Source organism: Seongchinamella sediminis (assembly GCF_003457605.1).
Taxonomy (GTDB): Bacteria; Pseudomonadota; Gammaproteobacteria; order Pseudomonadales; family Halieaceae; genus Halioglobus; species Halioglobus sediminis.
Genome location: NZ_QRAN01000001.1, coordinates 288,358 through 345,179 on the forward strand (window position 1 = coordinate 288,358; position 56,822 = coordinate 345,179).

At 62.3% G+C, this 56,822-nt stretch carries 54 protein-coding genes (2 of these 54 only partly in view); 29 read left to right on the top strand and 25 right to left on the bottom strand.

Features of this window, described 5'->3' with window-relative positions; all coding sequences use genetic code 11:
• Positions 1–989, bottom strand: the 5' portion of a protein-coding gene (locus tag DWB85_RS01170; protein WP_239017186.1) for an acyl-CoA dehydrogenase family protein. 199 nt of this gene lie to the left of the window's left edge; 989 of the gene's 1,188 nt are visible here — the first part of the coding sequence; the start codon lies at positions 987–989; its stop codon lies beyond the left edge, outside the window.
• Between the two features lie 284 nt (positions 990–1,273).
• On the opposite strand from DWB85_RS01170, the gene DWB85_RS01175 reads away from it, so the two are divergent.
• Complete coding sequence (locus tag DWB85_RS01175) at positions 1,274–2,023, top strand: SDR family NAD(P)-dependent oxidoreductase (RefSeq protein ID WP_117952352.1); 750 nt, start codon at positions 1,274–1,276, stop codon at positions 2,021–2,023.
• Here DWB85_RS01175 and DWB85_RS01180 read toward each other — a convergent pair whose 3' ends face one another.
• Together DWB85_RS01180 and DWB85_RS01185 are read right to left on the bottom strand one after the other, a co-directional pair.
• Entirely contained in the window at positions 2,024–3,067 is a 1,044-nt protein-coding gene (locus tag DWB85_RS01180) for a S1C family serine protease (protein ID WP_239017192.1), read from the bottom strand.
• 12 nt (positions 3,068–3,079) lie between these two features.
• On the bottom strand, positions 3,080–3,805 hold the full coding sequence (locus DWB85_RS01185) for a DUF1499 domain-containing protein (protein WP_117952354.1): 726 nt from the start codon (positions 3,803–3,805) through the stop codon (positions 3,080–3,082).
• Between the two features lie 132 nt (positions 3,806–3,937).
• Between DWB85_RS01185 and DWB85_RS01190 the strand changes: the two genes are divergently transcribed.
• A complete protein-coding gene (locus DWB85_RS01190) occupies positions 3,938–4,651 on the top strand; it encodes a hypothetical protein (protein ID WP_117952355.1) in 714 nt (237 codons plus the stop codon).
• Here the strand turns inward: DWB85_RS01190 and htpX are convergent, their stop codons facing one another.
• From htpX to DWB85_RS01215, 5 genes are all read right to left on the bottom strand, one after another.
• The gene (gene htpX, locus DWB85_RS01195) at positions 4,652–5,533 is read right to left on the bottom strand and encodes a protease HtpX (RefSeq protein ID WP_117952356.1); all 882 of its coding nucleotides are present in this window, start codon (positions 5,531–5,533) and stop codon (positions 4,652–4,654) included.
• Positions 5,534–5,537: 4 nt separating this feature from the next.
• Positions 5,538–5,858, bottom strand: coding sequence for a hypothetical protein (locus DWB85_RS01200; RefSeq protein WP_205422635.1), 321 nt, complete (start codon positions 5,856–5,858; stop codon positions 5,538–5,540).
• Between the two features lie 74 nt (positions 5,859–5,932).
• The gene (locus DWB85_RS01205; RefSeq protein WP_117952357.1) at positions 5,933–6,643 is read right to left on the bottom strand and encodes a J domain-containing protein; all 711 of its coding nucleotides are present in this window, start codon (positions 6,641–6,643) and stop codon (positions 5,933–5,935) included.
• 8 nt (positions 6,644–6,651) lie between these two features.
• On the bottom strand, positions 6,652–7,338 hold the full coding sequence (locus DWB85_RS01210) for a VWA domain-containing protein (RefSeq protein ID WP_117952358.1): 687 nt from the start codon (positions 7,336–7,338) through the stop codon (positions 6,652–6,654).
• A 28-nt stretch (positions 7,339–7,366) separates the two neighbouring features.
• Entirely contained in the window at positions 7,367–7,552 is a 186-nt protein-coding gene (locus tag DWB85_RS01215) for a hypothetical protein (protein WP_117952359.1), read from the bottom strand.
• Positions 7,553–7,744: 192 nt separating this feature from the next.
• Here DWB85_RS01215 and msrA point away from each other — a divergent pair, with 192 nt between their 5' ends.
• Positions 7,745–8,407 carry a peptide-methionine (S)-S-oxide reductase MsrA gene (msrA, locus tag DWB85_RS01220; RefSeq protein WP_117952360.1) on the top strand — a complete coding sequence of 221 codons (663 nt, stop codon included), beginning with the start codon at positions 7,745–7,747 and terminating at the stop codon, positions 8,405–8,407.
• A 38-nt stretch (positions 8,408–8,445) separates the two neighbouring features.
• On the opposite strand, the gene DWB85_RS01225 is transcribed toward msrA, so the two are convergent.
• From DWB85_RS01225 to rimO, 3 genes are all read right to left on the bottom strand, one after another.
• Positions 8,446–8,904: a CBS domain-containing protein gene (locus DWB85_RS01225; RefSeq protein WP_117952361.1), complete on the bottom strand. Its 459-nt coding sequence runs from the start codon at positions 8,902–8,904 to the stop codon at positions 8,446–8,448.
• 114 nt (positions 8,905–9,018) lie between these two features.
• Positions 9,019–9,726, bottom strand: coding sequence for a 16S rRNA (uracil(1498)-N(3))-methyltransferase (locus tag DWB85_RS01230; protein WP_117952362.1), 708 nt, complete (start codon positions 9,724–9,726; stop codon positions 9,019–9,021).
• 4 nt (positions 9,727–9,730) lie between these two features.
• Positions 9,731–11,056, bottom strand: coding sequence for a 30S ribosomal protein S12 methylthiotransferase RimO (gene rimO, locus DWB85_RS01235; RefSeq protein WP_117952363.1), 1,326 nt, complete (start codon positions 11,054–11,056; stop codon positions 9,731–9,733).
• An 86-nt stretch (positions 11,057–11,142) separates the two neighbouring features.
• On the opposite strand from rimO, the gene DWB85_RS01240 reads away from it, so the two are divergent.
• Positions 11,143–11,922 (top strand): crotonase/enoyl-CoA hydratase family protein, encoded by a 780-nt coding sequence (locus DWB85_RS01240; protein WP_117952364.1) that lies wholly within the window; start codon positions 11,143–11,145, stop codon positions 11,920–11,922.
• Here DWB85_RS01240 and DWB85_RS01245 read toward each other — a convergent pair.
• Complete coding sequence (locus tag DWB85_RS01245) at positions 11,919–12,428, bottom strand: DUF2244 domain-containing protein (RefSeq protein ID WP_117952365.1); 510 nt, start codon at positions 12,426–12,428, stop codon at positions 11,919–11,921. The genes DWB85_RS01240 and DWB85_RS01245 overlap by 4 nt on opposite strands.
• A gap of 88 nt (positions 12,429–12,516) precedes the next feature.
• On the opposite strand from DWB85_RS01245, the gene DWB85_RS01250 reads away from it, so the two are divergent.
• The 4 genes from DWB85_RS01250 to DWB85_RS01265 all read left to right on the top strand — a co-directional run bounded on the left by DWB85_RS01250 (position 12,517) and on the right by DWB85_RS01265 (position 16,734).
• Entirely contained in the window at positions 12,517–13,332 is an 816-nt protein-coding gene (locus tag DWB85_RS01250) for a sulfurtransferase (RefSeq protein ID WP_117952366.1), read from the top strand.
• A gap of 94 nt (positions 13,333–13,426) precedes the next feature.
• Positions 13,427–14,525 (top strand): peptide chain release factor 2 gene (gene prfB, locus DWB85_RS01255; RefSeq protein ID WP_117952367.1). Its coding sequence is split into 2 segments (ribosomal slippage): positions 13,427–13,501 and positions 13,503–14,525, totalling 1,098 coding nucleotides; the frame shifts between segments, so codons are not numbered across the junction.
• A 32-nt stretch (positions 14,526–14,557) separates the two neighbouring features.
• The gene (gene lysS, locus DWB85_RS01260) at positions 14,558–16,051 is read left to right on the top strand and encodes a lysine--tRNA ligase (RefSeq protein ID WP_117952368.1); all 1,494 of its coding nucleotides are present in this window, start codon (positions 14,558–14,560) and stop codon (positions 16,049–16,051) included.
• 71 nt (positions 16,052–16,122) lie between these two features.
• Entirely contained in the window at positions 16,123–16,734 is a 612-nt protein-coding gene (locus tag DWB85_RS01265; protein ID WP_133300538.1) for a hypothetical protein, read from the top strand.
• Here DWB85_RS01265 and DWB85_RS01270 read toward each other — a convergent pair.
• Genes DWB85_RS01270 through DWB85_RS01280 form a run of 3 tightly spaced genes read right to left on the bottom strand, consistent with a single transcriptional unit; the run spans position 16,682 to position 20,041 of the window.
• Positions 16,682–18,214 (bottom strand): sensor histidine kinase, encoded by a 1,533-nt coding sequence (locus tag DWB85_RS01270; RefSeq protein WP_117952370.1) that lies wholly within the window; start codon positions 18,212–18,214, stop codon positions 16,682–16,684. The genes DWB85_RS01265 and DWB85_RS01270 overlap by 53 nt on opposite strands.
• 16 nt (positions 18,215–18,230) lie before the next feature.
• The gene (locus DWB85_RS01275) at positions 18,231–18,602 is read right to left on the bottom strand and encodes a response regulator (RefSeq protein ID WP_117952371.1); all 372 of its coding nucleotides are present in this window, start codon (positions 18,600–18,602) and stop codon (positions 18,231–18,233) included.
• Positions 18,599–20,041, bottom strand: a complete 1,443-nt coding sequence (locus tag DWB85_RS01280) for an adenylate/guanylate cyclase domain-containing protein (protein WP_117952372.1) — start codon at positions 20,039–20,041, stop codon at positions 18,599–18,601. Before DWB85_RS01280 ends, DWB85_RS01275 begins: the two co-directional genes overlap by 4 nt.
• Before the next feature lie 211 nt (positions 20,042–20,252).
• Between DWB85_RS01280 and DWB85_RS01285 the strand changes: the two genes are divergently transcribed.
• Positions 20,253–20,900: a Crp/Fnr family transcriptional regulator gene (locus DWB85_RS01285; protein WP_117952373.1), complete on the top strand. Its 648-nt coding sequence runs from the start codon at positions 20,253–20,255 to the stop codon at positions 20,898–20,900.
• Between the two features lie 119 nt (positions 20,901–21,019).
• Here the strand turns inward: DWB85_RS01285 and xseA are convergent, their stop codons facing one another.
• Positions 21,020–22,396, bottom strand: coding sequence for an exodeoxyribonuclease VII large subunit (gene xseA, locus DWB85_RS01290; RefSeq protein WP_117952374.1), 1,377 nt, complete (start codon positions 22,394–22,396; stop codon positions 21,020–21,022).
• A gap of 82 nt (positions 22,397–22,478) precedes the next feature.
• Here xseA and guaB point away from each other — a divergent pair, with 82 nt between their 5' ends.
• The 9 genes from guaB to DWB85_RS01335 all read left to right on the top strand — a co-directional run bounded on the left by guaB (position 22,479) and on the right by DWB85_RS01335 (position 35,037).
• Positions 22,479–23,948, top strand: a complete 1,470-nt coding sequence (guaB, locus tag DWB85_RS01295; protein ID WP_117952375.1) for an IMP dehydrogenase — start codon at positions 22,479–22,481, stop codon at positions 23,946–23,948.
• Positions 23,949–24,048: 100 nt separating this feature from the next.
• Positions 24,049–25,626: a glutamine-hydrolyzing GMP synthase gene (guaA, locus tag DWB85_RS01300; RefSeq protein ID WP_117952376.1), complete on the top strand. Its 1,578-nt coding sequence runs from the start codon at positions 24,049–24,051 to the stop codon at positions 25,624–25,626.
• A gap of 56 nt (positions 25,627–25,682) precedes the next feature.
• Positions 25,683–26,948: a hypothetical protein gene (locus tag DWB85_RS01305; RefSeq protein ID WP_117952377.1), complete on the top strand. Its 1,266-nt coding sequence runs from the start codon at positions 25,683–25,685 to the stop codon at positions 26,946–26,948.
• A 57-nt stretch (positions 26,949–27,005) separates the two neighbouring features.
• Positions 27,006–27,335 (top strand): type II toxin-antitoxin system RelE/ParE family toxin, encoded by a 330-nt coding sequence (locus DWB85_RS01310; protein WP_117952378.1) that lies wholly within the window; start codon positions 27,006–27,008, stop codon positions 27,333–27,335.
• 2 nt (positions 27,336–27,337) lie between these two features.
• A complete protein-coding gene (locus DWB85_RS01315; protein ID WP_117952379.1) occupies positions 27,338–27,661 on the top strand; it encodes a helix-turn-helix domain-containing transcriptional regulator in 324 nt (107 codons plus the stop codon).
• 787 nt (positions 27,662–28,448) lie between these two features.
• On the top strand, positions 28,449–29,885 hold the full coding sequence (locus DWB85_RS01320) for a DUF3375 domain-containing protein (RefSeq protein ID WP_117952452.1): 1,437 nt from the start codon (positions 28,449–28,451) through the stop codon (positions 29,883–29,885).
• A gap of 4 nt (positions 29,886–29,889) precedes the next feature.
• Positions 29,890–30,480 carry a DUF4194 domain-containing protein gene (locus DWB85_RS01325; RefSeq protein ID WP_117952380.1) on the top strand — a complete coding sequence of 197 codons (591 nt, stop codon included), beginning with the start codon at positions 29,890–29,892 and terminating at the stop codon, positions 30,478–30,480.
• Complete coding sequence (locus tag DWB85_RS01330; protein WP_117952381.1) at positions 30,470–33,853, top strand: ATP-binding protein; 3,384 nt, start codon at positions 30,470–30,472, stop codon at positions 33,851–33,853. The genes DWB85_RS01325 and DWB85_RS01330 overlap by 11 nt, the downstream gene beginning before the upstream one ends.
• A complete protein-coding gene (locus tag DWB85_RS01335) occupies positions 33,850–35,037 on the top strand; it encodes a DUF3322 domain-containing protein (protein WP_117952382.1) in 1,188 nt (395 codons plus the stop codon). The genes DWB85_RS01330 and DWB85_RS01335 overlap by 4 nt, the downstream gene beginning before the upstream one ends.
• A gap of 190 nt (positions 35,038–35,227) precedes the next feature.
• Here the strand turns inward: DWB85_RS01335 and DWB85_RS01340 are convergent, their stop codons facing one another.
• From DWB85_RS01340 to DWB85_RS01365, 6 genes are all read right to left on the bottom strand, one after another.
• Positions 35,228–35,587 (bottom strand): type II toxin-antitoxin system VapC family toxin, encoded by a 360-nt coding sequence (locus DWB85_RS01340; RefSeq protein WP_117952383.1) that lies wholly within the window; start codon positions 35,585–35,587, stop codon positions 35,228–35,230.
• Positions 35,584–35,784 (bottom strand): type II toxin-antitoxin system VapB family antitoxin, encoded by a 201-nt coding sequence (locus DWB85_RS01345; protein WP_117952384.1) that lies wholly within the window; start codon positions 35,782–35,784, stop codon positions 35,584–35,586. Before DWB85_RS01345 ends, DWB85_RS01340 begins: the two co-directional genes overlap by 4 nt.
• 646 nt (positions 35,785–36,430) lie before the next feature.
• Complete coding sequence (locus DWB85_RS19915; protein WP_205422636.1) at positions 36,431–36,565, bottom strand: type II toxin-antitoxin system RelE/ParE family toxin; 135 nt, start codon at positions 36,563–36,565, stop codon at positions 36,431–36,433.
• 317 nt (positions 36,566–36,882) lie between these two features.
• A complete protein-coding gene (locus tag DWB85_RS01355; RefSeq protein WP_205422637.1) occupies positions 36,883–38,403 on the bottom strand; it encodes a cytochrome-c peroxidase in 1,521 nt (506 codons plus the stop codon).
• A 181-nt stretch (positions 38,404–38,584) separates the two neighbouring features.
• Entirely contained in the window at positions 38,585–38,680 is a 96-nt protein-coding gene (locus DWB85_RS19920) for an SEC-C metal-binding domain-containing protein (RefSeq protein WP_117952385.1), read from the bottom strand.
• Positions 38,677–39,852, bottom strand: a complete 1,176-nt coding sequence (locus DWB85_RS01365; RefSeq protein WP_117952386.1) for an ATP-binding protein — start codon at positions 39,850–39,852, stop codon at positions 38,677–38,679. The genes DWB85_RS19920 and DWB85_RS01365 overlap by 4 nt, the downstream gene beginning before the upstream one ends.
• A gap of 342 nt (positions 39,853–40,194) precedes the next feature.
• Between DWB85_RS01365 and DWB85_RS01370 the strand changes: the two genes are divergently transcribed.
• Genes DWB85_RS01370 through DWB85_RS01385 form a run of 4 tightly spaced genes read left to right on the top strand, consistent with a single transcriptional unit; the run spans position 40,195 to position 47,076 of the window.
• Complete coding sequence (locus tag DWB85_RS01370) at positions 40,195–41,637, top strand: Wadjet anti-phage system protein JetA family protein (RefSeq protein ID WP_117952387.1); 1,443 nt, start codon at positions 40,195–40,197, stop codon at positions 41,635–41,637.
• A complete protein-coding gene (locus tag DWB85_RS01375; RefSeq protein ID WP_117952388.1) occupies positions 41,615–42,298 on the top strand; it encodes a DUF4194 domain-containing protein in 684 nt (227 codons plus the stop codon). Before DWB85_RS01370 ends, DWB85_RS01375 begins: the two co-directional genes overlap by 23 nt.
• Complete coding sequence (locus DWB85_RS01380) at positions 42,289–45,942, top strand: ATP-binding protein (RefSeq protein ID WP_117952389.1); 3,654 nt, start codon at positions 42,289–42,291, stop codon at positions 45,940–45,942. Before DWB85_RS01375 ends, DWB85_RS01380 begins: the two co-directional genes overlap by 10 nt.
• On the top strand, positions 45,943–47,076 hold the full coding sequence (locus DWB85_RS01385; protein ID WP_117952390.1) for a Wadjet anti-phage system protein JetD domain-containing protein: 1,134 nt from the start codon (positions 45,943–45,945) through the stop codon (positions 47,074–47,076).
• A gap of 24 nt (positions 47,077–47,100) precedes the next feature.
• Here DWB85_RS01385 and DWB85_RS01390 read toward each other — a convergent pair whose 3' ends face one another.
• Positions 47,101–47,538 carry an RrF2 family transcriptional regulator gene (locus DWB85_RS01390; protein WP_117952391.1) on the bottom strand — a complete coding sequence of 146 codons (438 nt, stop codon included), beginning with the start codon at positions 47,536–47,538 and terminating at the stop codon, positions 47,101–47,103.
• Between the two features lie 262 nt (positions 47,539–47,800).
• Between DWB85_RS01390 and DWB85_RS01395 the strand changes: the two genes are divergently transcribed.
• From DWB85_RS01395 to DWB85_RS01415, 5 genes are read left to right on the top strand one after another with little or no spacing between them, the layout of a single operon-like run.
• A complete protein-coding gene (locus tag DWB85_RS01395; protein ID WP_117952392.1) occupies positions 47,801–48,253 on the top strand; it encodes a c-type cytochrome in 453 nt (150 codons plus the stop codon).
• Between the two features lie 33 nt (positions 48,254–48,286).
• Positions 48,287–49,642 carry a cbb3-type cytochrome c oxidase subunit I gene (locus DWB85_RS01400; protein ID WP_117952393.1) on the top strand — a complete coding sequence of 452 codons (1,356 nt, stop codon included), beginning with the start codon at positions 48,287–48,289 and terminating at the stop codon, positions 49,640–49,642.
• 51 nt (positions 49,643–49,693) lie between these two features.
• Positions 49,694–50,512: a CbbQ/NirQ/NorQ/GpvN family protein gene (locus tag DWB85_RS01405; RefSeq protein ID WP_117952394.1), complete on the top strand. Its 819-nt coding sequence runs from the start codon at positions 49,694–49,696 to the stop codon at positions 50,510–50,512.
• Between the two features lie 15 nt (positions 50,513–50,527).
• Positions 50,528–52,468 carry a nitric oxide reductase activation protein NorD gene (locus tag DWB85_RS01410; protein ID WP_117952395.1) on the top strand — a complete coding sequence of 647 codons (1,941 nt, stop codon included), beginning with the start codon at positions 50,528–50,530 and terminating at the stop codon, positions 52,466–52,468.
• A 1-nt stretch (position 52,469) separates the two neighbouring features.
• The gene (locus tag DWB85_RS01415) at positions 52,470–52,712 is read left to right on the top strand and encodes a hypothetical protein (RefSeq protein WP_117952396.1); all 243 of its coding nucleotides are present in this window, start codon (positions 52,470–52,472) and stop codon (positions 52,710–52,712) included.
• Here the strand turns inward: DWB85_RS01415 and DWB85_RS01420 are convergent, their stop codons facing one another.
• A complete protein-coding gene (locus tag DWB85_RS01420; protein WP_205422638.1) occupies positions 52,713–53,216 on the bottom strand; it encodes a DUF4870 family protein in 504 nt (167 codons plus the stop codon). It lies immediately after the preceding gene.
• 324 nt (positions 53,217–53,540) lie between these two features.
• Between DWB85_RS01420 and tadA the strand changes: the two genes are divergently transcribed.
• Entirely contained in the window at positions 53,541–54,002 is a 462-nt protein-coding gene (gene tadA / locus DWB85_RS01425) for a tRNA adenosine(34) deaminase TadA (RefSeq protein WP_117952397.1), read from the top strand.
• Here tadA and mltF read toward each other — a convergent pair whose 3' ends face one another.
• A complete protein-coding gene (gene mltF / locus DWB85_RS01430; protein ID WP_117952398.1) occupies positions 54,003–55,430 on the bottom strand; it encodes a membrane-bound lytic murein transglycosylase MltF in 1,428 nt (475 codons plus the stop codon).
• A gap of 142 nt (positions 55,431–55,572) precedes the next feature.
• Here mltF and purL point away from each other — a divergent pair, with 142 nt between their 5' ends.
• Positions 55,573–56,822, top strand: the beginning of a protein-coding gene (gene purL / locus DWB85_RS01435; RefSeq protein WP_117952399.1) for a phosphoribosylformylglycinamidine synthase. 2,644 nt of this gene lie beyond the right edge of the window; 1,250 of the gene's 3,894 nt are visible here — the first part of the coding sequence; the start codon lies at positions 55,573–55,575; the stop codon falls past the right edge of the window.

Here is a 56,822-nt window from a genome sequence, read left to right on the forward strand (position 1 = left end):
GCCTCGGTGCCGACGTATTTCATCACCAGCGGTGCCGCGCTGCGCACGCCGGCGATCTTTTCCTCGAAGGTGCGGAAGTGGGTCAGGCCGATGGCGTGCATTTCCATGTCGTAGTCCACCAGTTGCGAGCGCAGTTCCGCATCGGCAATTCTGCCGTTTTCAAAGGGCAGGTACTCGCGGGCGGCCGCGTTGGGCTGGACCGACTCGCGCGGTGTGTCGCTGCCCATTTCCGCCATCAGCTTGCGCTCGTGCACCAGCAGCGCCTTGGCTACTCCCCAGCCTTTGTTGAGTTCGCCCACCAGGTTTTCCCTGGGCACTTTCACGTTGTCGAAAAACGTCTGGCAAAACTCGGATTCGCCGCTAATCAGCTCGATGGGGGTGGTGCTGACGCCCGGGTCGGCCATGTCTATCAGCAGGAAGCTGATGCCTTCCTGGTTTTTGGCCTCCGCGTCGGTGCGCACCAGGCAGAATATCCAGTCACACTTGTCGGCCGCCGTGGTCCATATTTTGCTGCCGTTGACCAGGAAATGGTCGCCCTTGTCCTCGGCCTTGCACTGCAGGCTGGCCAGGTCGGATCCGGCGCCCGGCTCCGAGTAGCCCTGGGCCCAGCGTATCTCGCCATTGATAATGGCGGGTATATGCTGTTGCTTCTGGGCCTCGTTGCCGAATTCAAGCAGCGCCGGTCCCAGCATCCAGATGCCGATGCCGTACAGGGGCGTGCGCGCCCCCAGGGCTTTCATCTCTTCGCTGATGATTTTTGCCTGTTGCGGGTCCAGCCCGCCGCCACCGTACTCGGTGGGCCACTCCGGGCAAATCCAGCCCTTGTCGCGCATGCGCTCAAACCAAAGCTTGGCGTCGGCACTGGGAAATGTGCTATTGCGGCCGCCGTAGTACTGCTCGCCGGCGGTCATCGGTTGCCGCTGGGACTGGGGGCAGTTGTCCTCCAGCCACTGGCGAACATCGCGGCGAAACTGCTCAAGGTCGTTCACAATATTTCTCCTGGCGGGGGCGTTCATGAGGTCTCCGTCTTCAGTTTAGCGCGAAGCGGCCCCGGGTAGTTACGGCCCTGGAAATCGCTTCTATTGACGCACTGTCAGATTAGCGCTGCCCTCTGCTATGGCAATGGCTTAATAAGTCAGCCCGAATGACAATATGGGACAGGGTCCGCCCCGGATTGTGTTCACCCCAGTGGGGTATAGCGCTGCATACCGGCGGGTTTGACGCTGGCCTGGCGGCTGGGCATATTCAGGGTTTTGACCGGGGAGAGTGAGTCGTGCAGCGACTGGCGGACAGGGTGGTTCTGGTAACGGGCGCGGGCAGCGGTATTGGCCGCGCCAGCGCACTACGCGCGGCCGCGGAAGGTGCGCGTGTTTACTGTGTCGATATAGACGAGTCGGCAGCCGGGGCGACCGCCGCTGACGTTGCCGCGGCGGGCGGGCAGGCGGCCGCACGGCGCTGCGACATCAGCAGGGCCGCCGATGTCCAGGCGGCAGTGGATGACTGTGTCGCCAGGTTCGACGGCCTGCACGCGCTGGTGAACATGGCGGGCATACTCAGGTTTGACGATACCGGGCAGCTGTCCCTGGACCGCTGGCAGCAGGTGCTTGACGTCAACCTCACCGGCACGCTGCTGGTGTGCCAGGCCGCGCTCCCGCACTTGCTCGCGACCCGCGGCAGTATCGTCAACGCGGCATCCACCGCAGCCCTTGCCGGTCTTCCCTGCGGCGTGGCCTATTCGGCGAGCAAGGGCGGGGTGCTGGCGATGACCCGCAGTCTTGCCGTGGAGTACGCCAAGCGCGGTGTGCGGGCCAATTGTGTTTGCCCGGGGGATATCAAGACCGACATGACCCGTGACGTCGACTTTCCCGCGACCATGGACTACAGCCTGATGGGGCGCATCTCGTCGCTCACCGGGCCGCAGGGCGCGGAAGTCGTTGCCGGGGTGATTGCCATGCTGATTTCAGATGACGGTGCCCACATCACCGGCGAGGACATCCGCATCGACGGCGGTACCCTGTCCTGACTACTGGGATTCGATCAGCTCCACCTTGAAACTGAGTTCCCGCTCGCCGCGTCGGGTGTCGATAGTGACCGTGTCGCCCGGTTCGAATTTTTCCAGCGCGGTCAGGTAATCATCGCTGGAACGAATCGTCTTGCCGTTGATACGGGTAATGACATCGCCGAGCTTGATTTCGCGTCGGCCCACCTGGCGGGCGCCCTCCATACCCGCTTCCGCGGCCGGCAGCCCGGGATAGACGTGGACGATGGGCACACCCTCGATGCCAAAGCGGCGGATCCAGCGGTCGCTGGCCAGTTCAACCCCGATAATCGGGTGCAGCACCTTGCCGTAGGCGATCAACTGGGGCACCACATCCTTCACCGTGTTTACCGGTATGGCGAAGCCGATGCCGGCACTGGCACCGCTGGGGCTGAATATCGCGGTGTTGACGCCGACCAGTTGCCCCAGGGAATTGAGCAGCGGGCCGCCGGAATTACCGGGGTTGATAGCGGCATCGGTCTGGATAACCCCGCGGATGGTGCGCCCGCTGGGGGCGCGGATTTCCCGCCCCAGGGCGCTCACCACGCCGGTGGTCAGGGTGGTGTCCAGGCCGAAGGGATTGCCGATGGCAAGCACCTTGCGACCCACCGACAGCTCCGAGGAGTCTCCCAGGGGCAGCGCCTGCAGGTCCTCCGGCGGATCCTCTATACGCAATACGGCCAGGTCCTTCTCCGGGGCCACGCCCACCACCTGGGCCTCGAATTCCCGTTGGTCGCCCAGGGTGACGAGCAGCCGGTGGGCGCCGGCGATAACATGAAAATTGGTCACCACCAGCCCGCTTTCAGCCCAGACAAAACCCGTGCCCGAACCGCGGGGAATCTCCTGCACATTGCGCGAGAACAGGTTGCGCCTGAGCGCGGTGTTAGTCACGTAGACCACCGACGGACTGGCCCGGCTGAATATCTCGGTGGAATTTTGTTCATCCTCGGTGGCGAAGCTCAGGTAGTCGGGCTCGGCGGCAGTTGCCGCCAGCGCGGGAATGAGCAGGGCGCCGATCAGTAGTCGCAGTTTTCGCACGGTTCAGCCCCGTTCCTTAAAGGCCTGGAAGAAAGCCCTGATGCGTGCCGCATTGGCCCCCAGGTCGCTGATGCCCACCCGGGACACCGAGCGCAGGTCCACCAGGGTGCCGTCGGCGTTGGTGTTCAGGCGGATAACCACATCGTCCTTGAAGCCCATGATCGCGGTAGTGTCCACGGCCTCGATCACACCGCTGTTCAGGTCCTGGTGATAGACCTCCCAGCCGAGTTCGTCGGCGGTGGCCAGTGCCCGTTCAAACGCGGTCTCTATGGAATCGTTGATGACCAGGGTTTGCAGGTCCGGGTAAGCCCGCGCCTGCATCTCGATGACCTCTTCCTGCAGGGCCAGGCTGTTGCTGGCGTTACCGCGCACTTTTCCGGCGGTGACGAACTGCGGCGGGTTTTGCAGGTCGGTAGAGATGTTGTGAATGGGCGGATAGTCCCCGCGCCCCGCAAGCAGCGACAAGAGCAGCAGGGTGCCCGGAATCGCAAACAGGGCCCGCATCCGGGTGTCTTTGCGCCAGAGCGCATAGCGGGGCAGCGCCATGAGCAGCAGGGCGAGCAGCAGGGCCAGCGCCGATCCGGCGCAGGCGACCGCGTACAGCAGCAGTCCCTGCTGCCAGGCCCCTGAGCGCACGGTCAGCACCGCCAGCGGAATAGCGACCAGCAGGGTGATGGCCAGGTAGCCGGTCCAGTTGATCACGGCCGGGGTTTTGCTTGTTGTGGTCACTGTTCTCTCCACGAGCTTGGCTGCGGTACAAGAATACTACCGGCGCCGGCTTCTGGCGAGGCGGCGCATTGTGGTGCGGATGCCGTTTTGCTTTACTGGTGGCTCACTGGATTTTTTCAAGGGTGCACAATTGTGGAAAAGCTGATTTACCCCCTGTGGAAGGCAGAGGCGGCGGACAGTGACGGTTTTCGGGACCAGCTGCTGGCCAGTCTGCGCCAACTGGCGCCAAACCCGGCGATTCGCGGGCTGCGGCTTGCTGTGTCCGATTCCGCCGTTGCCGCCGGTGCCCAGCGCCGCATGGCCGCCACCCGACCGCTACCGGACGCGGTGCTGTCGGTGTGGCTGGATGCGGCCGCGGGCCAGCGCGGTGACATAGAGGCCAGCCTGGTTGACCCGGTATCGCGCCATCACTGTTACCTGGTGACGGAGGCCGAGCCCCTACTCAATCGCAGCCAGCAGCCGGGTAATGACGACCGCGTGCCCGGCATGTGCCAGGTGGTGTTCCTGCAGCGCCCGCCGCGACTGTCGGAGAGCGAATGGCTGTCCATCTGGCAGGACAGCCATACCCAGGTGGCGATCGACACGCAGTCCACCTTTGGCTACCGGCAGAACGTTATCGTGCGCGGGCTCAGCTACGCGGCGCCCCCGCTCAACGCCATGATTGAAGAGAATTTCCCGGAGGCCGCCATCACCTGTAATCACGCCTTCTACGGCGTTGCCGAGGATGACGATGAGGGCCTGGCCCGTAACGCCCAGACCATGATGGAGAGCGTGGCCCGCTTTATCGATTTCGACCGCATCGATGTTATCCCGATGAGCGAATACCTGCTCAAGCCGCTGGCCTGATCAGGCGGCCTGCAGGGCCCGGATACGCTCTTCCAGCGGCGGGTGTGAGCGCAGCAGGCCGCCAATGCCCTGCTTCAGCTGTTCGCTGATGCCGAAGGCGGTCAGTTCCCCGGGTAAATCCTGGGGCAGGCCCTGCTCCTCCCGGAGCCGCTGGAGTGCGGCGATCATGTACTGCTTGCCCGCCAGCCGGCCACCGGCGGCGTCGGCGCGATACTCACGCCAGCGCGAGAACCAGAACACGATCATGCTGGCGAGGAAGCCAAGCACCAGTTCGGCGACGATGGTGACCGCGTAGTAGCCCAGGCCATAGCCGCGTTCGGTTTTGAATACCACCCGGTCGACCGTGTGGCCGATGATCCGTGCCAGGAACATGACGAAGGTGTTGACGACCCCCTGGATGAGGGTCAGGGTGACCATGTCGCCGTTGGCCACGTGACCGATTTCGTGGGCCATGACCGCGCGGGTTTCCTGCGGGTGGAAACGCTGCAGCAGGCCGGTGCTCACCGCGACCAGGGCTGCATTCCGATTCCAGCCGGTGGCAAAGGCATTGGCTGCCTGGGAGGGGAATATACCCACTTCCGGCATGCCGATACCGGCCTCGTCGGCCAGTTCCCGTACGGTGTCCAGCAGCCACTGCTCCTCGCGGTTGCGGGGGCTCTCGATGATATAGGCGCCGGTGCCCCGCTTGGCCATCCACTTGGACAGGAACAGCGAGATCAATGAACCGCCAAAGCCGAACAGGGCGCAGAATATCAGCAGGCCCTGCAGGTTCAGGTCGACGCCGTTGGCAGCGAGAATACCTTCCAGCCCGAGCAGGTTGAACACCGTGCTGACCAGGACCAGCACCGCCATGTTGGTGGCCAGAAACAGCAGTATGCGCATGGTCTCAATTTGTCTCCTGTGTCGTTGAGCCGCTCGTTTCGACCGCTTCTCCGGCGCCGGGTTCCGCCGCCATGGCGGGTTCCTCGAGAGAGGGGAGGGGCACCTGGCTGGGCTCGATTAGCGGTTCGCCGCGCTCGGACAAGGGCGCCGCAACAACCTCTCCGCGCAGCTCGATATCCTTTGCCGACAGTTCGAACAGGATATTGATTGCCTCGTCCTCGTGCTTGCTGCGCAGGACGGTCCTGGCATCCTCGCCGCTCTGCCACAGCTTGCGCTTGCCCCAGTAGTGGCCGTGCTGGTTGCGAATCACGTAAACATCGGTCATTGCTTCTTGGTCCTTGCAGTAGGGATGGCGGCAAGTTTAAGCGCTACCCGGGCGGGTTGCCAGAGCGCCGGTGCTCAGCCCAACAGCAGGTCCTTGGCCTGGTTGATCTTGGCGGCCAGGTAGTCATTGCCACCGCGATCAGGGTGCAATTTCTGCATCAGTTTGCGGTGAGCGGCGACAATTTCCTCCTCGCCGGCATTGTCTTCCAGGCCCAGCACCGCCAACGCTTCTGCCCGGCTCATGGCATTGCCCGAGTCCGGGGGCGCTTGCGCGGCGCCGAAATCCGTTGCCCCCGGAAAACGTTGTTCCAGGTAGCTTTGCAATAGCTGGGCGGAATCGGCGTCTTCGCTGTGGCAGTAGGCCAGCAGGCTCTGCAGCTGGGCGCGGTCCATGTCCCTCAGGCGCCAGCCGCTAAACTGCCCCTTCAGCACCTCGCCGCCCAGTTCACCGCTGTCGTGGTCCAGCTGCATGGACAGAATGTCGGTGGCCACCGTGGATTGCTGGCCGCTGCTGGCGGCGGCCTGCCCCAGCCGGGAGGCCAGCGCGGGGAAAAAACGCAGCAGGCTGGGCCCGAGCTGCCGTAGCAGCACCAGCAGGCCGGTGAGCGCAACGCCAATCCAGTGCATCTTGCCGGCCAGGGCGAGTATCACCACGGTGACCACGGCAACCGCCAGCCCGAGTTTGATGTATTCCCCGCGGCGTTTGTGTGGCGGCGCCGCCTGGGCGCGCTTGAAAAGGATGAAAAGGGCGAAGGCGATAGCCGCCAGCAGTATCAATCGGGGCACAGTGGCTCTCAGTCTTTCAGTTGCTGGAGCAGCAGTTTAGCACCCTCGGTCCGGTGGCGTTCAAGTGCCTTGACCCCGCCCGAGGCGTAGCTTGCCACCGCGCCCAGCAGCGAGGCCAGGGTGCCGGGGCTGCTGTTGTCAAAGCTTGCCCAGGCCCCCTTGCTGAGCCTTGCCATGCGGGTGAAGCAATCCCGGGCATCGGCCAGCTGGCCCTCCTGGAAAATGAACAAGGGAAGCTGCAGCAGGCCGCACTGGCCAGCGAGCTGGCACAGGGTGTCCGGGTTCTCCTCCAGGGCGTCACCGATGAACACCAGCGCCCGGATCCGGTTTTTTCCGTGTTCGGCCAGAGCGTGACGCAGCAGACGCTGAATCTGGGTATGACCGCCCTCGCAGCTGACCCGGCCCATCTGGCTGGCCAGGGCCTGCGAGTCCGTGGTCCAGGGGCCGGCGTGGAAATCGGCGAAACCGCGATAGTAACACAGCTGGACACAGAGCGTCTCACCCTGCTGGGTGGCGAGGAACATCTCCTGTTGCAGGTGGCTGGCGCGGTCCCAGGTGGGCTGGCGGCTGGCGGTCGCGTCGATCGCAAACAGTAGCCTCGGCTGCTGCTGGCGAACTGTGGCAATGGTCTTGCTTTTGTTCAGGAAGCTTGCGATTTCCGTTGCTGTGGAACGGCGGGAAGGGGTTCGGGCCATAGCTGGAGGTTCGTGCCGGGCGCCGCCCTCAGGCGTTGTGGAGTTTTCCCAGGCGGGATAATTCTGCCAGGTAGTGGCGGCGGGTAGCCAGTTCCTGAAGGGCCTGCTGCAACTGATCGCGGGACGTGCTGGCCTGCGCTTCGCTGTTGACGATTTGCCAGAGCTTGCGGCTGCAGAGCTCCCGGGCGTTAAACTGATTGCGCTGTATTGTCATTGTTCTCTCTTGGTTGCTGTTGCCGCTGCGAAACAAGGCAGGGAGTTTGGCTGTCAGCCTAGTCGCTGGATATGACACCGGTATTACGGCTGGTTCTGCGGCGAGCCGGCTACTTGAATTTTTCACCGGTAAGGGTGTCTACTCTAACCCGGTGAACACAGATTGCAACCAGGCATCCTGAGCGGAGGAGACATGTCCCTGTTTGAATTACGCAAAAAACACGCAATGCCCAGTGCCGATACCGCGCTTGCGGGGCGGGAAGAGCCGCTGCCGGTGCCGGACACCCATTATGTCAACGGCAATCCCATGCGCGGCCCCTGGCCCGAAGCGATGCGCCTGGCAATGTTTGGCATGGGCTGCTTCTGGGGTGTAGAGCGCATGTTCTGGCAGTTACCCGGCGTGTACTCCACCGCTGCCGGTTATGCCGCCGGCCTGACACCCAACCCGACCTACCAGGAGGTCTGCACCGGCAAGACCGGGCACAACGAGGTGGTGCAGGTGGTTTTCGACCCGGCGCAGCTGAGTTACCAGCAGTTGCTGCAAACCTTCTGGGAGGGCCACGATCCCACCCAGGGGATGCGCCAGGGGAATGACCTTGGCACTCAGTACCGCTCGGGAATCTACACCTTTGGCGATGAGCAGGCGGAACAGGCGCGGGCTTCACTGGCGGCATTTCAGCCGGTGCTGCGCGAGGCCGGCTACGGTGCAATCACCACGGAAATTCTGCCGGCTCCGGCATTCTACTATGCCGAGGAGTACCACCAGCAATACCTGGCCAAAAACCCGGGTGGTTACTGCGGCCTGGGTGGCACCGGTGTCAGCTGCCCGATCGGCGTGGCCCGCCAGCGCGCTTGAAGCCGGCGCAGGGCGCGTTCCCTTAGTGCGAACGGGCCCTAGTAGCCATCGTCGAAATCCTCCGCCACCGGCTCGACCTGCTCCAGCTGTTCCATCAGGTTGATGGCGACGGCAACGAAGTCGGAGTCAGTAACAATGCCGACCAGCTGGTCGTCTCTTGTTACTGGCAGGCAGCCCAGTCGCTGCTGCTGCAAATGCATGGCCGTGCCTCGCAGGCTGGCGTGTTCGTCCACGGTCTGGACAGGAGAGGTCATGACACTGGAGAGGGCGATGTAGCGCTCTTCCTGTTCCCTGCCCGACTGGTTTGGCAGCACGCTGGAATCAGCGGCGGCCAGCACGTCCCGCTGTGATACCACCCCCACCAGAATGCCATTGCCGCTGACAATGGGTATGTGCCGGATGTGATGATCGGCCATCAGTTTCCTGGCCTGGGCGAGGCTGTCGTCCGGTGTCAGGGTGTAGGGCTCGACGGTCATGATCTCTGCAACGCTTAACATGGCTGGTTACCTGGCGGTTTGATCGCTTATTCCACTGTGAAGCCTAGCCTGTCTCGCGCTCCGGGTTGTTGATTCCCGTCAACATAGTTCTTTTCAGCCCGTCTTGCGGCTGCCCTAGAACAGGCGCCCAAGCAGTGCGGTCACCGCAGTCTCCACCCGGAGAATGCGGGGGCCCAGGCTCACCGGCTCGCAACCCGCGGCCTGCAGTTTCTCGACCTCGTAGGGGATGAAGCCCCCCTCCGGCCCGATAGCCAGCAGCGCCGGGCCGGAAATACCGCGCGGGCAGGGTGGATGGTCGCCGGGATGCGCCAGCAGGGCCTTGCGCCCCTCCGCCAGCCCGGGCAACATGTCCTCGACGAAGGGTTTGAACCGGCGGTGGCAGTGGACCGGGGGCAGCACCGTGTCCCGCGACTGCTCCAGGCCCTCGAGCAGGTAGTGGCGGATGGTCGCTGCCGCCAGCACCGGGGTCTGCCAGAAGCTTTTCTCGACCCGGTAGGTATTGACCAGGTGCAGCTCGGCCACGCCCAGCTCCGCCACCGTGCGCAGTATGCGGCGCAACATTTTCGGCCGGGGCAGGGCAACCACCAGGGTCAGCGGGAGTTTGTCCGGGGGAGGGGTGGTCAGTACCGGGTCCAGCACTGCCGCCTGCCTGTCGATGCTGACGATCGTGGCACTGCCGGTCATGCCGTTTATCTCACCGACCCGCAGCGATTCGCCGGCTGCCTTGCCGTGTACCTGCAACAGGTGCTGCAGCCGCGGGCCGGCAATGCGCAACAGGCCGCTGTCGCCGCGGTCCCGGTCGCTGAACAGCAGCAGGTTCAAGCGTTCAACCTGCCCACAGGTCGTATTCGTTGGCGCCTGTCACCGTGGCCCTGACCATGTCGCCGGGATTCAATTGGGTGGCGCCATCGAGGAAGACCTTGCCGTCAATTTCCGGCGCATCGGCGCTGGAGCGCCCTATTGCCCCCTCGGCGTCGACCTCGTCGATGAGGATGTCTATCTCGCGGCCAATTTTGTGCTGCAGTTTGGCGCTGCTGATCTCCTGCTGCAGGGCCATGAAGCGCTCCCAGCGCTCCTGCTTGAGGGGCTCCGGCACGTGGTTGGGCAGGTCATTGGCCCTGGCGCCCTTGACCGGGGAATACTGGAAACAGCCCACCCGGTCCAGCCGGGCCTCGCGGAGGAAGTCCAGCAGCACCTCGAAATCGGCATCGGTCTCGCCGGGGAAGCCAACGATAAAGGTACTGCGCAGGGTGAGGTCCGGGCAGATCGCGCGCCAGGCCTGGATCCGCTCCAGGGACTTTTCCGCCGCTGCCGGGCGCTTCATCCGCCTGAGGACGTCGGGGCTGCCGTGCTGGAAAGGGACATCCAGGTAGGGCAGGATTCTGCCCTCGGCCATGAGCGGTATGACCTTGTCCACATGGGGGTAGGGGTAGACGTAATGCAGCCGCACCCACACTCCGAATTCTGCCAGGGCCTCGCACAGCTGTTGCATGTGGGTCTTCAGCGGGCGCCCGTTCCAGAAGCCGGTGCGGAATCTGGTGTCGACGCCGTAGGCGCTGGTGTCCTGGGAGATCACCAGCAGTTCCCGCACCCCGGCGCGCACCAGGCGCTCGGCCTCTTCCATGACATCGCCAATGGGCCTGCTCACCAGGTCCCCGCGCATGTCGGGGATGATGCAGAAGCTGCAGCGATGGTTACAGCCCTCGGAAATTTTCAGGTAGGCGTAGTGGCGCGGGGTGAGCTTGATGCCCTGGGGCGGCACCAGGTCGGTATAGGGGTCGTGATTGACCACCGGCGGCACGTACTGGTGCACCGCCCCCACCACCTCCTCGTAGGCGGCAGGGCCGCTGACCGCCAGTACCTTGGGGTGCAGCTCGCGGATGGCACTGGCGTCCTCGCCCTTGCCCATGCAGCCGGTGACAATCACCCGACCGTTCTCGCTGATGGCCTCGCCAATGGCGTCCAGCGATTCCTGTTTGGCGCTGTCGATGAACCCGCAGGTGTTGACCACCACGACTTCGGCGTCCTCATAGCTGGGAACGATGTCATAGCCGTCCAGTTTCAACTGGGTAAGGATGCGTTCGGAGTCCACCAGCGCCTTCGGGCAGCCAAGGCTGATGAAACCGACCTTGTTTTTTACGGTTTGGGTCATGGCAGGAACTGCCCTCGAAAGATCGGGGGCGCATTGTACCGCAGCGCGGGACTGCCTACACTGGTGTTTTTGCCGGAGAATGCACCATGAGCGTGAGTGTCGAACAACAGGGCAGGGTTACCGTGATCACCCTGCAAAGGCCGGAAGTACGCAATGCGGTGGACGGCGTCACCGCCCGGGCGCTGGCGCAGGCGTTCACCGATTTTGATCAGGACGACGGCAGTGATGTCGCGGTATTTCATGGCGCCAACGGCACCTTTTGCGCCGGCGCGGACCTGAAGGCCCTGGCCGCCCAGGCGGGGTCGAATCCACTGTCGGAACAAGGCGATGGCCCGATGGGGCCCTCGCGGATGCTGCTGGGCAAGCCGGTCATTGCTGCGGTGTCCGGTCACGCCGTGGCCGGTGGCCTGGAGCTGGCCCTGTGGTGCGACCTGCGGGTAGTGGAGGAAACCGCGGTTTTGGGGGTATTCTGTCGCCGCTGGGGGGTACCGCTGATTGATGGCGGCACCGTCCGGCTGCCCCGGCTCATAGGCCACAGCCGGGCCCTGGACCTGATTCTTAGCGGCCGCCCGGTGGCGGCGCAGGAGGCGCTGGCCATGGGTCTGGCCAACCGGGTAGTGGCGGAGGGTGAGGCCCTGGCGGCCGCCCTGAAGCTGGCCCGGCAGTTGTGCGCTTTTCCCCAGAATTGCCTGCGTTCGGATCGCCTCAGCGCCTACCGGCAGTGGGACATGGATTTTGAGGCGGCCATGAACAATGAGTTCCGCCAGGGGATGGCTGTAATTGCGTCGCAGGAAACCGTGACCGGGGCCCGGCGCTTTGCCGCCGGGGCCGGGCGCCACGGCGACTTCAAGGATCTCGGCGACTAGAACTCACGGCCCTCCCGGGGGCTGGTGCTGTTAACCCGCAGCTCCTGGCGCAGCAGGGCGATCAGCTCCCTGGCCTCGGCGGGGCCGAGGAACTCGCCGATGCCCACGCTTTCCCGGCTGTCGTGGATTGTCAGTACCGGGCTGTCTCCGGGACGCCTTTCCGGGGTGATGCTCAATCCGGTGTGCTGACGGGCGAAGCGCCAGCACTGCCTGGGGTGGTAGTGCCCCTTCTCGATTTGCACGCTGTCGTCGCTGAGGGTGATCACGTGGCGGTACTGCAGCTTCCAGTTGACGTAGTACAGGGCGCCGCCGAGAGCGAGCAGCTCCAGCCCGGCGAACGGCAGAATCGGCCAGGCCCCGAGCAGGCTGAAGCCGATGGCAGCACCGAGGGAGGGCACGGCAACGGCCATCAGGGCGTAGAGGTTGGCCCGCCAGCTGGACGAGTGGTTGGGGCGGGCAACAATCATCAATGTCCCGGCTTCGCGGTCGTGGCTGCTGGTGACCACCGTGCTTTTCTCCTGTCAGGGATTTGAGTGTAGTGAAAAACCCGATACTCGCCTACTATCGTAGGCATTGTGTCCAGGCGGAGCAGCCATGCCACGTGAACGATTACTGATTGAGGCCGACGCCCTGCGGGACGCCGCCGATGTGGTGGTGGTCGACTGCCGCTTTTCCCTCCAGGACCCGGCGGCCGGCCGGGCCAGCTTCGAGGCCGGCCACATACCCGGTGCCTGCTACCTGGACCTCAACCGGGACCTGTCCTCGCCGGTGCGACAGCACGGAGGGCGCCATCCGCTGCCGGAGGCGGCGACTCTGGTGCGCACCCTGGCTAGCTGCGGTATCGGCAGCGAGACCCGGGTGGTCGCCTATGACGATTCCCGGTTTGGCTTTGCCGCGCGCCTGTGGTGGCTGATGCGCAGCCTGGGTTATCGCCAGCCGAGCCTGCTGAACGGCGGCTATGGCGCCTGGCTGGACGCCGGCGGCGAGGTGGAGCGGGGCGCTGGCCGGCCCCTTGCCAGCATCGATGTCCGCACCGACGCCGGCGCCGGGCTCAACGGCCATTGTGATATCCGCGAGCTGGCACAGTTACAGGCGGCGGGGGCGCTGCTGGTGGATTCGCGGGAACCGCGCCGCTACCAGGGTCTGGAGGAGCTGATCGACCCGGTTCCCGGCCACATTCCCGGGGCGGTAAATCATCCCTGGCAGGGGGTGACCGATGGCACCGGGCGGGCCCTCGATGAGGCCGGCCAGCGCGCCCACTGGGGCAGCACCCTGGATGCCCCGCAGCTGGTGGTCTACTGCGGCTCGGGGGTAACCGCCTGCGTCAACCTGTTCTCCCTGGCCTTGCTGGGTCGCGAGGACGCGACGCTGTACGCCGGCAGCTGGAGCGACTGGTGCAGCTACCTGTAGCCGCAGGCTGCCGGCGCAGCAGGTAATATTCGGGCTAGGCCCGGGGCGCCCGCTACGGTAAAATGCGCGCCCTTTGGATACTGCGGGCCGGAACATGCTTGAGATCAACCCCCTGATACAAACCCTGAAAGACATCGAGGCGCGCACCGACGTGCTCAGGGGGTATCTTTGACTTCGCTAATCGCAAGGAACGCCTGGCAGAAGTAGAGCTGGAGCTGGCGGAGCCCAGCGTGTGGGAAGACCCCGCCCGGGCCCAGGAACTGGGTCGCGAGCGCGCCGCGCTGGAAACCGTGGTGCACACCATCGAAAAGCTCGACAGCGGCGCCGCCGACGCCGGTGACCTGCTGGAAATGGCCGCCGCCGAGGATGACGAGGACACGGTGGCCGAGGTCAGCGGCGATATCGATGTCCTGGTCGCCCAGCTGGAGCGGCTGGAATTCCGCCGCATGTTCGACGGCGAAATGGACGCCAACAACGCCTTTCTCGATATCCAGGCCGGCTCCGGCGGCACCGAGGCCCAGGACTGGGCGGAAATGCTGCTGCGCATGTACCTGCGCTGGGCCGACGCCAAGGGCTTTAAGGCGGAACTGGTGGAATGCAGCGCCGGCGATGTCGCCGGCATCAAGAGCGCGACGATTTTTGTCGAGGGCGAATACGCCTTTGGCTGGCTGCGCACCGAGATAGGCGTGCACCGGCTGGTGCGCAAGTCGCCCTTCGATTCCGGCAACCGCCGCCACACGTCCTTTACCGCGGTGTTCGTGTCGCCCGAGATCGACGACAACATCGACATCGAGGTCGACCCCTCGGACGTGCGCACCGACACCTACCGCGCCTCCGGGGCCGGCGGCCAGCACGTCAACAAGACCGACTCCGCGGTGCGCCTGACCCACGAGCCCAGCGGTATCGTGGTGCAATGCCAGAGCGAACGCTCCCAGCACCAGAACCGGGACAAAGCCTGGAAAATGCTGCGCGCCAAGCTCTACGAGCAGGAAATGATGAAGCGACAGGAAGCGGCCCAGGCCACCGAGGACAGCAAGTCCGACATCGGCTGGGGCAGCCAGATCCGCTCCTACGTGCTGGACGATTCCCGGGTCAAGGACCTGCGCACCGGCGTGGAGACCAGCAACACCCAGGCAGTGCTGGACGGCAGCATTGACCAGTTTATCGAGGCCTCGCTGAAGAGCGGCCTGTGAGCCCCTGACAGTGAACAGCAGAGAAGCGAACAATGAGTGAACAGGACCAGTCCCCGGAAGCCCAGGACGAGAACAAGCTGATTGCCGAGCGGCGCGCCAAGCTGGCGGCCATCCGCGAGCAGCGCAACGCCTTCCCCAACGATTTTCGCCGTAGCGCCGAGGCGGGGGAGTTGCAGCGCGAGTACGGACAGAGCAGCAAGGAAGAGCTGGAGGCCGCGGACCGGCATTTTTCCGTGGCCGGCCGCCTGATCCGCAACCGCGGCGCGTTCCTGCTGATCCAGGATGGTTCCGACCAGATCCAGCTCTATGTCAACCGCAAGGGGCTGGATGAGGACACCCTGGCCGAGATCAAGAGCTGGGACCTGGGCGACATCGTCGGCGCCAGCGGCCCGCTGCACAAGTCGGGCAAGGGCGACCTGTACATCAATATGGAAGAAGCGCGGCTGTTGACCAAGGCCCTGCGGCCGCTGCCTGACAAGTACCACGGCCTCGCCGACCAGGAAATGCGCTATCGCCAGCGCTATGTCGACCTGATCGTCAACGGGGAGTCCCGTGCGGTGTTCCGCACCCGCTCGCGGATTATCGCCTTTATCCGCGATTTCATGATGGAGCGCGGCTTCATGGAAGTGGAGACGCCGATGATGCAGGTGATTCCCGGCGGCGCCACTGCCAAACCCTTTGTTACCCATCACAATGCCCTTGACCAGGACATGTACCTGCGTATCGCCCCGGAGCTGTACCTGAAGCGGCTGACCGTGGGCGGCTTCGAGCGGGTATTCGAGATCAACCGCAGTTTCCGCAACGAGGGCCTGTCGACCCGCCACAATCCCGAGTTCACCATGCTGGAGTTCTACTGGGCCTACGCCGCCTTCGAGGAGGCCATGGATCTCACCGAGGACATGTTGCGCCAGCTGACCCTGGAGGTGCTGGGCAGCACCACGGTGGAATACCAGGGCAACAGCTACGACTTCTCCAGGCCATTCACCCGGAGGTCGGTATTCGACGCCATACTGCACCACAACCTGGATATCAGTGCCGGACAGCTGGGCGATGACAGCGCGGCCCGGGACATTGCGCGCGGCCTTGGCATCGAGCTCAAGGACAGCTGGGGGCTGGGCAAGGTCCAGGTCGAGATTTTCGAGAAGACCGTGGAGCACCGGCTGGACCAGCCGACCTTCATTACCCACTACCCGACCGAGGTTTCGCCCCTGTCGCGGCGCAATGACGAGGATCCCTTCGTCACCGATCGCTTCGAGTTTTTCATCGCCGGACGTGAGCTGGCCAACGGCTTCTCCGAGCTCAACGACGCCGAGGACCAGGCGGAGCGCTTCCTGGCCCAGGTGGCGGAGAAGGACGCCGGTGATGACGAGGCGATGCACTATGACGCCGACTATATCCGCGCCCTGGAGTACGGCTTGCCGCCGACGGTCGGCGAGGGCATCGGTATCGATCGCCTGGTCATGTTCCTGACCGACTCGGCCTCCATTCGCGACGTGCTTTTGTTCCCGCATATGCGACCTGAGTAACAGTTTCCGGGGTGCTAAGGGCAGGGTGAATAGGCTACACTCTGGTTTTCACCGAGATAGAGGAAGCGTCCTTGCTGCCATGTTCCCTGTTGCGACCTGGCCTGCTGTCCCTGCTGCTGGTGCTGCAGGCCTGCGCCCAGACCCCGACCGAACCTGAGCCCCCGCAGGACACGGTTGCCGCCGGTGAAAGCAACAGCGCCGGACAAGAGGTGCCGGAAATCATTCTCAACCTCCCCGATGGCACCAGCTGCGCCTGTGAAGAGGAGGTGAAAGTGGATTACACCTTCCTCGAAAAAGGCTTTGTGGCCATGGCCAGGGGCGATCACGAGGAGGCGATGGAGTACTTCAGCCGCTACCGGCGCCTGGAGTCATCACCGGCGGCAGACTGGGAGGCGGCTGTCGCCATTGCCTTCATTAAATCCCTGGGCGACAGCCCCTATCACGATGCCGAGGAAGCGCGAAAGAGCTACCGCGAGCTGGTGAAAGAGGACTGGCAGTCAATGCAGCTGCACGAACAGACCCTGCTGATGCGCCAGTCGCTGGAGAACTTTCGCGATATGGACCGGGAGATCGCCAGCTTGAGAGAAGCCAACAGGACCCTGCAGGAAGATTTGAAAAAGCGTGAGGAAGCTATCCAGCGCCTTCGAGAGCTAACTCTGGGTCAGCCGGCAGCAGCACAGTAAAGGTAGAGCCAGCCCCGGGGCTGCTCTCGACCCGGATACTGCCGCCCATCAGTTCACAGTAATCCCGACAGATAGCCAGGCCCAGGCCGGTACCGCCGTAGTTGGCACTGGTGGAGGCATCTGCCTGGACAAAGGCTTCAAAGACCTGGTTCTGCTGGTCCTGATCCATGCCGATGCCGGTATCCGCAACCGCAATCTCCACCCAGCCCGGGTGGTCCTCCCGTTCCCTGGCGGCGACCGTCAGTTTGCCGTTGTCGGTGAACTTGCAGGCGTTACTGAGCAGGTTGGTGAACACCTGGCGGAACTTGGCAGCATCGTTGTACAGCGTCGGCAGGCCGGAGAAGCCGGATTTTTCCAGGGTGTTGTTGCGGTCGCGCAACTGCGGGGTGATGGCGTCGCAGGCCTGCTCCAGCAATTCTCCCGGCTTGAAGGTCTCGCAGTGCAGGATCATCTTGCCGGTCTCGATCTTGGACAGGTCGAGGATGTCATTAATCAGGTTGAGCAACTGGCGTCCGGAGCGGATGATCTTGTCCAGGTCCTGCTGGAACTGGCCCTTGTCCACTTCGCTGTCGTCGGAGAGCTCGTCGTGCAGCATTTCCGAGTAACCAATAATGGCATTGAGCGGGGTGCGCAGCTCGTGAGAGACATTGGCCAGGAACATGCTTTTGGCGGCGCTGGCCTCGTCCGCCGCATCCCTGGCCTTGCTGACATCGTACATGGCGTTGCGCAGCTTCTCCGACATGTCGTTGAAGGCGTTGGCCAGGTCCCCCAGTTCACCGGTGTCGTCGATGTTATCGATGCGGTAGTTGAGGTCGCCGCTGCCGATTCTCTCGGTGCCCCGTTTCAGGTGCTTGAGTGAGCGGTTGGTGTAGCGGACCAGGAAAAAGCCCAGGGTGGCGGTGAGGAAGATGGAGGCCAGGAACCCGATTACCGTGATCCGGTCGGTGAGGGCGATGGTGCGGTCGATAATATTGGCCCGCTGGTTGGCGATAAAGGCCTGGCGCTGTTCCAGTTCCTTGAGTCGCTGGCTGGCCTGGATGTAGGGCACGGGGTCATCCACGTCGGAACTGAATTCCGGATCGTTATAATTCCGGTAGAACCGGGCCCACTCATCCAGCAGGGCGTTACTGCTTTCCTGCAGCCGGTCATAGTGCAGGCGGGTCACATCGTGGCTCAGCTTGCCCAGCTCCCTGATCCGCTGGCGAATGCCCTCCAGCTGCGCTTCGGCCTGCCGCAGTTCCTCGGCATCCAGCTGGTCACCGGTATTGGCGCGGATGGTTGCCAGCACCAGGATGGTCTGGCGCTGGTCATTGAGCAGGCTCTCCACATCGGTGGACAGCTGGGCGGCGGTAACCGAGTTGCGGTAGGCCTCCATGCTTTCATTCCGGGCGTAACTGCCCCAGAAGTGCGTGCCCACGTTGATGGCGAACAGCATCAGGATGGTCACCAGGGACAGGGTCAGGCGGCGGCGTAAGCTCATGCTCGGTTGGGCTTCCTCAGCGCGGGCCAGTGAGTTTTTCGATTTTGATCAACAGCCCCGGGAAATCGACCGGCTTGGTGGCATAGTCGTCGCAGCCCGCGGCCAGGGCAGCGAGCCGGTCGGCGTCGGAGGCGTGTGCGGTCAGGGCAATAATCGCTATGTTGCTGATGCTGTCATCCTGGCGCGCCTGGCGGCAGGCCGTCCAGCCGTCCATGACCGGCAGGTTCATGTCCATTAACACCACGGCCGGTTGTTGCTGGCGCATCAGCTCCAGTGCCTGTTGCCCGTCGCCGGCGGAAATGACCTCCAGGCCGGCGCGGGAGAGCCTGCGGATGAGCATGTCCCGGTTGAGTTCGTTGTCTTCCACCAGCAGGACTTTCACGCTCACTGGACGCACTCCAGGAGCTGGTGAACCTGCACCAGTTCATCGATGCCCTTGACGTTCAACTCGCGGGTCTCGCCGGTGCAGTACTCCCCCTTGAGGGACTCCAGGGTGCTGGCGGCGATGAGGATTTCGCCGCCCGCGGTGACATCCTCTATGCGCGAGGTGACGTTCATCGGGTGGCCGACGAAGCCATACTTGCTGCGCCGCTCCGAGCCAATATTGCCGGCGATGACATCACCGGTGTTGAGGGCAATACCGGTGCTGATCTCCGGCAGGCCGTCCTCCCGGTTGAGCCGGTTGATCTCCTCCATGGCGGCCTGCATCTCCAGCGCGCACTGGACGGCGCGGTCGGCGTCGTCGTCCCGCCGCATGGGCGCCCCGAACACGGCGAGAATGGCGTCACCGATAAACTCGTCGATGGTGCCCTGGTGGGCCATGATGATGTCGGTCATGGCGCCGAGGTAGCGGTTGATCAGGGTGACCACCTGGGCCGGGGCGAGCTGCTCGCTGAGGGTGGTGAAGCCGCGTATGTCCGACATCATGATAGTGACCCGGCGCAGGTCACCGCCCAGTTCCAGGCCCTCGGGGCGCTCCAGGATATCGGTGACGATCTCATCCGAGAGGTAGCGGCCAAAGGTCGCGCGGATAAACTTTTCATTGCGTTCCAGCTGCTGGCGGTACAGCTCCTCGCGGTCGTGCCAGCGTTTGCGTTCGATGCCGGCCTTGATCCGGGCCTGTAGCAGTACCGGGTTGAAGGGCTTGAACAGGTAGTCGTCGGCGCCGGCCTCGATACACTCGATAATACCGTCCATGTCCTGGCTGCCAGAGATGACGATAACCGGGGTGGCGCGCCACTCCGGGTGCTCCTTGATCCGCCGCAATACCTCCCTGCCGTCCATGTCCGGCATGACCAGGTCCAGCAGCACCACGTCCACGTCGGCCTGGTTGAGGGTACGCAGGGCCTCCTCGCCGCCGGCAGCGGTAACCACGATATGGCCGGAGCGCGACAGGTAGCGGGCGACCAGCTCGCGGTTTTCCTGCAGGTCGTCCACTGCCAGGATGAAGCCCGGCTCCGAAGTGATGTTGCGCTGGCCTTCGCTGGCGGGTTCCGGCGTGTCGCCACTATTGGCCGCCTGGGTGGCCTTGAGCAGGCGGGTGAGGGCGGCGTCCAGCTCGGTGTGGCCGGCATCCAGGTCCTCGCGCAGCATTTCACCATAGCCGCGAATGGCCGAGAGCGCGTTCATCAGGTCGTGCCGGTCCGGCGATTCCTGCTGCAACATGTCCCCCAGCCGCGCCGAGCCCTCGAACAGGTGGGCGAAGTCGTCACGGACCCCGGCGTCCAGCCTGTCCTCCAGCGGGTAGTACAGCTCTCGCAGCTCGGCCATTGCGCGCAACAGCAGGTCACTCCACAGGGTGGTGCTCTGGCGGGGGCCGGTGGTCACGATACAGCGGGTTCCTCGGGAAAGTTGCCAGGCATGAGTATAACGAGGACAGCAGGATTGTGGGAAATCGGATTTCGTTCGTTTAAGAGCTCAGGGGGAATAAAAAGCCGGGGCTATTTTTGCCCTCACAAGGTGCGTTTTCACGAAACTTTGGGTTACTATTGTCCACATAGCTTCAGGGAACAAAGCTGAAAGGGGATCAGGTACATCAATGTTGCAGCAAGTTGAATTATTCCAGGGCCTTTCTCAGGAAGAACTGGAGGCGCTGTCGGCCAGCAGTACCAGCCGTTCATTCCCCAAGAATACGGTCGTTATCCACGAAAATGACCCCGCCGATTCCCTGTTCATCATCGAGAGCGGCAAGGTAAAGGTTTACTGCTCCGACAAGAACGGCAAGGAGTTCATCATGAACACCCAGGGCGTCGGCGACTACTTCGGTGAGCTGGCGCTGCTCGATGACTCCACCCGTTCGGCCTCCGTGCGCACCGTGGAGAAATCCAGTTTCTGTATCGTCTACAAGGAAGATTTCAACCGCGTCCTGGACGAGCACCCCAATATCGGCCGCAAGCTGGTCAGGAACCTGGCGCAACGGGTGCGCAAGCTGACCGCCGATGTCAAAAGCCTGGCCCTGCAGGATGTGTACGGTCGCGTGGCCAATGTGCTGATGGATCTGTCCGAAGAGCGCGGCGACGGCACGCTCTACATTCCCGAGAAGCTCACCCAGCAGGATATTGCCGACCGCGTGGGTGCCTCCAGGGAGATGGTCGCCCGCATCCTCAAGGATCTCACCATTGGCGAATATATCCGCTTTGAAGGGCGCCACATCATCATCAACACCCGGCTGCCGGCAAAATACTAGCGCCGGCCCGGTCAGGGTGAACAGGTCCCGGCAGCTGGCCGGGGTTTAGCGCGGCCCTGGTCCCATGACCGGGGCTTTTTCGTTCTGCTGCTGGTGATTTTGCCGCTGGAACCGCTGACTCAGGTGTCGTCTTCCAGTGTGGCGGCCTCGACCCTGAGCGCCAGCCGGCCCCGGGCCAGCCGGGCCTCCAGTTCACTGCCCGCCTGCACCGTGGCGGCATCGGTGATTACCTTGCCCTCTTTATCGCTAACAATGGCATAGCCGCGGGCCAGGGTGGCCAGCGGGCTGAGAGAGTCCAGCATCCCGGCCAGGTGGGCAAGGCGGCTTTTCGAATCCTGCAATTTGCCCTGCATGGCCGATTCCAGGCGCTGCTGCAGGCCTGCCAACTCGCCCCGCAGGCGCTGGATGCGCGGCAGCGGAGAGCGGGCGGCCAGCCGCGATTCCAGCAGGGCCAGTTCGCCGCGCTTTTTCGCCAGCAGGTTGGTTTGCGCCAGCACCAGGCGCTGTTCCAGATCGTCCAGGCGCTGGGACTGCTCCCGCAGCTGGGCGCCCGGGTGCTTGAGGCGGGCACGCAGGTGGTCCAGCCGGGTCCGGGCGTCGGCCAGCTTGCGCCGCATCAGCCGGCCCAGGTCCGCCTCCAGTTTCTGTAGCTGCTGCAGCTGTTCGCGCTGGTCCGGGCTGAGCATCTCGGCGGCCGCCGAGGGTGTGGCGGCGCGCTGGTCGGCGGCCATGTCGGCAATGCTGAAATCGACCTCGTGGCCCACCGCCGACACAATGGGCAGTTCGCTGGCGGCGATGGCCCGCGCCACAACCTCCTCGTTGAAGGCCCACAGGTCCTCCAGCGAGCCGCCGCCGCGACCCACGATCAGGGCGTCGAGGGCAATCCTGCCCTGGGCCTGCCAGCGATTGGCCCGCGCTATGGCCTCGGCAATTTTCTCCGCCGCGCCCTCGCCCTGCACCGGCACCGGCAGGATCGATACCTCGATAGCGGGACAGCGCCGCCTGAGCACGGTGAGAATGTCGTGAATGGCGGCGCCGGTGGGGGAAGTGATGACGCCCAGGTGGGAAACACAGGTCGGCAGCGCTTGTTTGCGCGCCGGGTCGAACAGCCCCTCGGCCAGCAGTTTTGCCTTCAGCCGCTCGAAGGCCGCCTGCAGGGCCCCGGCTCCCGCCTGTTCCATGTGCTCCACGATGAGCTGGAATTCCCCGCGGCCTTCGTACAGCGACACCCGGCAGCGCAGGCGCACGTGGTCGCCACTGGCCGGGGTGAAGCGCAGGCGCTGGTTGCGGCCGCGGAACATGGCGCAGCGCACCTGGGCGTTACCGTCCTTGAGGGAAAAGTACCAGTGCCCGGAGGAGGGGGTGGCAAAATTGCTGATTTCCCCCTCGACCCAGACAAAATCGAAGTGGCTTTCCAGCAGGGACCGGGCCTGCCGGTTGAGCTGGCTGACGGTCAGTGCCTGGGGCTGGCTGTGGTCGCTGAAGGGGTTTGACAAAGGTGAACTTATGTTTACTGGGCGAGTGGCAAAAAGTTATAATTGCACGTTTAACTCAAACCCGCCAGCCGGAGACTCCTCAATGCTGCGAATCGCCCAGGAAGCCCTGACCTTCGACGACGTACTACTGCTGCCCGGTTACTCGGAAGTGGTGGCCACCGACGTCTCCCTGAAGTCCCGGCTGACCCGCGAGATCGAGCTCAACATTCCCCTGGTCTCCGCCGCCATGGACACGGTGACCGAATCCCGCCTGGCCATTGCCATGGCCCAGGAAGGCGGCATCGGCATCATCCACAAGAGCATGACCATCGCCGAGCAGGCGGAGCAGGTGCGCAAGGTCAAGAAGTTCGAGAGCGGGGTGGTCAAGGATCCCATTACCATCCAGCAGTCGGCCACCATTGCCGAGCTGATCGAGCTGACCTCCTATCACGGTATCTCGGGCGTGCCGGTGTTGAACGGTGAGGACCTGGTGGGCATCGTCACCCGCCGGGACCTGCGCTTCGAGTCGGACCACAGCAAGCTGGTGTCGGACATCATGACCCCGCGGGACAAGCTGGTGACGGTAAAAGAGGGGGCCAGCTCCACCGAGGTTCAGAGCCTGCTGCACCGGCACCGGATCGAGAAGATCCTGGTGGTCAACGACGATTTCGACCTGGCCGGCATGATTACCGTCAAGGATTTCGACAAGGCGGAGAGCTTTCCCGATGCCTGCAAGGATTCCCTGGGCCGGCTGCGCGTTGGCGCCTCCGTGGGCACCAGTCCGGACACGGATGACCGCGTGGCAGCGCTGATCCATGCCGGCGTGGACGTGCTGGTGGTGGACACCGCCCACGGCCACTCCCGCAACGTTATCGAACGGGTGCGGATGATCAAGGAAGCCTACCCGGCCATGCAGGTCATCGGCGGTAACATCGCCACCGCTGATGCCGCCCTGGCCCTGGCGGACGCCGGCGCCGACGCCGTCAAGGTGGGCATAGGCCCGGGCTCGATCTGTACCACGCGAATCGTTACCGGCATTGGCGTGCCGCAGATTACCGCCATTGCCAATGTCGCCCAGGCCCTGGCGGAGCGCGATATTCCGCTGATTGCCGACGGCGGCATCCGGTTTTCCGGCGATATCGCCAAGGCCTATGCCGCCGGCGCCCACGCGGTGATGATGGGCAGCATGTTTGCCGGTACCGAGGAGGCCCCTGGCGAGGTCGAGCTGTACCAGGGCCGGACCTACAAGGCCTACCGGGGCATGGGCTCCCTGGGCGCCATGTCCCAGACCCAGGGCTCGTCGGACCGCTATTTCCAGGATTCCAGCAAGGGAGCGGAGAAGCTGGTGCCGGAAGGTATCGAGGGGCGGGTTCCCTACAAGGGCCCGGTGACCGCGATTGTGCACCAGTTGATGGGGGGCGTGCGTTCCGCCATGGGTTATACCGGCAGTGTCGACATGGACACCATGCGCACCCGGCCCCAGTTTGTGCGGGTCACCGCCGCGGGGGTGTCCGAGAGTCACGTCCACGACGTATCGATTACCAAGGAAGCACCGAACTACCCGGTGCGCTAACAGATACCCCGGCTGCGCGTCGTGTGACTGAACCGGCGTCGCCCACCCATCAAGCGTCATCCCCGCGCATGCGGGGATCCAGCGACTACCAGGAACCACCATGAGCGCAAACATTCACGCCCAGAAAATCCTCATTCTCGATTTCGGCTCCCAGTACACCCAGTTGATTGCCCGCCGGGTGCGTGAGGTCGGGGTTTACAGTGAGATTCGCGCGTTCGATATGAGTGAGGAGGAGATTCGCGACTACGACCCGAAGGGCATCATTCTCTCCGGCGGGCCGGAATCGGTGGCGACGGCGGCCTCGCCGCGGGCGCCGCAGCTGGTATTTGAACTGGGCGTGCCGGTGCTCGGTATCTGCTACGGCATGCAGACCATGGCCGAGCAGTTTGGCGGCAAGGTGGCCTGTTCCAATGTCAGCGAGTTCGGTTATGCCCAGATTCGCCAGGTCGGCAATGGCGGCCTGCTGCACGACATCCGCGACCACATCGACGAGCAGGGCAATGGCCTGCTGGACGTGTGGATGAGCCACGGTGACAAGGTGGTGGAGCTGCCCGGCGAATTTGAACTCATCGCCGAGACCGAGAGCTGCCCGATAGCCGGCATGGCCCACCGGGACAAGCCGTTTTACGGCATCCAGTTCCACCCCGAAGTCACCCACACCCTGCAGGGCAAGCGTATTTTTGAACATTTCGTGCTGGAACAGTGTGGCTGCGACCCTCTGTGGACCCCGGCCAATATCGTCGAGGATGCGATCGAGCGGGTGCAGGCCACCGTGGGCGAGGACAAGGTACTGCTGGGGCTTTCCGGCGGCGTCGATTCCTCGGTGGTGGCCGCCCTGCTGCACCGGGCCATCGGTGACCAGCTGACCTGCGTTTTTGTCGACAATGGGCTGTTGCGGCTGCACGAGGGCGATGCGGTGATGGAGATGTTTGCCCTCAATATGGGAGTGAAGGTCCTTCGCGCCGATGCCGAGGACCTGTTCCTGGGCAAGCTGGCCGGCGAGGCGGACCCGGAGGCCAAGCGCAAGATCATCGGCAACACCTTTATCGAGGTGTTCGACGCCGAGGCGACCAGACTCGAGGATGTGAAATGGCTGGCCCAGGGCACGATTTATCCTGACGTCATTGAATCCGCCGGCGCCAAGACCGGCAAGGCCCATGTGATCAAGTCACACCACAACGTGGGCGGACTGCCCGATGACATGGCGCTGGAGCTGGTAGAGCCCCTGCGCGAACTGTTCAAGGACGAGGTGCGCAAGATCGGCCTGGAACTGGGCCTGCCCTACGACATGGTGTACCGCCACCCCTTCCCCGGGCCCGGCCTGGGGGTGCGCATACTCGGCGAGGTAAAAAAAGAATACGCCGACCTGCTGCGCGAGGCTGACGCCATATTCATCGAGGAGCTGCGCCGGGCCGGCTGGTACGAAAAAACCAGCCAGGCCTTCGCCGTGTTCCTGCCGGTGAAGTCGGTGGGGGTGGTGGGCGATGCCCGTCGCTACGAGTACGTCATCGCCCTGCGGGCGGTGGAAACCGTGGACTTCATGACCGCCCGTTGGGCCCACCTGCCCTACGAGTTACTGGAACTGGTATCCAACCGCATTATCAACGAGATCAGCGGCGTGTCCCGGGTCACCTACGATGTCAGCTCAAAACCGCCGGCGACGATTGAGTGGGAGTGACCGGCACTGACAGGCAATGACTGGCAACAGCAGGCATTCCGCCTGAGGACTTTTGTGTGAGCAACCAGAAAACACACAAATGGATATTCCCCGCACGCTTCCGTTCAGGCGCTTATGGCTGGAAATCTTCAAGATTAGCTTGCCAGCGTTTACGTGAAGCCGTTTCCGAAATCAAAAAGGTGGCGAAGAAAGAACCTGACATAGCTGCAGAAGGTGCTGTTCGCCTGATCGAAAAGCTCTGGCCCGCGTTGGAGCATGTGGACAGTTCCAGTGGTGCCCTGGGTTCCGCGGTAAACAAAACGCTTGATGACCTGATTCCCCTCATTGTCAAAGCCAAGGCCGATGCCAAAACTCGTAACAAATGGCTCGAACGCTTATGGCAGGCCATGGAGGATGACGGTGTCGACTATCTTGGGCTTGTGGGTGACCGCTGGGGATATTTATGCGGTTCGGTGGAAACGGCCAATCAGTGGGCGGACGAATTGATGCCGACACTGATTTCATGTTGGACCGACCCGAATCCTGGCAACTATTTCCACGGCACAACGGCCTGTCTGTCCTGTCTACTGGTGGCGGGGCGTTACCAGGAACTGCTCGATCTGTTGGCGCTGGGCCGCAACCCCTTCTGGCATTACCGCCGCTACGGGGTCGAGGCACTGCTGGCGATGGGCAAGAAATCAGAAGCCCTGAAATACGCCGAGGCGTCCAGAGGGCTGAATCAACCGGATTCGGCCATTGATCAGACCTGCGAAGAAATCCTGATCTCCTCGGGCCTTCATAATGAGGCCTATCGGCGCTATGGTTTGTGGGCTGCCCAGGGTAATTCGTACCTTGCGCGGTTTCGCGCCGTGGCGAAACGCTATCCCATGATGGCGCCGGAAGACATTCTCGCGGATCTGATCAAGACCACACCGGGGGAAGAGGGCAAGTGGTTCGCGACCGCAAAGGAACTCGAGCTATATGATCTGGCACTGGAACTGGCCAACCAGGGTCCCTGTGATCCGAAAACGTTGACCAGGGCGGCCAGGGATTATCTCAACTCGGGACCGGCGTTTGCCCTCGGCTCGGCCCTGGCGGCACTGCGCTGGTTGACTGAGGGGTGGGGTTACGAAGTGACCTGCGTCGATGTGATAGAAGCTCATGACCGGGCGATGGACGCTGCAAACCGATTGGATAAGGCTGACGACGTCGCCGAGCGGATCCGGCAGCTCGTCGGGGCGAACGACAATTCCGGTGCGCAGAACGCGGCGAGACAGTTTGTTCGTAATGCCTTGCAGGGGCGAGTGCGAGACTATGCGGACGACAATTCCCCCGTGGCATAAAATGGATCGTTGTTCGGGTATTGATGAAGGTAACATATATGATACTATATGGGTCATATGACAGAGGTTAGGGAATACCTCGATGCTGAGGGAAGCAGTCCTTATGGCAAATGGTTTGATCGTCTGAATGTGACCGCTGCGGTCAAGGTGACGACAGCAGTCCATCGGATGGAGCAAGGAAATTTCTCGAATGTGAAAGGGGTTGGCGCTGGCGTCTATGAGTACCGGATTGATTTTGGTCCTGGTTATCGAATCTACTTCGGCAAGGACGGGGATCGGTTGGTGATATTGCTAGCGGGCGGTACCAAGAAGCGTCAGGACGCGGATATTTCCGACGCAAAAGGACACTGGCGCGATTATAAGCGCCGAAAACGGCAAGAGGTGTAACGATGGCTCTGACAAAAGATTTTAAGGACACCATTCAGGCACGCGCCCAACGGGATCCTGCTTTCCGTAAGGCTCTGCTGCAGGAAGGAGCCGAATGCCTGCTCGCCGGTGACGTCGATACCGGCAAGGCAGTGCTGCGTGACTATATCAATGCGACGATCGGATTTGAGGAGCTCTCCCAAGTATTCGACAAATCGAGCAAGAGTCTCATGCGCATGTTCGGGCCTAAAGGGAATCCCCAGGCGAGTAACCTGTTTGCGGTGATCCATTACCTGCAGGAGCAGGAGGGGATACACCTGGAAGTCAAGGCACGGAAAGTGGCCTAGGGCGCTGTGAATCAGAGTTCAATCGGCAATATTTTTCAAGTATTTTGAAGGATTTTCCGAGCATGGTATTTTCCATGGTATTACGAAATAGAGGGAAAATAAGCCATTGAATATAAACGATAAAAAGGGCTTATTTACAATAGAGTGGGAGTGACTGGTACGGGCAGGTATTGTCTGGCATCAACGCGCATTCGCGCCTTGAGCGGTATCGCCAACTATGCGCGGTTTTTGGTAACCATCTACATACGCTGAATGGGTTAACTCCATCAACCTGTATATCTTCTTGAAATATTGTTCGAATGAGACATTCAGTACTCACAGATTTGTGGAAAAAATGAAACGAATTGAAGGAATTTCTGAACATGGTGTTTTTCATGGTATTGTCGTAGTCTGATCATAATTAACGGGAAAGTAGGAATAATAAACGCCTGTTTCCAATCGAGTGGGTAGGCGGCCGTCTGGCACTGTTTAGTCAGGAACTACTTTCACCAAACCCGGTGTCAATGCTTTTTTTTGCTTTCCTATTAGGGGTGATGCCGGTTGTTGACCCGAGGATGTAGCACTCGCCAGGCATGCAAACTGCTCAACTTCTACTCTGTCTGACCTGGAATTCCCTCGACCGTCCTGGCCCAGCGACATACGAGGAGTTCCTGTTTACTGGCCAGCGGTGACAGGGTGACGCGTTATTTGGGGCCGAGCAGGTGGGGCTGAGGTTGGTCCGGTTTCCCTTGGCACTGCTGGTCGGGGTTTGTGAAACTAGACGCTCACTGGCACTATGGCCCTTTTCATGGATTATGACTTTCTTACCACTCTCCGCCGTCAGCATCCCGGTTGGCGGTTGCTGGCAGCCGACCATGGGCCGATGGTGGTGGCCTTTCTGCACCGCTATTTTATCGAGCCGAACCAGCGGACGTTCGCCGAGTCGGAGTTGGCATCGCGGCTGGAGGATTTTCTGTTCCATTTGCGCGAACGTTTGGGAGAGAGCGCTTTTCCCAAGCCGGCTGGACAGTATCTGAACGACTGGGCGGCGGACGAGCGCGGCTGGCTGCGCAAGTATTACCCTCGCGACAGTGACGAGCCTCATTACGATCTGGCGCCAGCCACGGAGAAAGCGTTGCATTGGCTGGTGTCGCTACAAGGGCAGCGATTTATCGGCGCGGAGTCGCGATTGCTGACGGTGTTCGAGCTGCTGCGCGAGATCACCGAGGGCACCGAGACCAATCCGCGCGTGCGTATCGAGGAGTTGACCCGGCGCAAGGCGGACATTGAGCGGGAGATCGAAGAGATCAATGCGGGCCGCTTGCGGATGATGGACGACACCCGGCTGCGCGAGCGGTTTTTACAGATGTCGGACACCGCCCGGGCGCTGCTGGCGGATTTTCGGCAGGTGGAGCAGAACTTCCGCGATCTGGATCGGCAGGTGCGGGAAAAAGTGGCAGTGTGGGACGGCGGCAAGGCCGATATGCTGGCGGAGGTGTTTGGCGTACACGATGCCATTACCGACACAGATCAGGGCCGCACCTTTCGTGCGTTCTGGGATTTTCTGATGTCCGCGAGACGGCAGGAGGAGTTGTCCGCGTTGCTGGAGAAAGTTCTGGCGCTGGACCCGGTGCGCGAGCTGGAACCGGATCCGCGCCTGCAGCGGGTGCACTACGATTGGCTCGAGGCCGGCGAGGCGACGCTACGCACGGTGGCGCGGCTGTCCGAGCAGTTGCGCCGTTATCTGGACGATCAGGCCTGGCTGGAGAACCGCCGCATCATGCAGTTGCTGCACGAAGTAGAACAGCATGCCCTGGCGGTGCGCGAGGCATCGGCTCCGGTGCCGGGTATGACAATAAACGAACAGGCGCCGTCGGTGGTGCTGCCCCTGGAGCGGCCGCTGTACCGCCCACCGTTAAAGCCGCGTATTGCGCAGAACGAGCTGGCCACCGGTGACGCCGACCTGGACGCCGGCGTTTTGTTCGACCAGTTTTATGTGGATCGGGCGGCGCTGCGTTCGCGGCTGCAACGGGCGCTGCAAACCCGCGACCAGATCACCCTGGCGGCGTTACTGGATCACAGTCCACTGGAGCGCGGCCTGGCGGAGCTGGTGGCCTGGTTGACACTGGCCGCCGATGATCCGAAGGCATTGGTCGATGAGGCCGCCGAGTGCGAGGTGAGTTGGCGCGACGATCGTGGCATGATGCGCCGCGCAACCGTTCCCGATGTGCTATTTAGCCGGTAAATGCATGAGTGACACCGATATCGATACCGACTCACAATTGTCGCCTCTGTTGATTCATCTGCTCAAAGGCGTGCTTTATCGCGATCAGCGGGAGGTGCTGTGGCAGGCGCTGTTGACGCTGCAAAGCCGGGTGCGCGATCACGTGGCGTTGCTGGGGCTGGAACTGGTGCTGGACGAGCCGGAGGGCTACGCCTACCTGTGTCAGGTGGAGCGCGGCGATGACGAGCAGGGTCCCCCACGGCTGGTGCCGCGCCGCCAGCTATCCTATCCGGTCAGCCTGTTATTGGCACTGTTGCGCAAGAAACTCGCCGAGCACGACGCCAGCGGCGGCGACCCGCGTCTGATACTGACCCAGGAGCAGATCGTCGAGCTGGTGCGGCTGTTCCTGCCGGACACCGCCAACGAGGCGAAACTGGTGGACCGCGTGCAGGGCGACATCAACAAGGTGATTGAGCTGGGTTTTCTGCGCCGGCTGCGCGGCCAGAGCGACCGTTACGAAGTGCGCCGCATTCTGCAGTCCTTTGTCGACGCGCAGTGGTTGGGGGAATTCGAACAGCGCCTCAAGGCATATCGGGAACAAGCCGGTGAACAGTGAGAATCTGGGGCTGGATTTTGCCGCTTCCAACGAGCAGGCCGGCTTTCGGTTGCAGCGGCTGGAGGTGCTCAACTGGGGTACCTTCGACCGTCAGGTATGGGCATTGAATCCGCACGGCAACAATAGCCTGCTGACCGGCGACATAGGCTCAGGTAAGTCCACGCTGGTGGACGCGGTCACCACCCTGCTGGTGCCAGCGCAGCGTATCACCTACAACAAGGCCGCCGGCGCCGAGAGCAAGGAGCGCTCACTGCGCTCCTACGTGCTGGGGTATTACAAATCCGAGCGTGGCGAGGCCGGTCTTTCCGCCAAGGCGGTGGCGCTGCGCGATCACAACAGTTACTCGGTGATTCTTGGCCATTTTCACAACGCCGGTTACGACCAGAACGTGACCCTTGCCCAGGTGTTCTGGATCAAGGACAGCGCTGGCCAGCCGGAGCGCTTCTATGTAGTGGCCGACAGGACACTATCGGTGATCGATGACTTTGCCGATTTTGGCAGCGACATTGCCGCCCTGAAAAAGCGCCTGAAAAAGCAAAGCGGTATTGAGGTGTTCGACGCCTTTCCCGGTTACGGTGCAGCCTTCCGCCGCCGCTTTGGCATCGACAATGAACAGGCCATGGAGCTGTTCAACCAGACCGTGTCGATGAAGTCGGTGGACAACATCACCCGCTTCGTTCGCGATCACATGCTGGAGCCGTTCCCGGTGGGCGAGCGCATCGAAGCACTGATTCGTCATTTTGACGATCTCAATCGCGCCCATGAGGCAGTGCTCAAGGCCCGGCGGCGCATCGACATGCTCGAGCCGCTGGTAGCCGATCTAAATCACCATGAAGAGATCGAACGTCAAGTGTCTGACTTGCGGCAAAGCCGCGATGCCCTGCGGCCCTGGTTCGCCGGTTTGAAGATGAATCTGCTGGACAAACGCCTGGACAACCTTTCGGTAGAGGCGGAGCGTCTGGCCCAGCGGCGCACTGCCCTGGAAACCCGCCGCCGTGATCAGCAGGCGCGCCGCGATGATCTACGCCAATCGATCGCCGACAACGGCGGTGACCGGCTGCAGCGGCTGAAGGCGGAGATGCAAAGCTGCCAGCGGCAAAAACAACAGCGGCAGGACAAGGCGGAGCAATACCGTGCATTGGCACAGGCTTTGTCGCTGCCCGATGCTGACACCCTGGACCTGTTTGTCGACAACCGGCACCAGCGTGAACGGCGCCAGGGTGATTTGCAGGAGCAGCGCGCGCAACTGCAGAACCAGATCAACGAGACCGGCGCGGATCTGCACCGGCTGAATGATCAGCACGGCGAGTTGGCAGCGGAACTTGATTCCCTGCGCCGACGTCGTTCCAACATTCCCGGGCGGGTGCTGGCGATCCGAGAAGCCCTGTGTGAGGCGCTGGAACTGGACGAAGATCAGGTGCCGTTTGTGGGTGAGCTGTTGCAGGTGCCCCCTGAGGAGCGGGATTGGGAAGGCGCCATCGAGCGCTTGCTGCACAATTTTGGCCTTTCGCTGCTGGTGCCGGATGCCCTTTATGAGCAGGTCTCCGGCTGGGTAGAACGCACTCTCTTGCGCGGTCGCCTGGTGTATTTCCGGGTTCGCGAACCGCGCGGCGAAGTGCAGGCGGCGTCACCAGAGTCGCTGGTGCACAAGTTGCGCATTCAGCCGGACAGCGCTTTCTATCCGTGGCTGGAGCGTGAGCTGCTGCGGCGTTTCGACTACGTCTGCTGCGAGGATCTCATTCGCTTCCGCCGCGAGCAGCGCGCCGTCACCCGTGCCGGACAAATCAAAGCGCCCGGTGGTCGCCATGAGAAGGACGACCGCCACCGGCTCGACGACGCCAGCCGCTATGTGCTGGGCTGGGACAACCACGCCAAAATTCGCGCACTCGAAGCGGAAGCAGAATCTCTGGCCCGGCGCGGGCGGGAACTGGCCGGTCAGGTGCAAAGTTGGGAGACAGAGCGCAAGACCCTGGAAGATGCCTTGCGCTATCTGGATCAGCTGGCCATGTTCAGCGATTTCGAAGAACTGGACTGGAAGCCGCTGGTTTTGCAACTGGAGCAATTGGAGAACGAGTGCCGGGCCCTGGAGGCCGCCAATGATCTGCTGCGGGAGTTGGAAAGCCAACTTGAGGAACTGGAAAGCGGTTTGAAGGAGACTGAGGACACGCTCTCGACCCTGGGCAAGGACGAGGGCGCCAACCAGAACAAAACCGAAACCGCCAGTGCCCAGCGCCAGGAGAGCGCCGCGCAATTGGCTGAGGCCGATGAGGTGCAACGGTCCTGCTTCGAGACAGTGTCGGGCTACCGCGACGAGGCGCTGGCCGGGCGCACCCTGACCGTGGAATCCTGCGACAACCAGCAGAGTGAACTGCGGGACTGGTTGCAAAAGCGTATCGATCGGCGCGACAAACAACTGAAATCCTTGAGAGAAAAGATTGTTAGCGCCATGCAGCGCCACCAGCATGAATGGCCGCTGGAAAGCCGCGAGGTGGACGCCACCCTGGCGGCCGGTGGCGATTACCGCACCATGCTGGAGGCATTGCAGCGCGACGATCTGCCGCGCTTCGAGCGCCGCTTCAAGGAACTGCTCAACGAGAACACCATCCGCGAGGTGGCGGCATTTCAGGGGCAGTTGCACAAGGAACGTCAGGCGATCCGCGAGCGCATCGATATCATCAACCGCTCCCTGAAAGGCATCGACTACAATCCGGGCCGCTACATCACCCTGTTGGCGGAGCCCGCCACTGACAATGACGTGCGCGACTTCCAGCAGGAGCTTCGCGCCTGCACCGAGGGTGCCCTTAGTGGCAACGAGGAAGAGCAGTACACCGAACAGAAATTTCTGCAGGTGAAACACATCATCGAGCGGTTTCGAGGCCGCGACGGCACCGGGGAGCTGGACAAACGCTGGACCCAGAAAGTCACCGACGTGCGCAACTGGTTCGTCTTCTCCGCTTCGGAGCGCTGGCGCGAGGATGGCCGGGAGTACGAGCACTATTCCGATTCCGGCGGCAAATCCGGTGGCCAGAAGGAGAAGTTGGCCTACACCGTGCTGGCAGCCAGTCTGGCTTATCAGTTCGGCCTGGAATGGGGTGAGCAGCGCTCCCGGTCGTTTCGCTTCGTGGTCATCGACGAGGCCTTTGGCCGCGGCTCTGATGAATCCGCTCGCTATGGCCTGGAGCTGTTCAAGCGGCTTAATCTGCAGTTGCTGATCGTCACGCCACTGCAGAAGATTCACATCATCGAGCCCTATGTCCACAGCGTCGGCTTCGTGCACAACCGCGAGGGCCGCGAATCCTTGGTGCGCAATCTCAGCATCGAGGAATACCGGGCGGAAAAAACCGCTCGCGAACGGATTCGCGTGGAGTCATGAGCTGGACCTCGTCTGCCGATCTGCGCGGCCAATTGGAAAAGTACTGGCGGCGCGGTGACATTCTACGAGCGCGTCTGGCTGGTGAAGCGCTGTTTCCCTTGACGCTGCGGCTGCACAAGCCCGACGCCCGGGATATCACCGAGCGCTTCGCCGACGTGGCCGACTGGGTGCGCGGCCTGCGCGAGGATGCGAAAGAAAAAAAAGGCTTCGGCTATACGGTACACTGGCGCCAGCAACGCCACCGGGTACAGGGCGCCAATGATTTACCCGACGTCATCACCGTGGATAGCGAGGATGACGCCCTGCACTGGCTCGGTCGGCATCGCGACGCGGCACGTTTTTCCGAGCTTGCCGACCGGACTCTGGTGATCTTTCCCACCTTGCGAAGCTGGCTTTGTCAGTACCCGCTGAAAGTCCTGGAACACCAGCCGATCTGGGACGACCTGCTCGCCGTGCTGGCCTGGTTCCAGGCGCACCCACGTCCCGGTGTCTATCTGCGTGAACTGGATATTCCCGGCATCCACACCAAGTTCATCGAAGCCCATCGCGGCCTGCTCGGTAAGCTTCTCGACGCCATCCTGCCCGCCGAGACGATCGATGCCAGCGCCACCGGGGTGCGCGGCTTTAATCGCCGATATGGACTGCGCGACAAGCCAGCGTTGATCCGTTTCCGGCTGTTGGAAGACCGGTTGGCCATCAGCGGCCTCACTGATCTGACGATACCGGTGGACCAGTTCGCCCGCCTGGACCCGGGGGTGGACACAGTGTTCATCACCGAAAACGAGATCAATGGCCTGGCGTTCCCGTCGTTTCCCAGGGCACTGGTGATCTTCGGCCTCGGCTATGGCGTCGACGCGCTGCGTCACCTTCCCTGGCTGGCGAGCAAGCGGCTCTATTATTGGGGCGACATCGACACCCATGGCTTCGCCATTCTCAACCGCTTCCGCCAACCCTTTCCGCACGCGCACTCGCTGCTGATGGACCGCAACACGCTTGAGGCTCATCGGGGTGTTTGGGGGCGGGAAGCGGACGCCAAGCGCTTCAATGGCGCGCTCGATAATCTGACCGAGGCAGAAACAGCGCTGTACGAAACGCTCCGGGAGAACCAGCTGGCGCCCGGCCTCCGGCTGGAGCAGGAGCATATCGCCCAGCGCTGGTTGCTGGATGCTCTGAGTTGTCTTTAACGGTTTGGGCTAATCCTGATCAATCAGCACCGGGTGCCCACCTTGCACCGGGCAGTAGTGCTTGAGCTATGTTCCGCCGCTGCAGAGGCAGGGATCATTACATTCGGTGCCCGGTATTTTCAACTCACGAATTTATACCTCGATACCGGCGGGTCGGCCGCTGGATTTCAGAAAATCCAAGGGTTATTCGTCAAAATGCCAGTTGCATCTTGCTTGCAACTTTCGTCAGTCGTTTGTCGCCTGTCCATAGCAAGGTATTTTCCGCCAATGCGGTTGCAGCAAGCAGGTGGATATCAATATAACCGACTCCCAGTCCCATCAGTCGATTACGTTCGATAAAGTACAGTGCCTCTGCCGGGGAGGCGACAGGTGCGTGTGGAAGGTCATTGAGCAGTCTGAGAATCTCATCGCGGTTGTGCAAATTTCCGCAGGCCAGTTCACCTATTACAAAGGAGTGTGTCAGTACCTGGCTTCGGTCAAGTAAGTCAGCAAGCCGGGTATCACCGGAGCGCAGATGGTCAATCCAGATCGAACTATCGACCAGGATCATTTTGCAGGATCGGGCTGGCGACGAGATATTGGTTTAAGTTTAGGCTCGCTTCCCCCCAGTCGCGCCAACCGGCGCGCGCTTTCTCGCTCAACAAGGGCGCGCAGCCCCTCTCGAACGAGAACAACTTTCTCGCTCACCCCGGTAATCCGCTGAGCCTCTGCCAGTAATTGGTCATCAATGTTCAGTGTGGTTCTCATGAGTAATCTCCCTCATCAGGAGCCATAAAAAATGACATCATGTGATGATAAATTAGATGCAGTTATTGCGCAAGAGTGTGTCGTTGAATAGCGCTTGAGCTACTGTGGTCTATAGTGAAAGCTGACAGAGCCTGCCTTTGCATGTTGAATTTCAAGTTCTCTTCCCATAAGGCTACCAGGGTCGACTTTGCGATGATTTTCACGAGTCCGGTATGAAGGTCCCAAAACGTTACTTCTTCGATAGTTTATAGCTACACTGATATGGCCGACTTCATCAATCTGGATATCTTCGTGGAATAGTGTGCGGATGTGAGGTTCAGGGATTATTGATTTGTGGGAAGACGAAGCTCTTTGGATAAAATTCTGAGCATGGTATTTTTCATGGTATTTCTGATTACGCGTAACTCAAGGCGTTGAATATAGTAGATAAAAATAGCTTGTTTACAATCGAGTGGGAGTGAGGCGTACTGGGGGCGGAGGTCTGGCACTAACTGACATTCCGCCTTCTCCCTGATTGTTTAACCAGGGAGAAAATATGTGCTGATATCCATCTCCTTATGCGGGATGCCAATAATATCTATGCCTTTCTCTCCAATAATGTAGAAGACAACATGTTCGCCCTGCGGGAAGCTGTAATAGCCTTCAGTCACATCCGCGTGCGATGTTTACCCAATTGCGGGTCTTCCGCTAACCAGCCAAAGCGTTTTTCGAGTGCTCTCAGGCAGGTGTTGCGTTGACGTTTACCCCATTGTTGTTCGGTATATCGACCGATATTTTTCAAGTCCTCTTATTGGAGCTGTGATTTTATGAGCAAAAACAGCCATTTCCTGAACACGGTATTGCCAGTTATCAGGGAAGCAAGCCATAGCAAATATAAGATAAAAAGTTCTTGTTTATAATCGAGTGGGAGTGGCAGGCTCTAGTAGTCAGTGTGTCCGGCATTGCTAGTCATGGCGCACTGGAAGCTGGGTAATAACGCAAGCAAATCGCAGGTTTGCGCTGGGCACTCCCACCACGCACCTGACCGCCTGGGGCGGCGGTGACGCCTCGGGCAGCGTGGACCGGGCGCCATCCAGGAAAAGCGCCCGGTGTGCGCGCTTAAAGCAGGTCTCCCGCCGCATTGGTGGCGTTTAACTGCAGGGCATCGGGGCCGGAGCCGTACTCGGGCACCCACTTGCCAACACATGCCCGGTCCTCGACGCAGGGGTCGGTAAGGGCGCGGAGGAAGCTGACCAGATCGTCAATCTGCTCGTCGCTGAGTTCAGCCTGAGTCAGCAGGGACCGCCCGCTTTGCCATTGATCCCGAAGCTGCTCCAATGCCAGCGTGGTGTTGGCCTGCGCGTTGTCGTACTGAAGACCCGCTTGCGCGCCGCCCAGGGAATAGTCGAAGCCGGCCAGCGCATCCTCCACCGCCACGTGGTGGCGCACGATGGCCGCCAGCTCAAGATAGGCGCCTGAGTGGCCCCAGGGGCCGGTGACTGCCACGTTCAACAGCGTGGGCGTGCGGAAAGCATAGCGGTCAGCGGGCTCACCGGTTTCGCGGAAGCGGCCGAAGTCGTCATCCCCCGTTGCGCCGTCGCCCTTGCCCCGGCCAATCTGGGGTATGGCCAGCACGTGAAACTTCTCGTCGGTGTAGAAGTCGCCACTGTGACAGGCGACGCAACTGGCACCGTCATCCTCGGCAGTGGTGTGGAACAGTATCGCCCCGCGCTTGGCACTGTCACTGATGGCGTCGGTATCGCCCTGGATATAGGCCTTCCAGGGGGTGTCGACAAACACCTGGGAGTTCTCGTAAGCCGCCAGGGCACGGCTGATGTTTTGGTAGGTCATCAGCTCATCGCCGCCAGCGGCGCTGTCAAAGGCCAGCTGGAAGTCGTCCAGCCAGGAGTTCGCTATCTCCTGGGTTGTCAGCCGTTCGGTCAGTGCGGCGCGCAGCTCGGCGTTGCTCGCGCCCGCCGCGAATTGCCCGCGCATCTCCTCTACCGAGGTAACCGGAAACAGGGCCTGGGCCTGGGTCAGGTTCTCGGCGTCGGGAGCCGCAGTGCCAAATGCGGAATCGGGGGTGCGCACTCCCTGGCCGTCATCGCCGTTGGCACCCGGAGTCTTGCCGAGGCTCTCCACCCGGCCGTCGTGGAACAGCACCTGGTCCCACAGCGCGATATTGAAGGTTGTCGGGGCGTTGCGCGGTACCGTGGGGCCGCCGTCGAAGTGGTGCCCCCAGCTGGCGTGAACCCTTCCCGGTCCCAGCAGGTCGGGGAATTCGGCCTCCACCCCGATTGGCAGGGGCAGGTCGTCACCGCCGCCCATGGTTGGATGGTGGCAACTGACACAGGCGGTGTCCAGCGGCCCACTCAAGGACTTGCTGAAAAACAGCTTCATGCCCAACTGTGCGAGAGGGTCGGTAATCGACGGCAGCTCGCGCCCGGTGCTGGGATCGCCGGTGAGCCCCCGGTCTTCAATTACCTGTCCCAGTTGCTCATCCAGGCTCGGCTGCACCGGGGGCGGCTCGGGGTCGGGCGTAGCCGGGGGCCGGATGCCATCGGTACCGTCGCTACAGGCGGCAAGGGTGCTAAAAAGACCAACGCACAGCATCTTCAGGCAGGGGAATCGGGCAGGCATGAGAAAACTCCTTTGTTTTACCGTGCGCGACGGGCGTCACGCACATTCCTTGTTATTGGCATACTCACGGGGCAGGGATAGTAACCCGACGGGCCTGTTTCAACGCGGCAGGCTGTCCACCTTTTCTGCACCAATCTTCCAAATTGTGAGCCAGCGCACTTTTTCCAGCGGGGCCAGGCCGTTAGCTGCCCAGGCTTGATTGGGCATGGCAGTGCTTGAACTTCTTTCCGCTACCGCAGCGGCAGGGATAATTGCGACCGATGGCGGGTGTTTTCATTTCAAAATCTTCTCGGCATTGATTTCATGCCAGGGCAGAACAGTGACATCGGAACGGGATTGTCGGCTGTCACCACCATAAATAAGCCACGCTTTTCCGGTGGTTTCACCGGCCAGTTTTCGCCAGAATTCCAGCGCTTTGAAGTAATCCTTGTTGATGGTTTGCCCGGATTTGATTTCCAGCGGTGACAGGTCGGTTCCATGGTCAATCAGCAGATCGACTTCGTGCCCCGAACGATCGCGCCAGAAATAAAGGTTCGAGGTTTCTCCCGCGTTATAGCGGGCTTTGAGCAATTCACTGATCACCCAGGTTTCGAACAGGGCACCCCGTTGAACATGGGTCGGCAGTTGCTCGCTGTTTTGGATACCGAGCAGCCAGGTGGCAAGACCAGTATCCAGGAAATAGAGTTTGGGCGTTTTTACCAGGCGCTTGTTGAAATTCTGGTGATGCGGCGGCAACAGATGCACGATATAGCTGGCTTCCAGAACGGAGATCCAGGCCTTGGCCGTATTATGTGTAATACCGCAGTCATTGGCCAGCGACGAAAGATTGAGCAGTTGTCCGGTCCGACCTGCACACAATTTCAGGAAGCGTTGAAAGGTTCCCAAATCCTGTACTTTGATCAGTTGCCGGACGTCTCGTTCCAGGTAAGTGCGTACATAGTTTCCATGCCAAGGATGCGATTCGAGTCCGCGGTCGAAGATAGGGGGGAACGCCCCGTCAAAGAGTATCTTGTCGAGGTCCTTGCCGATTTTTCCTGAACGCTGTAACTCGCCGTAGGTCATGGGTAGCAGCGTCAGCATTGCAGCTCTGCCGGCCAGGCTCTGCGTGATGCCTGATAACAGGCCAAACTGCTGGGAACCTGTCAGGATAAATTCTCCGGGCTGTTGCCGTTCATCGACGCGTGTCTGGAGATAAGAAAACAGGGCAGGGCAGCGTTGCGCCTCATCCAGGATGGCGCCCCCACCAAATTGATTCAAAAATCCACGCGGGTCCGTTTCAGCAAATTCTCTTTGGTCCAGATCTTCAAGCGATACATAATGGTGATCGGGAAAGGCGTGCTTCACCAGGGTGGACTTGCCGGACTGGCGAGGGCCGGTGACCACAACCACCGGATAGCCGCTGGCGAATTGTTGAAGCCTCGATTCTGCGTTCCGGGGGATGTAGGTCATGGTGGTTTCTGATTGCTTTACACGCGCACATTACGAGATAAAATGGCTGATTGTCAATTCTATTGCCAATTAGCCTAAATGCAGCGCTTGGTATGGTGATCCATTATCTGCAGGAGCAGGAAGGGATACACTTGGTCGTGCCCTTCGCGGGCGAGTGGGTAGTTCGGCATGGTAGCCATGGCAGCTTAAACCCAGGGCAGGCATCCACTTAATATAATCGGGTATTGCTGTTCAAAGAACTGGTGCAACCTCTAAAGTGATCTGCTGAACGACCGGAATCAGGCTTGGAGCGGCCTCCGCAACCTGTTTAAATAGCGGCCTTGTTTATTCTCCCGGCCCCTCATGTTTTTCATCGACGAGCGCAGTCAGTTTTTCCGCCCTCTCACCGGGAAGTACCGCGAGCAAATCGTCGAGTGCCTGCGGTTGTTGCACGAACGGCTGTACAGCTCTCGCGCCGATTACGGTGAGTCTCTGCGCCGGGAGCAGGTGCTGGACCTGTTCACAGAGGCGCTGGAGCGGGCGCCGCTGCTGGAGGGCGATGACGAGGGCCGCTTCAGCAGCAATCGCGAGCAGGCGGCCTGGATCCTCAATCAACTGGTGGACTATGGCTGGCTGAAACGCGACAAGGACGAAGCATCCTTTCAGTCAATCTATCCTTTCAGCCGCACCGGACGCCTGTTTACCCAGACGCTCGCGGAAGTGGATGGCCGCAGTGTGCGCACCCGGCATCGCAATACCCGCAATACCCTGAACGCATTATCGGCCTTTCTCGATCGCGGCGAAGTTTACGACCTGCTGGACGCCTATGAGCACTCCGAGCGCATCATCGCCGACTTTACCGATATCATCGCCGAACTGGAAGAGCGCAAGCGCGAGCTGGTGCGCGAGGTTGAGGCCCAGCAGCTGGTGCAGCAGGCCTCTGACCAGTTCTTCGAGTTCATGGAAAAGCGATTCCAGCCGGATGTGGCAATTCGCCTGTCGGCCGACAGTGTGGAGAAGCACCGCGACAGGATCCAGAGCACCATCGGGAAAATTCGCCGCAAGCAAAAAGCCTGGAAGCAGAACGTCGAACGCGAGCTGCGCCGGCTGGCACCGGATCTGGTGGTGAGTGAGGATGCTTCGGTGCTCTGGCAGCTGCTGGACAGCATCGAAACACGCATGCGCAACGCCTCCGAGATCATGTTGCCGGCCCTGCGTCGCACCCTGCAGGGCTTCACCCGCCGCGCCGATATCATCATCCGCCAGCTCAGCTACCTGCACAGCCAGAAGCACAACGACATCGTCGGTCTGTGCCGCGAGTTGGCAGACCTCGATGGGGCCGCGTTCGAGCGTCGCCTGGCCGCCGCGGGTGAACTGATGGCCCAGTGGCGTCTGGGCCTGGTGGATCCGGCCCACAACCGGCTGCGGGACAAACCCCAACGGCGTGCCGTGCGGAACCGGATTGCCGACATCGAGGCCCCGGATGCGGATACCCTGCGGGACTTGTATACCCAGCAACTGCTGGAAAAGGCCTTCAGCGTCAACAGCGGCGCCCTGCGCGACTACCTGCGCGATGCCCTGGGCGCAAGCCGGCGCATCGAGAGCCGCGACCTGCCCGTTAACAGCGCTTCCGATCTGCTGGCCCTCAGCCACGTGATCGAACTGGGTAGCGCCGAACACCGCGCCGGCGGCTTCGGCCTGAAAATTGAAGCGACCAATGAACCGGTTACCGGTGAACACTATTTCGAGCGCAGGGACGGTTTCCTGCTGGAACTGGAACAGGATGACGATTCGAAACAACCTTGATGAGGCCGCCACCGCCCGCGGCCTGACCCCGGAACAGTTTTCCGAGCTGATCATCCGCCTGTTGGATAACGGGGTGCTGTGTCGCGATGAAAGCAAGCGCGAGGCTGAACTCTACGACCGCTACCTGCGGGCGGAGGATTTGGTGGAGGACTACCTCCAGGTGCTCCGCATTCGCATCCTCCACGAGCCGCGTTTCAATTCACTGCGCCTGTTCCCGCCGGGGGCGGAGGTGCCGGGTCTCGCCGATGCCGAAGACAGCTTCAACAGCGGATTGCGGGAGCGCCTCAGCCAGCAGGAGGTGGCCGTTATCCTGGTACTGCGGGCCGAGTACGACAAAGCCCTGCGCGAGGGCCAGATCGACGAGAAGGGCCAGGTGGTGTTGCCGCTGGAGGCCCTGAGCCTGGCCCACAAGAACCTGCTGGGCAGGGCGCTGCCGGAAGGGCTGGTGGAGCGCCGCCAGCTGTTCACACGCCTGCGCCAGTTGCGCCTGATTCGCAGTGCGGGGGATGAGGCCCTGGCGGATGCCGAGGCCTGGCTCACCATCCGCCCGGACATCACCAGCCTGGTAACAGACAGCGTGCTCGCGCAGCTGATCGAGCCTGAGGACGGCGGGAAAACTGCCGACCAAGGGGCCGAGGAGGGGGGCGAAGCATGTACCTGAAACGCTCCATCACCGTGAACTGGGGCAACCTGCCCGCCGAAGAACTGGAATACGGTCCGGTCAACCTGTTTTCCGGTGGCAATGGCTCCGGCAAGACCACCGCCGCCGACGCCCTGCAAACCCTGATGACCGCGGCCCACGATAACCTGTTCAACTACAATCCCGGGCAGGATGAAACCACCCAGCGCGGCCGTGGCGGCAAGCAGGTGCGCACGCTCGCGTCCTACATTCTCGGTTGTGATGACGGTGCTTTCGCCCGGCCCTGGAATTGCGATGGCTATATTGCCGGCATATTCCATCCCACCAAAGGCGAGACCGCAGAGCCTTTTACCGCTGTGATTGGCGTCCGGGCCCACCTCGACCGGGCGGGCGCGCATGCCCAGGCGCGGCAGGATGAACTGCTGCTGATGATCGTACCCGGGGAGATGTTGAGCCTGTCTCACTTGGTGCGTGATTACCCCGACGGCAAACACGTGGTCCCCGTGAACGAGCTGCCCAACCTGTTGCGCATGGAGTTCGGCAAGAAGGCGGTGGAAGTATACGACAACAAAAAGGGCACCTACCTCGCACGGTTGTATGGTGCGTTGCGTGGCAAGCGCGACGCGGTATCACAGCAGGAGAGCAAGAACGCCGCTCGCACCTTCGCCCGTTTCATGGCCTACAAACCGGTGCAGTCTATCGACCAGTTCGTCGCCAATGAAGTGCTGGAGGCCCGCGACTTTGGCGATACTATCCGCCGCATCCGCGACCTGTTGCGCACCGTACACGGCATGGAGCAGGAGGCCAGCCAGCTGCGCATCGCCGTGGCCCTGCTGGAGCAGGCCAGGCAGCATGCCGGGGATTACCTCGAATGCTGGCTGCAGCGAACCACCCTCGGCTATGGCGCCGCAGCGCAGAAATACCAGCGCAACCAGCGGCACTATGTGCGGGAAAAAGAACAGCAGATAGCACTGCGCCAGCAGCAGAGCGACCTCGCCGAAGAGCAGGAACAGACCAGTCGTCGGCTGGAGCAGGCCCACCGGGAGCTGGTCAGCCTGGAAGCCCGTATCCAGGGTATTCCGGCACTGCGCAGTAAACAGGAACTGGAACAGCGCGCCACAGAGTTGGGAGAGACGTTGCGGAACGGCGCCCGCCCGCTGCTGGAGCAGGATCACCAGCGCAGCGGCAATCTCGGCGCCCTGCGCAATATCCGCGAGCTGCTGTCGCGCCATAGTCTGGAGCTGCTGCTGCCGGAACTGGCCAGTCGCGGCTGGCGCGACAAGGTCAGGAGCCTGCTGGAAAGCACCGAGGCAGACCTGCCGGACCTCAACCAGATGCTGGCCCGGGACTGGATCGACCTGAGTCCGCTGGAGGTCAGCCTCGACCGGGCGCGCAGCGAGCAGCCCCTGCACAACCAGCTGGCAGACATGCTGCACCGCCCCGGCGAGGCGGACGCCAGCGGCGATCCGGCGCCCTCCCTTGCCCAACGGCTGGACCGCCTGGTGTCTGAGCGGGAGCGCGAGGTGCGCGGCAATGAACAGCAGGCCAAGGAGGTTGAGCAGCACATCGCGACACTGGAAGCCCGGCGGGTCAGGTACCCCCGCGATGTGGAAGAGGCCCTCGCCGCAATCCACAGTGAGTGCCCGGGGGCGGACCCACGGGTGCTCTGTGACCATGTCGAAGTGGTTGAAGCGGAGTGGCAGATGGCCATCGAGGGATACCTCGGCGGCGCTCGCTTCGGTATTCTGGTGGAACCGGAGTACGAGGCCGAGGCCATCCGCATCCTGCGCCGATTGGCGGGCCGCAGTCGCAACCGGGCCCGGGTCATCCAGGGTGAGCAGGCGCGGCGGGATGCTGAACGCCAGTCCCTGCCGGAGGATTCCGTATTCCACGTCCTGCGTTTCAGCCACCGCGGCGCCGAGCACTACCTCAAGGCCTCCTACGGCACTTTGCAGCGGGTGAAGGATGCCGATGCCCTGCGCCTGACCCGCCGCGGCCTTACCAGCGACGGTCTCGGTTCCGGCAACTATGCCATGTTTCGCTGTGATATCGACGACGATCAGCTGGTGTTCGGCGAGGCCGCCAGGGAACGCAACCTGCGGGCCCAGCGGCTCAAGCTCGAGGACCTGCAGCAGCAGTACCAGCAGGCCAGCAATGCCTACCGGGCAGTGCAGCAGATGCAACAGCAGGTTTACCAGGTGAAGCCCCTGGCCTGGGTGGAGAGCGTGGGCGCCATGCTCGATGCCCAGCACAAGTTGCGCGATGTGGAACAGCAGCTGCAGGCGCTGGACCTCAGTGCCCACAGCGACCTGGAGCGGGAGCAGGAGCAGCTGCAGCAGCGCTACGGCGAACTGGAGCAGCACCAGCGCTCACTGGATACGCGGGAAGGGGAGCTACGCAGCGAATGCAATCACTGTGATCAGCAGGTGCGCAAACTTGCCGACGCCAGTGACGCCCTGTTGGAGGCCCGCGATATTGCCGAGACCGACCTGCTCGCCAGCCAGCGCCACTGGCCGGGCCTGAACGTGCAACCGCGCGTCGAGGCAATGGATGCGCGGCTGAGCCAGGCCCATCTAGACATAGATTTCGCCGCTGAAGAACAGGACTGCAAAAACCGGCTCGGAGAATTACTGGTATCTTTGCAGAAGGTCATCAACGACTACAACCAACAGGCCCAACCCGCGGACCAGCTGTTCGCCGACAGCGCAGAGGAATGGCACAGCGCGCCCTTTTTCGGCCATGTGCGCGGCCTGCACCAGCAGATTGACAATCTGCACAACCGGCTGCACAACAATGTGCTCCTGGAGCACCAGGAGAAACTCGGCGGTCTGCGCGACAGCTTCAACACCACTTTCATCAGTGATCTCTGCCACGAGATTCACCAGGCCATTCGTGAGGGCGAGCGCAGTCTGAAGAACCTGAATAGCGAGCTGGAACACCACCAGTTCGGCGCCGACCGGGAAACGTTCGCCTTTGAGTGGCAGTGGCTGCCGGAATTCAGGGAGTACTGGGATTTCTTCCGCGAGGTGATGGACATTCCCAACCTCGGTGACGGCAGCAGCCTGTTCGAGGCCGGCCTGTCGGAGAAAGGGGCGGCGGTGCGCGATCGCCTGCTGGGCCTGCTGCTGGACGGGGATGAACAACAGGCCCTGCGGGAACTGGAACGCATCAGCGACTACCGTCGTTACCGCCGCTACGACATCCTCAAGACGCCGGAGAACAAGACGCCGATCCGGCTCAGCCAGTACGGCACCGGATCCGGTGGCCAGTTGGAGACCCCCGCTTACATCATTCGCGCCGCAGCCATAACCAGCGCCTTCCGCTTCGGCGAGGGCGACAGCCATCTGCGCATGGTGATTGTCGACGAGGCTTTCATGCACATGGACGAGGCCCGCTCGCGGGAAGTGATCGGCTACCTCACCAATACCCTGGGCCTGCAGCTCATCTTTATTATGCCAACCAGCAAGGCCGGCCCCTTCCTGGACCTGGTCAGCAACCAGTTCGTGTTCAGTAAAGTGCCCAGCCCCCAGGCGGTGGGGGAGCTTAACACCCGGGTGCTGGTGGACCGCCAGCAGCTCAATGTGGAGCGGGTGGCGCAGCTGTGGGCCCAGCACCGGCGGGTTATCCGCCAGCAGGGCGCGCTGGATTTTATGGAAGGCCTGTAAATGCCGGCTAACGGTGACCAGGCCCAGTTACCGCCGCCGACGTGGCTGGCGGAGGAGGCCTGGCTCAGGCAATTGCTGGGCTGGTTCCTGGATCGTCTGGAGCAGCCGCGCTCGCGGGCGGTTACCCGCCGCGTTACCCGTTCCACGCTGCCGCCGCTGTTTCGCTTTGACGGCGAGGCGGATTATCGCTGGCAGCTGCTGGAGCGTCTCGCATCCGAGTACCGGGTGTTCACGATCCGCTATGCGCGAACAAGCAGCGCTCACCAGGAGCGCTACGAGAACGCCCAGTTGCGTTTGAATAGCGAGAGTGAGGACCTGCTCCGTCACTGGCTCGGGCGGCCGCGCATCGACCCTGTTCAGGCTGCATGGCGGGCGGCGGTGATGGAGTGCCGCGATCGCTTTGACGACGGCGGCGCGGCTCTCCTGGCGGCCCCGATTGTATCCGAGGGCTACGAACCCGGGGAGATTGTTCGCGCTTTCGCGGCAGTGGGGGGCTGGCTGGACAGGGGGCTGACCCTGCGGGAAATTGCCGCGCGCTGTTTTCGTGGCGATTCCAAGTTTCTCGATGGCCGCCAGGATCTGCTGGCGAAGTGCTTTGGCCGGTCACTGGCCGCTATTGAATCCCGGCCACTGCTGCTTATTGCATGCGCCCCGCCGGGATTTGAGCGCCTGTTGATCGTCGAGAACCAGGACAGTTTCCTGCGCCTTGCCAGCCGGCCGCCGCGCGGTCACGCCCTGCTCTACAGCGGCGGCTTTCGCGCCAGCGCCCAGCGCCTGACCAGCAAATCTACCCGCTTTGCCTTCCTGCCCGGCAGTGACAGCGACCGCTTCGGCCAGCTGTGGTTGAATCCATCCCTGCCGGTGAATTTCTGGGGCGACCTGGACTTCTCGGGTATGGCCATCCTCAAGGCCCTGCGTCACAGCCTGCCAGCCCTTGCCGCCTGGCGGCAAGGCTATGTCCCCATGTTCGATCTGTTGCAAAGCGGTGGTGGGCACAGCGCTCTCCAGGCAGGAAAAACCGGCCAGGCTGACCCCGGTGATACCGGCTGTGACTATGCCGATACAGTGCTGCTGCCGGCCTTGCGCCAGTACCGGCGGTGTGTGGATCAGGAATGGTTTGCGCCGGATCGGTGAGCCTGCGCCCTGCCTGCCGCGCGCTCAGCTGGTTGCCAGAATCCCCGCCAGCCGCTCACCGCGCCTGCCGTTAACGATGTCCGCCAGCGAGTAGCCGTCGAGCACGTTGAGGAATGCCGTCAGCGCCTCGCGCAATATCGGCTGCAGGGCGCAGGCTGGCGTCAACAGGCACTGGTTGTTGTCGCCAAAGCATTCGGCAATAACCCAGTCGTTCTCCATGGCTCTCACCAGTTCGCCGAGATTGATGTCCTCCGGTGCCATGGCCAGTCGCAGGCCGCCGCCCTTGCCCCGCTGGCCGATAATGTAGCCCTGTTGGCTCAGCTCAGGTACAACTTTCATCAGGTGATTGCGGGAGATACGGAATTTTGTCGCTATCTGGGCGATAGTGGCGGGCTGGTTATCGTTCGCGGCGAGGTAAATAAGCACCCGCAGGGCATAGTCGGTAAAACGTGTGAGGCGCATGATCGTTCCCCGGGGTCGGCGAGGGCCCCGTATATCAGTGGATGACTGGCTGGTCCGAGCGGATAAGCGAGCACAATTTCATACGCTGGTCACTGCGCTGCAGATTAGCCACCTGTGTTTTTATCATCGTGTTGCAATCAGGGGTTTCCATATGCATCATTATTAATGCATAATACATGCATATTATAGAGACTGTAGGCCCGGGCGCAATCAGGTAATTGGCGGCGGGGCATGGCCTGACACGCAAAGCGAGGGTATCGCAATGGCTGAAGCACTGACCAGATCGGCGGCACGCAATATTTTCTTCGGCGGATCGCTGTTTTTTTTCATCGTTTTTGCCGCGCTCACTGCGCACACCCACTGGTATATGCTCAACGTTTCCACCGATGAGGAGGCGCTCACCGAGCAGGTCAAACTGGGCAAGCACGTCTGGGAACAGCACAGCTGTATCAACTGCCACAGCCTGCTGGGAGAGGGCGCCTATTTCGCGCCGGAGCTGGGTAATGTGTGGACGCGCTACGGCGGACGGGAGAATCCGGACGCGGCCCGGGCCGGGCTGAAAGGCTGGATCCGGGCGCAACCGCTCAACGTGCCGGGACGGCGCGTTATGCCAAAAATCGATCTAACCGATGAGGAACTCGACGCACTGGTGGAGTTTCTTGCCTGGACCGACTCCATTGACACCCAGGGCTGGCCGCCGCACCCGGCGGGTTAATGGCCAGAACAACAGTAGCGGAGAACAGAAGCGATGAAGTATGAGACCCAGCGCGTAGCCTATCCCTTTTTTATTGTGGCCATGGCCCTATTCGCCCTGCAGGTGATATTCGGCATCCTGGCGGCCACGGTGTATATCCTGCCGGAATTCATGGCCGAAGCCATGCCGTTCCACATCATCAGGATGAGTCACACCAACCTGCTGATTGTCTGGCTGTTGCTGGGCTTTATGGGCTGCACCTACTATCTGATGCCGGAAGAAGCCGAGGCGGAGATTCACAGTCCGCTGATCGCCTACCTGCAGCTGGCAATTTTTGCGGTGGCCGGGGCTGGCGCCCTGCTGAGCTATCAGCTGGGTATCCACGAGGGCAGGGAGTTTCTCGAGCAGCCACTGTGGTCGAAGATATTGATCACCGTGTCGTTCCTGATGTTCCTCTATAACACCAGTATCACCCTGGCCAAGGGCCGCAAAACCGCCATCAACTTGGTGCTGATGCTGGGCCTGTGGCTGGCGGCCGTGTTCTGGTTGTTCGCATTCTACAACCCCAGCAACCTGGCGGTGGACAAGCTGTACTGGTGGTGGGTGGTGCACCTGTGGGTCGAAGGTGTGTGGGAGCTGATCATGGCTTCTCTGCTGGCCTACCTGTTGATTAAGATGACCGGGGTGGATCGCGAGATCATCGAGAAGTGGCTGTATGTCATTATCGGCCTGGCGCTGTTTTCCGGATTGCTGGGTACCGGGCATCACTACTACTGGATAGGCAGCCCCGGTTACTGGCAGCCACTGGGCAGTATTTTCTCCACCCTGGAAGTGTTGCCCTTCTTCGCCATGGTGATGTTCGCCTTCTTCATGTTCTGGAAAGGGCGTAGAAACCACCCCAACAAGGCGGCCATGCTGTGGACCCTGGGCAGCGCCACCGTCGCCTTTTTCGGTGCCGGCGTGTGGGGCTTCATGCACACCCTGTCGTTCGTCAACTACTACAGCCACGGTACCCAGGTCACCGCGGCCCACGGTCACCTCGCCTTCTTCGGCGCCTACGTGATGATGATTCTCGCGGTTATCACCTATGCCATACCGCAGCTGCGCCGGGTGCAGCCCTTCAACCAGGTGCTCAACATGTGGGCATTCTGGCTGATGACCTCGGCCATGTGCTTTATGACCTTCACCCTGACCTTTGCCGGCGTGGTACAGACCCACCTGCAGCGGGTGCTGGGCATGAACTACATGGAAGTCCAGGCGCAGCTGGAACTGTTTTACTACATGCGCCTCGGTACCGGGGTGGTGGTTGCCGTTTCCGCGCTGATATTCTTCTACGCCATCTTCGGACCGGCGCGGCAGCAGGCGCCTGCAACGCCCGAGGGCGGCCTGACAGTAGGCGCGGCCAGCTGAGATGGGGCCGCGCCTGACCATCTCTCCTGCCGGGCTTGAGAGGCCACAGCTATGACCGCCAGTGTTGTCGAGCAGGAACACCTGCCTGCTGACGTTCCCTACTACCAGCCGGTTGGCAACGAGTGCGAGCTCTTTGAGCAGGCATACCGGCAACGACTGCCGATGCTGCTGAAAGGGCCGACGGGCTGCGGCAAGACCCGGTTTGTCAGCCACATGGCGGCAAAACTGGGGCGTCCGCTGTATACCGTGTCCTGCCATGACGACCTTACCGCTTCGGATCTCACCGGCAGGTACCTGCTGCAGGGCGGTGAAACCCGCTGGGTTGATGGTCCGCTGACCCAGGCGGTGCGTGAAGGCGGCATCTGCTACCTGGACGAGGTGGTCGAGGCGCGCAAGGACGTCACCGTGGTGCTGCATCCACTGACCGACGACCGTCGGCTGTTGCCCCTGGAACGCACCGGCGAGCTGCTGGAAGCGCCGCCGGAATTCATGCTGGTGGTGTCCTACAACCCCGGGTACCAGCACATCCTGAAGTCGCTCAAGCCCAGCACCCGGCAGCGCTTTGTCGCCCGCAGCTTTGATTTTCCCCCGCCCGACGTGGAACGTGACATCGTGTCCCGGGAGAGCGGATTGGCGGCGCCCCGCTGCGCCGCCCTGGTCAACCTGGCGGCGCGACTGCGGGCCCTCAAGGGACAGGATCTCGAGGAGGGGGTATCCACCCGGCTGTTGATCTACTGCGCCACCCTGGTTGCCAATGGCCTGCCGGTACTCGAAGCTGCCCAGGCGACCCTGATCGAGCCCCTGAGCGATGACCTCGATGTTCAGGAGGGACTGCTGGAGGCGGTAAAGGCCACCTTCGGCGACGATTGAGCACGGGCGGGAATCATGCTGGAGTGGCTGGAATTTGAGGAAAAAGTAGGCCGGATCTGGCACAACTGGGCGTCGTCCAACAGTGCCAGCTACCCGCGCTATCCCGATGCCGCCGTCAGCCTGGAGCAGCTTGCTCCGGCCCTGGCGGTTTTTTTTCGCCTGGCCGGTGGCCCCGCAGGTGTTGCGGTCTCGGCCCTGGCGGCCCGGAGCTCGGGGCATCGGCTCAGCCTGAGGCAGCGCCTGGGTGTCGACCGGGAGCAGATGGCCACGGCGCGCCTGGATGAGGAAAACCTGCTGCTGCCGCCGGAAATTGCGCTGTTTCAGGCGTCCGGCCTCAATCGCGATCTCTACTTCTGGCTGGCGGCGCTGCTTGCGGTGACAGAGCCACCCGCCGAAACATTCAAGGACCCGCTGCGCCAGGATATTACCGCACTGCGCGAGGCGGTTCGCTCGACCGAACTGGCCCTGGCCACGTTTCCCGGCCTGCAGGCCCGCTATAACCGCCTGCGAGCGGCCCTGCTGGCCGCGCGACCACAGCGCCAGCTGCCGCCGGCCGAAGCGGCGGTAGAGGCAGTGATCTGCCACTTGCTCGGGGCCGGCCAGCCGCTGGATGAGGCAGCCGGGCGCCTGCTGGCAGCGGTGCTCGACCCGGCCATGATATTGCGCGAGTTCCGCGCTCCGGCCAGCTATCGCAGGCCGCTCCCGGTGCCGCTATGGGCCAGCTATTCCCCGCAGGGGCACAGTGAACGCCCACCCGCCGACGAGGACGACGAGTTGCCGCGGGCCCCGGATGCCCAGGCCGAGGTCAAACACAAGCGCAAGGCGGAGCGGCGCCACCAGGACCAGGCGGAGCGCGATGATCCCCTGGTGTTGAACCGCTTCGAAAAAATCCTGTCGCTGGCCGAGATGGTTAACGTCAATCGCGCCATCGACGATGACGAGGACAAGAACGCCAGCGACAATGCCGGGCAAATGGATGAGATTACCCTCAGCCGCAACAAACAGCGGGCTTCATCGCAGCTGAAAATGGACCTGGACCTGTCCCCGGGGGAGGGCGAGTCCCAGCCCCTGATAGCCGAACTGACCTACCCCGAGTGGAACTTCCGGGCCCAGGCCCACCTCCCGGACCACTGCCGGGTGATCAGTGAGCCGCCTGCCGAGGAAGCCGAAGGGCGGGCAATGGACGAGCAGACCCGGCGGCGCATTCGCCGGGTACGGCGCCAGTTTGAGGCCCTGCGCCCGCGTCGGGAGTGGCGCCGGGCCCAGCTCAGCGGCTCGGAACTGGATATGGATGCGGTGATTCGCGCGCACTGCGACCGTGCCGCCATGGGCGACAACAGCGAATGCCAGTACATGGACGCCAGGCCGCAGGCCAGGGACCTGGCGGTGTCCATACTGGTTGATGTGTCCCTGTCCACCGATGCCTGGGTGGAGGATCGCCGGGTAATCGATATCGAGAAAGAGGCCCTGCTGGTGCTGGCCCACGGGCTGGCCAGCTGCGGCGATGATTACTGCATCCAGAGCTTTACCTCTCATCGCCGCCAGCGGGTCTGGGTAAATACCCTGAAATCCTTTGGCGAGCCCATGGGTGAGCGCATCCAACGCCGAATCGCGGCGCTCAAGCCCGGTCGCTATACCCGTATGGGAGCGGCGATACGGCACAGCGCCGAGCAGCTGCGCCAGTGCCCCAACCGGCATCGCCTGCTGCTGGTATTGAGTGACGGCAAGCCCAGTGATGTCGATTACTATGAGGGGCGCTACGCCCTGGAGGACACCCGGCGCGCCGTGCTCGAAGCGCGCCGCGCTGACCTGCGGGTGTTCGGCATTACCATAGACCAGGATGCGCAATCCTATATTTCACACCTGTTTGGCCGCGGTGGCTACGCCATGGTGCGCAAGCCAGAGCACCTCGCACAGGCGCTGCCGGGCATTTACCGGCAGATCGTATCCAGCTGAGATGACGACACATTCGCGCAAGGTAGTGGCCCTGCTGCTGGGTCTGCTGATCACCGTCCTCGCGGTGTCGGCTTTTGCCCTGGCGATCAATCGCTACGACTGGGGCGTGACCCTGATCCTGCTGGCGCCACTGCTGGTCTGGCTGGTGCTGCGCATGGGCAAGTGGCTGGAACGCTGGGCGAACGGCACCGGCAGGCTCGACGACAGCGACCCCGATTTCCCCGACGAGCCACCGGCAGCATAGTCAGTCGCGGGTCTTGCCGAGGCCAAACAGCCAGCTGTCGGGTGCATCGACCGCCCGGTTGGAAGTGAGCCGGTGGATGCCAACGGCGCAGCGCGCCATCATCCAGATCATGCCCAGGGTGGCAAAGAGGTAGCCCAGCAGCCAGGCGTAAACCGGAGGCAGGTCGAGCTGGCCGAGACCCTGCCACGCCAGTACCGCGATAGCGGCCCCCGCGAGACCCAGCCAGAAGGTGCGAATCTGGAAGCGCAGGTGGCTGTCCAGCCAGCGGGCGCCACGACCCAGGCGCAGGTGGGCAATCAGCACGCCCAGCGGCGCGGTCACCACGGCCATAATGCTGCCCAGGTAGAGACCGTAAATCACCACCACGTAACCCCGCCCCGGCGTATTCTTGTCATGGACGGACGCCTCGGGGGCCAGCCCCATATACTGCGGGTCGACCTCGTGCGCCGAGCAGGGGGGTGAGCTGGGCGGGTTGCCGGCTGGGGTCCGATTGTTGTCTGTCATGGGTATTGCAAGGCCTCCTGGTCAGTCCGCAGTATCGCCCGCGCCGCCCTGGGCATCAACCGGGACCGCGTCCCACGTATTGACTGACAATGTAAGCCAATGGGGCGGCGACAGAGGATCTGTTGCATGATATTAGCGCTAACTCAAACGTGAGGGCTGTGATATGGGTCAACAGCAGCGCCAGGTTTCCCTCGGGGCCATAAGCATGGCGCGATCGTTTGGCAGCAACTGCATGGCGTGATATTTTCCCGCCTGCTTCATTGCAAGCGGGCCGCAAGCGATTGCAGCCAGACCGTAACCAGAGCCCCGGCGGGCGGGAAGATAATGACGTCGATAGCAGAACACGAGCAATGGATGCGCCGGGCCCTGGCGCTGGCCGACCGCGCCGAAAATGAGGGCGAGGTGCCCATTGGCGCCGTTGTGGTTCGTGACGGCGAACTGTTGGGCGAGGGCTGGAACTCGGTGATCGCCTTCCAGGACCCCACGGCCCATGCCGAGATTGTCGCCATGCGTGACGCCGCCCGCCTGCTCGGCAATTACCGGCTCCCGGGGGCCACGGTTTACGTCACCCTGGAACCCTGCACCATGTGCGCGGGGGCGATGATTCACGCCCGTATCGAATGCCTGGTATTCGCCGCCAGCGAACCAAAGGCCGGCGTGGTCTGCAGCACCTGCAGCCTGCTGGACGAGCCGCGTTATAACCACCGGGTCAGCTGGCAGGGCGGGGTGCTCGCCGAACAGAGCAGTGCCCGCCTGCAGGCGTTTTTTCGCCAGCGCCGCCGTTGATTACAGCGCGTTCAGCCCTACCCGCCGCAGTACCGCTGGCAGCAGCGGATCGGTTGCCACCGGCGGCAGCGGCTTGTTGCGGGCGATATCCTGCCACGCCAGGATGCCGCGGTAGTGGCGGATATTCTGCACATAGGTCGCCGCTTCCCGGCCACGGGCGTAGCCGTGGCGCAAGGTCTGGTAATACTTGCTGTTCTGCAGCAGGGGCAGGCGCTCCATGACGTCACGCCAGAGGTGGGGGTCTCCGCCCTGGCGATCAGTGAGCAGGCGCGCATCCTCCAGGTGGCCGCGGCCGATGTTGTAGGCGGCCAGGGCCATGTAGGTGCGGTCGGGTTCGTAGATGTCGTCAGGCAGGCGCCGCTTGATCTGCTTGTAGTAGCGGGCGCCCCCGCGCAGGCTCTGGCCCGGGTCGAGGCGGTCCGTGACCCCCACTTCCCGGGCAGTCGGCGCGGTCAGCATCATCATCCCGCGGACCCCGGTGGGTGATTCCGCCAGGGGGTCCCAGTGTGATTCCTGGTAGGCCATGGCCGCCAGCAGTGGCCAGTCCATCTGGTACTCGGCCGCCACCTGTTCAATCAAATCCTGGTACCCGGGCAGTATCCGCTCGACGTTAAGGTTGAAGGTATGGGAGCCGATGCGGGATACGGTCCGGCTGTGCCCGAAGTGCTCCTCGCGCAGTTTGTCCAGGGTGCCCTGCTCCTGCAGGCCTGCCAGAAACTGGTTGATGCGCAGCAGCAGCGCCTCGTTGTCACGCTCCGGCGACAGGTACCAGACCATATCCTGCGCCGAGCCCAGCTCGAAGGCCAGTTTCAGGCGCGGGTAGAGGCTCTGCTGGACCTCGAACTCGCTGGAATCGATAACCGCCAGTTGCGCCTCGCCATTGTCGACCATGGCCAGCAGCTCCGTTGAGTCGGCATGGTCAACCTCCCGCCAGTTGAGCTGCGGAAAGCCGCCATTGGAGAGTGCATCCAGCGCACTGCTGTGGGCGGACCCGGTTAGCACTACAATTGACATGTCCTCGAGGTCTCCGGGGTCCCGCGGCCGGAAACTGCCGGCCCGGTACACGATCAGCGGCCGGAGCTGATAGTAGGGCGTGCTGTGGGGGTAGTCCGCTTCTCTCTCACCGGTCAGCGCGAGACCGGCGGCAGCAATATCGGCTTCTCCGCGGTCCAGGGTGACGAAGATGTCCTCGAGGCCGAAGGCGGGAACAATCTCCAGTTCGACCCCCAGCTCAGCGGCGAACATTGCCGCCAGGGTGTACTCGAATCCGGTGGGCAGGCCCTTGTCGAGGTAATAGGTGGTGGGGCTGTTGCGGCTGACCACGGTGAGTTTACCGCTTGCCTCAATGCGCTCCAGGCTGTCCTCGCGGGAGCAGGCAGCGAGCAGGCTCAGCAACAACAGGGGCAACAGGCGATGGAGGGGCTTCATGCCCCTATTCTAGCGAGCGCCGCCGATTCCGGCACGGTGATAATTACCGTGGTATCGGCCCGCTATTTCGGTTAACGGGGCGGTGTTGAATACAGTACAATACCGCCTCGATAAACCAGCCCCTCCCGGAGTCCTCCCCAGCATGCTTACCCTGCGCGGCGCACCGGCTTTGTCGGCATTTCGCCTGGACAAACTGAGTCACAAACTTTCCGCTCTCAATCCTGACATAAAACTCCTGCACACCGAGTTCGTGCACTTTGCCGATCTCGACAAAGCGCTGTCGCCGGAGCGTCGCCAGGTGCTGGAGCAGTTACTGGACTATGGGCCGACCATCGACGAGGCGGGGCACGTGGCTGAGGGCCTCGAGGGCCGGTTACTGCTGGTGACCCCCCGGCCCGGCACGATTTCGCCCTGGTCCAGCAAGGCGACCGATATTGCCCACAACTGCGGCCTGGCCGAAGTGAAGCGCATTGAACGCGGCGTGGCCTACCAGCTGGCCCTGCCGGAGGGCCTGGACGGGGATACCCTGGCGGCAGTGAAGTCCCAGTTGCACGACCGCATGACCGAGAGCGTGTTCGACACCCTGGAGGATGCCCGGGCGCTGTTCCTGGCCGCTGAGCCGGCGCCGATGACCAGCGTGGACGTGCTCGGCGGTGGCAAGCCCGCCCTGGAGGCGGCCAATGCCAGCCTCGGGCTGGCGCTGGCGGACGATGAGATCGACTACCTGGTGGCGAGTTTCAGCGAGTTGGGCCGCAATCCCAACGACGTCGAGCTGATGATGTTCGCCCAGGCCAATTCGGAGCACTGCCGGCACAAGATTTTCAACGCCAGCTGGAGCATCGACGGCGAGGAGCAGCCGCTGTCGCTGTTCAAGATGATCCGCAACACCAACGAGCAGGGCGGCGAGAACGTGCTCTCGGCCTATTCCGATAACGCGGCGGTGGTCGCCGGCCATCGTGCCGGCCGCTTTTATCCCGATCCCGAGAGCTTTGAATACCACTTCTCCGAGGAAAATATTCACCTGCTGATGAAAGTGGAAACCCACAATCATCCCACCGCGATAGCGCCCTTTCCCGGCGCGGGCACCGGTTCCGGCGGAGAAATTCGCGACGAGGGCGCCGTGGGTCGCGGCTCCAAGCCCAAGGTCGGCCTGACCGGCTTTTCAGTGTCCAACCTCAACGTTCCCGGGTATGGCCAGCCCTGGGAGAGTGAATACGGCAAGCCCGGGCGTATCGTCTCGGCGCTGGACATCATGCTCGAGGGCCCCATTGGCGGCGCGGCCTTTAACAATGAATACGGCCGCCCCAACCTCTGCGGCTACTTTCGCAGCTTCGAGCTGGAGGCCCCGGGCGTAGACGGCCCGGAGGTGCGCGGTTACCACAAGCCGATCAT

Excerpts from the sequence above, each read along its gene's own strand:
- DWB85_RS01320 (WP_117952452.1), top strand. The coding sequence starts at position 28,449 with ATGGATTATGACTTTCTTACCACTCTCCGCCGTCAGCATCCCGGTTGG.
- DWB85_RS01335 (WP_117952382.1), top strand. The coding sequence starts at position 33,850 with ATGAGCTGGACCTCGTCTGCCGATCTGCGCGGCCAATTGGAAAAGTAC.
- DWB85_RS01310 (WP_117952378.1), top strand. The coding sequence starts at position 27,006 with ATGACAGAGGTTAGGGAATACCTCGATGCTGAGGGAAGCAGTCCTTAT.
- DWB85_RS01355 (WP_205422637.1), bottom strand. The coding sequence starts at position 38,403 with ATGCCTGCCCGATTCCCCTGCCTGAAGATGCTGTGCGTTGGTCTTTTT.
- DWB85_RS01250 (WP_117952366.1), top strand. The coding sequence starts at position 12,517 with ATGCCACGTGAACGATTACTGATTGAGGCCGACGCCCTGCGGGACGCC.
- DWB85_RS01375 (WP_117952388.1), top strand. The coding sequence starts at position 41,615 with ATGACGATTCGAAACAACCTTGATGAGGCCGCCACCGCCCGCGGCCTG.
- msrA (WP_117952360.1), top strand. The coding sequence starts at position 7,745 with ATGTCCCTGTTTGAATTACGCAAAAAACACGCAATGCCCAGTGCCGAT.
- DWB85_RS01420 (WP_205422638.1), bottom strand. The coding sequence starts at position 53,216 with ATGACAGACAACAATCGGACCCCAGCCGGCAACCCGCCCAGCTCACCC.
- DWB85_RS19920 (WP_117952385.1), bottom strand. The coding sequence starts at position 38,680 with ATGAAAACACCCGCCATCGGTCGCAATTATCCCTGCCGCTGCGGTAGC.
- DWB85_RS01285 (WP_117952373.1), top strand. The coding sequence starts at position 20,253 with ATGTTGCAGCAAGTTGAATTATTCCAGGGCCTTTCTCAGGAAGAACTG.
- DWB85_RS01340 (WP_117952383.1), bottom strand. The coding sequence starts at position 35,587 with ATGATCCTGGTCGATAGTTCGATCTGGATTGACCATCTGCGCTCCGGT.
- DWB85_RS01210 (WP_117952358.1), bottom strand. The coding sequence starts at position 7,338 with ATGGCCCGAACCCCTTCCCGCCGTTCCACAGCAACGGAAATCGCAAGC.
- lysS (WP_117952368.1), top strand. The coding sequence starts at position 14,558 with ATGAGTGAACAGGACCAGTCCCCGGAAGCCCAGGACGAGAACAAGCTG.
- tadA (WP_117952397.1), top strand. The coding sequence starts at position 53,541 with ATGACGTCGATAGCAGAACACGAGCAATGGATGCGCCGGGCCCTGGCG.
- DWB85_RS01380 (WP_117952389.1), top strand. The coding sequence starts at position 42,289 with ATGTACCTGAAACGCTCCATCACCGTGAACTGGGGCAACCTGCCCGCC.
- DWB85_RS01270 (WP_117952370.1), bottom strand. The coding sequence starts at position 18,214 with ATGAGCTTACGCCGCCGCCTGACCCTGTCCCTGGTGACCATCCTGATG.
- DWB85_RS01395 (WP_117952392.1), top strand. The coding sequence starts at position 47,801 with ATGGCTGAAGCACTGACCAGATCGGCGGCACGCAATATTTTCTTCGGC.
- DWB85_RS01325 (WP_117952380.1), top strand. The coding sequence starts at position 29,890 with ATGAGTGACACCGATATCGATACCGACTCACAATTGTCGCCTCTGTTG.
- rimO (WP_117952363.1), bottom strand. The coding sequence starts at position 11,056 with ATGACCCAAACCGTAAAAAACAAGGTCGGTTTCATCAGCCTTGGCTGC.
- mltF (WP_117952398.1), bottom strand. The coding sequence starts at position 55,430 with ATGAAGCCCCTCCATCGCCTGTTGCCCCTGTTGTTGCTGAGCCTGCTC.
- DWB85_RS01345 (WP_117952384.1), bottom strand. The coding sequence starts at position 35,784 with ATGAGAACCACACTGAACATTGATGACCAATTACTGGCAGAGGCTCAG.
- DWB85_RS01215 (WP_117952359.1), bottom strand. The coding sequence starts at position 7,552 with ATGACAATACAGCGCAATCAGTTTAACGCCCGGGAGCTCTGCAGCCGC.
- DWB85_RS01370 (WP_117952387.1), top strand. The coding sequence starts at position 40,195 with ATGTTTTTCATCGACGAGCGCAGTCAGTTTTTCCGCCCTCTCACCGGG.
- DWB85_RS01240 (WP_117952364.1), top strand. The coding sequence starts at position 11,143 with ATGAGCGTGAGTGTCGAACAACAGGGCAGGGTTACCGTGATCACCCTG.
- DWB85_RS01225 (WP_117952361.1), bottom strand. The coding sequence starts at position 8,904 with ATGTTAAGCGTTGCAGAGATCATGACCGTCGAGCCCTACACCCTGACA.
- htpX (WP_117952356.1), bottom strand. The coding sequence starts at position 5,533 with ATGCGCATACTGCTGTTTCTGGCCACCAACATGGCGGTGCTGGTCCTG.
- DWB85_RS01400 (WP_117952393.1), top strand. The coding sequence starts at position 48,287 with ATGAAGTATGAGACCCAGCGCGTAGCCTATCCCTTTTTTATTGTGGCC.
- DWB85_RS01415 (WP_117952396.1), top strand. The coding sequence starts at position 52,470 with ATGACGACACATTCGCGCAAGGTAGTGGCCCTGCTGCTGGGTCTGCTG.
- guaB (WP_117952375.1), top strand. The coding sequence starts at position 22,479 with ATGCTGCGAATCGCCCAGGAAGCCCTGACCTTCGACGACGTACTACTG.
- DWB85_RS01410 (WP_117952395.1), top strand. The coding sequence starts at position 50,528 with ATGCTGGAGTGGCTGGAATTTGAGGAAAAAGTAGGCCGGATCTGGCAC.
- DWB85_RS01390 (WP_117952391.1), bottom strand. The coding sequence starts at position 47,538 with ATGCGCCTCACACGTTTTACCGACTATGCCCTGCGGGTGCTTATTTAC.
- DWB85_RS01405 (WP_117952394.1), top strand. The coding sequence starts at position 49,694 with ATGACCGCCAGTGTTGTCGAGCAGGAACACCTGCCTGCTGACGTTCCC.
- DWB85_RS01365 (WP_117952386.1), bottom strand. The coding sequence starts at position 39,852 with ATGACCTACATCCCCCGGAACGCAGAATCGAGGCTTCAACAATTCGCC.
- DWB85_RS01385 (WP_117952390.1), top strand. The coding sequence starts at position 45,943 with ATGCCGGCTAACGGTGACCAGGCCCAGTTACCGCCGCCGACGTGGCTG.
- guaA (WP_117952376.1), top strand. The coding sequence starts at position 24,049 with ATGAGCGCAAACATTCACGCCCAGAAAATCCTCATTCTCGATTTCGGC.
- DWB85_RS01315 (WP_117952379.1), top strand. The coding sequence starts at position 27,338 with ATGGCTCTGACAAAAGATTTTAAGGACACCATTCAGGCACGCGCCCAA.
- DWB85_RS01200 (WP_205422635.1), bottom strand. The coding sequence starts at position 5,858 with ATGACCGATGTTTACGTGATTCGCAACCAGCACGGCCACTACTGGGGC.